Below are 57,671 nucleotides of genomic sequence, written 5' to 3' on the forward strand. Positions count from 1 at the left end.
TCGTTGCCGGTCTTGCCGACCGTGCACAGCGCGGTATTGCCCGCCGTCACGCCGGACAGCGCGACGGATTTCTTCGGTTTGAACGTGTCGCTGTTCGGTTTGCTGTTGTCTGCTTCGCTCATTCGATTCGTCTCCGGAACTTGAGTCAATTCTTCGCCGCGAAGAGCTTATCAAGCTTGTCTTCGTAGGCGTGATAGCCGAGATACTGGTAGAGATCGGCGCGCGTCTGCATCGTTTCGACCGCGGCCTTTTGCGTGCCGTCGCGCATCACGGTTTCATAGAAGTTCAGCGCGGCCGCATTCATCGCACGATACGCCCCGCAGCAATAGAGCGCGATATCGACGCCGCCATCCCGCAGTTCATCGGTCGTGAAGAGCGGCGTCGAGCCGAACTCCGTCAGATTGGCGAGAATCGGCACGCGCACGGCGGACTTGAAGCGGCGGTAATCGTCGAGCGAGATCATCGCTTCAGGGAAGATCATATCCGCGCCGGCTTCGACGTAAGCCATCGCGCGCTCGATCGCCGCATCGATGCCTTCGGAAGCGGCGGCATCGGTGCGCGCCATGATGACGAAACTATCGTCGGTGCGTGCATCCACCGCTGCCTTCAGGCGATCCACCATCTCCGCCATCGGCACCACTTCCTTGCCCGGACGATGCCCGCAGCGCTTCTGCCCGACCTGATCTTCGAGATGCACCGCCGCCACGCCCGCCTTGATGCACGACCGGATGGTGCGCGCGATGTTGAACGCGCCACCCCAGCCGGTGTCGATATCGACGAGCAGCGGCAGGTTCGTCGCATCGGTGATGCGGCGCGCGTCGGTCAGCACATCGTCCATCGTGCTGATGCCGAGGTCCGGCATGCCGAGCGAGTTTGCGGCCACGCCGCCGCCCGACAGATACAGCGCCTGAAAACCGACCGCTTCGGCCATCTTCGCCGCGTAGGCGGTGATCGCGCCGACCACTTGCAGCGGCGGATTCGTTTCGACGGCGGCGCGGAACGCCGCGCCGGGACTCGTCTGTTCGCGATGTTGCTTGATCACTTTCTCTCTCCTTCTACTCGATGCCTTCGACACACAGTTTCGTCAGGCACACATCGGGCGCACCGACCATGCATCCCGACACGAGGTCGAAGCGCAAGCCATGCGCGGGACATTGCAGGATGCGTCCATCGAGACGGCCATTGGCAAGCGATGCGCCGTTGTGCGGACACGCGTTGTCGATTGCGTGAATCACGCCTTCGATGTTGAACAGCACGACGCTGCGTCCATCGACGAATGCGAGCTTGCGAGAGCCGGGCGCGATGTCGCGGGCGTGAGCGATGGGAATGGTTCGCGTCATGGCCGCTTCCTTCAGCTTCGCCACGAATCCAGCGCGCCGGATGGCGTGTGCCCGTCCATCCAGTCGTACGGCTCGCGGGTGCAACCCCACGCCCATGTCCGCACCGGCGTAGCCGGCGATGCCTTGACAGGCGTGCCGGATGACGTAGCCGGTTGTTGTTCTGCCGCGTCAATGCCGGCGTTGGCGGTGAGTTCAGACATTCGTGCTTCTCCTGATGGTTATGCGTAACGGTGATGCAATGGCTCGAGACACAGCTCGGCGATGAACTCGTCGGCGAGCGGCCACTCGCCGTATCCCGAAGCGGGATTCAGATGACCGGCCGCGCCGATATCGACGAAGCGGCTGCCCCATGCCTTCGCCAGTTCCGCGACGCGCTCGATGGCTGCCAACGGATCGTTGCTGCTCGCGGCGACGATGCTAGGAAAGCCTAAGCGCACGTGCGGAACGGGCAGCCAGCCGTGCTGCCGAAGCATGTCCGGCGTGGGATATCCGTCCGGCAGCGGCACGTCGAAATCGGGCGGCGTGGCGAGCAGCGCGCCGCGAATCCGTCGCTGATGCTGCGGATGACGTTGCGCCCAATGCGCGGCGATCATTACGCCTGCGCTGTGCGCGACGAGCACTACCGGGCCGTCGATCCTGGCGAAGGCGGCATCGAGCGCGGCGACGCGGGCTGCGCAGTCGAGCTTCCCGTGCGTGAGCGGCGGCACCGTGTGCGCGTTCGGCAGCCGGCGTTCCAGCAGCGTCTGCCAGTGATCGTCGACGTGATCGCGCAGACCGGGAACGATGAGAATCGTGGGAGTCGAAGTCATGGTCATGTCTGATTGCCCGTAGGTGATGTTCATTTCGTCACCGCCGCGCCGCGCAGTGCGTCGATGCGGTCCAGGTCGCGCGCGTATCTCGATCTGCCGATGGCGAACGCGAGCATCGCCGGGATACTCACGAGCGGAACGATTTGCAGCGCACCCAGCAGACCGATGCGATCGGCAATCGCCCCGGTGACGATCGGGCCGGGCGCGAGGCCGAGCAGATTGTTGGCGAGCGTGAGCGTCGCGAAGGCGGAAGCGTGAATCGCCGCCGGCGTCAGGTTGGCCACCATCGCGCCGGCCGGCCCGGACGTGCCCGCCACGACGAGAATCCCCGCGCCGAGCAACACGAGCTGCATCACGCCGGCATCCAGACGAAAGCTGATGGACAGCAACACCGCCGAGCTTAGGCAATAGGCGATCGACGTCATCCACTTGCGGGAGGGCGCATTCCGGCAAAGGCGGTCCGTCACGACGCCGCACACGACCATGCCGACGCCGCCCAGCAGCACGAACACCGCAGCGCCCGCGGCGGCCTTATCGGCGGGCAGCGCGTAATAGCGATTGAGGAAGCTCGGCATCCACGCGATCACCGCGCCCATGATGAAGAGCTGCAAGCCGCTGCCGAGATAGGCGCAGACCACCGAGACCGTCGAGAACAGGCCGGCGAGCAGCGCACGCAGGCTCGTTCGCATGCCGCTCGCGTGCCGCTTCCTGGACGGCGCATCGGGAAAGCGCGCGGCGATGCGTTTGTCCGACACGACGAACAGGTAGGCGATCACCAGCACGAAGCCGAAGCACGCCATCGCGCCGAACGAGGCCCGCCATCCCAGATGCACCGCGACGAAGCCGCCCAGCGCCATGCCGAGCACGGAACCGAACGCGCCGCCCGCCATGAATGCGCCGGTCAGTGTCGAACGCAGGTGCGCCGGAAAGATGCTGAGAATCAGCGCGATGCCCACGCTTCCATACGCCGCCTCGCCGAGACCCACGAACGCGCGGGCCAGCAGCATTTCGCCGTAGTCCGTGGCGATCGCGCAGCCGAGCGTCGCGAGACTCCAGAGCGTCGCCATCAGAATGAGGCTGCGCACGCGGCCCCAGCGGTCTGCCAGCACGGAAAACGGAAACGTCAGGAGTCCGACCATTAATGCAACGACGCCGCTCAGCGAGCCGAGTTGCGTGTCGGACAGGCCCCACGCGTGCTTGAGCAGCGGAAACACGGCGTTCAGCACTTGCCGCGACATGTAGTCCGATAGCAGCAGGCCGAAGGTCAATGCGAACACCACCCACGCGTACTTGCGCGAGGCGGCCGTGACGGCGCGGACGCCGCCCGTTTGCTGCTGGATGCAATGGATATCCAAGATTGTCTCCTCCGATGTCCGGCGCGAGTCTTTGTCATGCGTTGAACGCAGGGACCCTTTGTTGGTTGCGCCGTGGACGGTTCATTCAACGATGCGGACGACGTCCGCATCACCGGTTTCAGGCTGCGCGCAGCGGAAGATTGACCTGACCGGCCGTGCGATTCGGCGACATGCCGTTCGCGGCAAGCGTCTGGTCGACGGTTTCGTACTGCACGCCGATGCGATAGATCGCGCGTGCTTCCTTGCCCGTGGCGATCTCGCGCCCCAGTTCACGGGCGACGCGCACGCACTGCTCGATCTGCTGCACCGACGTCATGCGATTGCCGTGCTGATCGATGATCGTGTCTTCGATGCCGCAGCGCGGATGCAGGCCCATCGACATCGCCATCATGTTGAACGGCAGCACGTTCTTCAGCAGCGATTCGGCGGTCAGCGTGCAACCGTCCGGCGCACGGTGAACGAAGTTGAAGAAGTTGAACGGGTTCGGGCCGTCGAAGCCGCCGCCGATGCCGATCCACGTGAGATTCAGCGGTCCCTTGTAGACGCCCTTGCGCACGAGTCGCTCGAGCGTTTCGAGCGCATGGATGCCGGTAAGCTGGAAGTGCGGCTGAATGTTCGCCGCCTGAAGGCGCTTCAGATGCTCCTCGACCCATGCCGGGCCCGCAGGCACGGTCATTTCACTGTAGGCCGCCTGATACATCGGATGCGCGAGCGACGTGCCTTCCAGATACGCCGGATACAGCAGCTCCATGATGTTCATTTGCGTCGTGTTGATCGCGACCGTCACCTGATCGGGCTTCGGATCGAGTTCGGCGAGCATGTGGCGCGTATCGTCGGACAGCCACTTGGCCGCCTGACCGTCGTCTTCCGGCGCGAACGATATCGAGCCGCCGACCTGAATGATCATGTCCGGCGCCGCTTCGCGCACTCCGGCGATGAGTTCGTTGAACTTCGACAGGCGCTTGGAGCCCTTGCCGTCGAGTTCACGCACATGCAGATGCAGGACGGTTGCGCCCGCGTTGTAGCAGTCGACCGCTTTCTCAACCTGCTCGTCCATCGTCACCGGAATGTCTTCCGGAAAGTCGGACGGCATCCACTCCGGGCCATACGGCGCGACCGTGATTACGACCTTGTCCTGGTTCTCGGGGTGCAGGGAATCGTCGAGGAATTGCATGTGTTACTCCAGTGTCAATGAAAAAAGAGAGTCGGGCGTTCGTTGCGATGCGAGGGCGTGTTTCGAATCAATAAGGCACGTCGCCGATGATCCCTGCGCGCTCCATCTTCCGATGGCAGGGCGGGTAGTCCATCACCGCGTAGTGCTGCGTGCTGCGGTTGTCCCATATCGCGATGCTGTTCTTCTTCCAGCGCCAGCGGACCTGGTATTCGGGGATGTACGCCTGGCTGATCAGATAGCTCAGCAGCTGGCCCGCACCCGGATTCGCGTCCTGGCCGAAGCGCACGCGCTCGGGCGTGTGGTAATTCGTGAAGTGCGTCGTGAATGCGTTGACGAAGAGCGTCTTTTCGCCGGTCTCGGGGTGCGTGCGTACGACCGGATGCTCGGCATCGGGGAACTGAGCCTTCAGTGCGTGGCGCTTTTCGATCGGCATGGCCGCGCCAAAGCTGGCTTCGATGCTGTGGCGCGCCCGAAGGTCGGCGATCTGCGTCTTGATGTGCGCGGGCAGATTCTCGTAAGCGAGGACCATGTTCGCCCAGATCGTGTCGCCGCCGACGGGCGGGCACTCGATGCAACGCAGCACGCAGCCGAACGGCGGCGCCGCACGCCAGGTGGCATCCGTATGCCACGCGTTCTCGTAGCGGTCGTTAGGCTGCTCGGGGTTCTTGTAGATCCGCACGAGCCCCGGATGCTCGGGATCGCTGCCCGCAACCGGATGATCTTCCAGTTCGCCGAAGCGTCGCGCGAACGCGACGTGCTCGGCGCGCGTGATGTCCTGATCGCGCAGAAACAGCACGCGATGCGCGAGCAGCGCGGCGCGGATGTCGGCGAAGAGGCCGTCGTCGTGAATCGCATCGGCGAGAGTGACGCCGGTGAGTTCGGCTCCGATGGAGCAGGTAAGTGGTTCGACGCGCATCTGTATCTCCTTACACGACGAAAATGGATGAGCCGGTGGTCTTGCGCGACTCGAGATCGCGATGCGCCTGCGCGGCATCCTGCAACGCATAGCGCTGATTGATCTCGATGCGGATGCGCCCGCTGGCCACGTGGCCGAAGAGTTCGCTTGCGAGCTCGTTCTTCTCGGCGGGATCGGCGATGTAGTCGGCGAGCGCCGGGCGAGTGAGATACAGCGAGCCTTTCATCGCGAGCAACTGCGGATTGAACGGCGGAACCGGACCCGATGCCGTGCCGACGCAGACCATCAGGCCGCGGCGCTTCAGCGAATCGAGCGATGCGTCGAAGGTGTCCTTGCCGACACTGTCGAACACCACGTCCACGCCCGCGCCATCCGTCAGTTCGCGCACGCGCTTGGCGACGTCTTCGCGGCTGTAGTCGATGACATGCGCGCAGCCGTGAGCGCGTGCGATCTCGGCTTTCGCTTCGCTCGACACCGTGCCGATCACCGTGACGCCGAGCAGCCGCGCCCATTGCGACACGATCAGCCCGACGCCGCCGGCGGCCGCGTGGAGCAGGACCGAATCGCCTGCCTTGAACGCGTGAATGCGGCGCATCAGATACGACGCGGTGAGGCCGCGCATGGTCATCGCGGCGGCGGTAGCGCATTCGATATCGCCCGGCAGCCGGATCAGCGCGGCAGCAGGCGCGAGACGTTCGGTGCTGTATGCGCCGAGCGTATTGACGAACCCGGTGTAGGTCACGCGATCGCCCACGCGCACGCTGTCGACGCCTTCGCCAAGCGCCTGCACGACGCCTGCGGCTTCGACGCCCATGCCCGCGGGCAGCGGCACGGGATACAGTCCCGAGCGAAAGTAGGTATCCGCGAAGTTGAGGCCCACGGCCTCGTGACGCAGCCGCACCTGGCCGGGGCCGGGCTTGCCGACTGCGACTTCTTCCCATTGCAGAACTTCAGGGCCGCCTGTTTCGTGGAAGCGAATTGCGTGTGCCATCGTTGTATCTCCGTTTAGTCTGTTCAATCTTTCGATGCGCGCGGGCCGTATGCGCCGCCCGTCATGTCGTTTCTCGTGACCTCGTCTGAGAGGCCGGCCGAGTTGAATCGCCAGTCGATTTCGGCCCAGTCCGCATAGCTCAGGTAACGCCGTGCCGCCGGCAGGATTACGCCCTGTTCGCGGCCCATCCATTCGTGGACGATGCGCGCATAGGCGTCGAGCGTCGCTTCGAAAAGCTCGGGCTTCGGTGAGTCCTGCGAGTCTCGTCCGATCATTCGTGCGAGTTCGCCAAGCATCTCGTCATCGCGCTGATGCAGCCGGTCGAGTTCGGCCAGTTCGGCGTTCACGCGCGATGTCCGCTTGCGAAGGCGCTTGAAGATCGCAGCCTTCTGCTTCAGGTGCGCACCGCCCGCCGATAGCCGGTTTATCCTGCGGACGGTCTCGCGCATCGTTTCAGCCGAGGCAAGCGCGCCGCGAGTCCGCTCCATGCGCACCGTGTCGAGACACTCGTGCAGCGTGTCGGCGAGCATGCGATGCGCGTGCAGCAGCGCGCGGATCGAAGCCACCACGGCGGGGCGCTGGTCTGTTTCGCAACACAGCACGGCGGGACGCAGCGCGTCGCGTTGGCGATGTTTTGGCGCGATGCAGCCGGCTCCTGCCGTGTTCGCGCTCGTGCAGATGAGATCGCAGCCGTGCCGCTCCGCTTGCGCGATCATCGCGTCGAACGATTCATCGCTCGCGACGATCATCGACGTGCACGGAACGCCCTGCGCACGAGCGCCGGCTTCGGCACGTGCGAGCCATTCGCGGGCGCGTCCGTCGGTTTGCCAGCGCGGCGCGCCGATGTCGCCGCCAGCAGGCGCTACATGCAGGAAGGTGATGCGTGCGCCGATCGCATGGGCAAATTCGGTGGCATGACCGATCGCTTCGATGCGCGCGTCGGTGTCGCCGACAGGGACGAGCAGATGCTGGTACATGGTTATGCGCTGTGGGACGATGCGTGAATTCATGCTTTGCATCGTAGTTGAGCGCGATCCGGCGCGACCCTCTCACGGCGGGAGGGGTTGACGCCTCCCATCGATTAGAACGATGCTGTGTTCGATCGGACCCCTCTTCGTGCATTGGCTTCCATGACAAGCGATGCGGCGCCCCTGACGACCGAACTGGTCCTGAAGACCATTGCGCCGCGCGCGCCGCTGAATCTGCTTGTGCGGCGCAGATTGAGCGCCGATGCCGCGCCTTATCGCGACCGTCAAATCACCCTCGTTCAAGCGCCGGCGGGCTACGGCAAGACCTCGCTGCTCGCGCAATGGCGACGCGAATATTTGGCGCGCGGGTCCGCCGTGGCCTGGCTTCTCGCCGACGAACGGGATGACGCGGGGCGGCTCTTGCGCGCGCTCGTGCAGGCCGTCAAAACGGGCTGCGCGCGTTCGGGCTTCGGCGCGCTGCTGCTCGACGGCGCGCTCGCGTCCGAGGGGACGCTGGATGGCGCAACCGCATGGCTTGCGGAAATCGCGGTGCTGTCGATGGACGTGGTGCTCATCATCGACGAGGCCGAGCGCCTGCCGCCCGCCGGCGCTGAATTGCTCACGTATCTGCTGCATAACGCGCCGCAGAATCTGCGTGTGGTCGTCGCCGGGCGAAGCGGACTCGAAGCGCCGATGGCCGATTTGCTGCTCTATGGCGAGGCCACGCTCGTCGGTCCCGATGCGTTGCGCTTCCGGCTCGACGAAACAATCGCGCTGATTGGCAACCGATTCGGCGCGCAGATGGATGCCGACGCCTGCGCGCGTCTCTATGAAGCGACCGATGGATGGCCGCTCGGATTGCAGCTCGCGGTGGCCGCGATGACGCGCGCCACGGACGCCCGGCAGGCCGTGGAGACCATCGCGTCCGGGCCGGGCGGACTGGGCGAGCATCTCGTCGGTGCGTTGATCGCGGATTTATCGGCGCAAGACGAGGCGTTTCTGACGCGCATCAGCGTGGTCGACATGCTGCATCCGGACCTGTGCGAAGCGCTGACGGAATGCGCCGAAACGCCGGCCCGGCTTGCGCGCCTCGTGCGTGAGACGCCCGTTTTCATCACCGTCGAAGACAGCGCGTGGTGCCGCATTCATACGCTCGTGCGCGATGCATTGCGCACGCGTTTCGCGCAGATGCCCGCCAGCGAGCGCAAGGCGCTGCATGCACGCGCAATGCGATGGTTCGTCGGGCGCGGCATGATCGAAGAGGCCGCGCGCCACGCGCACGCGGCGGGCGAGCACGAGACCGCCTACGAACTCGCCGAGCGCAGCCTGGACGAAGCGGTGCGTCAGGGCCACCTGAGCCTCGTGCTCGACTGGCTGGAGCTGATCCCGAAGCCCGAGCTGGAACGGCGTCCGCGCTTGCGCCTGGCTGCCGCGTGGGCGCTCGCGCTCGGGCAGCGCCACGACGAGGCCCAGCGTCAGGTCGAACAGATCCTGACCGGCCCGGCTGTCGACGTGAAGCTGCGCTACGAGTGCGCGCTGATTCTGAGCGCAGCCGCCTATTTCGCCGATGAACCCGATCGCTTTCTCGCGCTCTTCGAGCCGTGGGCCGAATCGCCGCCCGAAGGAGGAAGCTGGCTCGCGCAGGGTCACGCGAACCGTCTGGCGGCCCGCGCGATGATGCTCGGGGAACCCGCCCAGGCGCGCCGCGCGCAGCAACGCCCGCGGTCCGCCGACGACGGCGAAGGTGTCGAGTTTCTGATGCGATGGGGCGGATACATCACCGGGTCGAGCTATCTATGGGAAGGGCAGATGGCGCTCGCCGAAGACGTGCTGAGGCCCGCGCTCGCGAGCGTCGAGGCCCGGCACGGCCGGCGGCATCCGATGACTTGCATCTTCGCGGCGGCGTGTGCGGACATCGCCTACGAGGACGACCGGCTCGACGAAGCGGCAGCGCTTCTGTCGAACCGCATGGACGTGCTCGAACGCGCCGGAACGCCGGATGCCGTCATCCTCGCCTATCACACGGCCGCGCGGCTCGCGGTGGTTCGCGGCGGCGAACATCGCGCGCTGGACATGCTCGAAGCAATGCACGCGCTCGGCGTGAGCCGGCGTCAGCCGCGCCTTTGCATCGCGAGTCTCGCGGAACAGGTCCGCATGCACGCGGGCCGCTATCGCATCGAGACGTGTCAGGCGCTGGTGCGCCGGATCGACGATATCGTCGCGCACGAAGGCGGCCGCGGGCCGGTGTGGCGGACTTCGGTCGCGCTGTTGCAGCGGCTCGCGCACGCGGACGCCGCGCTCGCCGCGCGAAGCTGGCAGCAGGCGCGCGAAGCACTCGAAGCGGCGGCGCAGCAAGCCGGCGAGATGAAAATGGGCCGATGCCGCATCGAAATCCTGGCGCTACGAGCGTTCGCGCTGCACGAAGAGGGCGCGGACGGCGCGGCGCTGCTGCGCGAAGCGATGAATCTCGCGCAGACTTTCCGCCTGCGCCGCACGCTCGTCGATGCTCATCCTTCGCTCGCGGACTGGGCGCGGCGCATGGACGATGCCTCGTCGCCCGATGACATCGACAGGACGCCCGCCGCGTATCCGAACATGAGGCCGCCGCGGCGAGAGACGAATGGACCGCGCGCCGTGCCGAGCGTCGTGCTGACGCCGAAAGAGCGCGAGATCCTCGAACTGCTCGCGCGCAATCTGACGAACAAGGAGATCGCGCGCGCGGGGATGATCGGCGAAGGCACGGTCAAGTGGCATCTGAAGAACCTGTTCGGCAAGCTCGACGCCAGCTCGCGCAAACATGCGGTGCGGCGCGCTGTCGTGCTCGGATTGCTCGAAGGCACGCAATGACTGCGCGCCGGACGTCCGCTGGCTAATCCACCTTCCCCCTCCCGCCGCGAGAGGGGCCGCCTGTGTGGTCCTTCCGTATTCTTGCTGCATGACTTCACGAGATCGTGAAGCGACCCATCCGGCGATGACTTTCTGGTCCGCTTTCCCGATGCGCGATTGACCGGCTCCATCACTGCTGCCACCCCGGCACGCGTGCAAGCCAGAACAATATGGATACCTCATGAAACGAAAGATTCCATGCCTTGCCGCACTGCTCGCGTGTTCCGGCGCCGCATCCGCGCAAGGCTCCGTCACCCTTTACGGCGTGGTCGATGCCGGCTTGCTCTATCAGAGCACGGCTGCGGCTTCGTTCGCGCCGAACGCTCCCAATCTCGGCAAGGTGTATCGCTACAAGGACGGCGGCATCTACGCGAGCTTCTGGGGCCTCAAGGGTAGCGAAGACCTGGGCGGCGGGTACAAGCTCAACTTCCGCTTGCAGAGCAGCTTCGATACCGGCACCGGCCGGTCCGGCCTCTCCGACACGCCCGGCGTCCCCGCGTCATTCAATCAGTTCGCGACGGTCGGCCTGACCGGTCCGTTCGGCACTTTCAACGCGGGCCGCCAGATCGTGCCGATGATCTACGCGATGTACGACACGGATGTGCGCGGAGCACAGTACTTCGGCAGCATTCTGACCGCGTGGCTCGGCATGAATCAGGTGGCCGGCTGGAGCGGCACGAGCACGAACGCCGCGATTGGCGCGCTGTACGACAGCAATGCGCTGGTCTATGAGTCGCCGAAGTTCTACGGGGCGTCCGTCGCGCTCGAATATGCGCCGGGCGGCGTCCCGGGCCAGTTCAAGGGCGGCACGCGCGAATCCGCTGTCCTCAAGTATTCGAACTATGGCCTCAATCTGTCCGCGGTCTATTACAACGGACACGACACGAGCCCCTTGCCCGGCGTCGCGCCGACGGGCCTGAACAACAACCGCTTCATGTACTTCGGCGCGATGTACACGTTCCGCGATTTCTCCGTCTCGGGCTCGTATAGCCGGGGCAAGAATCCGGCCAACACCGGTCGCGCGGACTACGACCTCTATGCGGCCGGCCTCGGCTACCGCTTCAGCCCGGTGCTCAAAGTCACCTCGGGGTTCTACTACCTGAAGGACAACAACAACTCGACGAACCATTCGAGCGAAGTCGCGGTCGGCACTGAATACAGCCTGTCGAAGCGCACGCTCACTTATGCGCAAGTCGGCTACGTCGACAACCACGGAACGATGAATCAGACCATCGTCTATGGACAGCCGGTGGCGCCGGGAAAATCGACGACCGCGGCCATGGTCGGCGTGCGCCACAACTTCTGACGGGAGCAATCCGTGCGAAAAATGAAACCGAATGCATATCGATGTGCGGCCCTGATCGTCATTCTGGCGATGGGCGCAATGATTCAGGCAACCGAAGCAAAGGCAGCGGAGAGCACGCCTTCAGTCGCGTCGGCCGCCAGCGCGCCCGTGCCGACCAGAACGCAAAACCGCGCGCTGCGCAGGAGCGTCTATGCCGCCTTCGCAAAAGACAAGGCGATCGACGCAGGCGATATCGGCGTCAGCGCGAAGGACGGCGACATCACGCTGACCGGCACGGTCGTCGACGCGGCGCATATCGGCAAGGCCGCCGAACTGGCGAGCGGCGTGCCCGGCGTCAGGTCGGTCACAAACAAGCTGACGGTCAAGCGGCCTTTCGGGCAATGAGCGGCGGTCCCATGCAACAGATCACGGAAACACACATGAATCAGCAGATGTTCGAAGCGGCTCCATCGGCGTATGCGTACCCGTTGCTCATCAAGCATCTTCTGCATACGCCGATGGCTCACGCGCCCGATCAGGAAATCGTCTATCGCGGCACGACGCGCCTCACCTATCGCGGCATGCAGGAACGCATCGCACGGCTCGCCAATGGCCTCACGCGCCACGGCGCGACGATGGGCAGCACGGTCGCGGTAATGGACTGGGACAGCCATCGATATCTGGAATGTTATTTCGCCATCCCGATGATGGGCGCCGTGCTTCAGACGGTCAACGTGCGGCTCTCGCCTGCGGAGATCGCCTATACGATCAACCATGCGGGCGCGCACATCCTGCTCGTGCATAGCGACTTTCTGCCCGTGGTTGAATCGATACGCGATCAGCTCGAATCGGTGCGGGCCGTAATCTTGATCGACGACGAGCGCGACGAAGCGTACGCGCACACCATCCCGTTCGCCGACGAATACGAAGCCATGCTCGCAGCGAGCGAGCCCGCCTACGACTTCCCGGATTTCGACGAGAACACGCGCGCCACGACGTTCTATACGACCGGCACGACCGGCTTGCCGAAGGGCGTCTACTTCTCGCATCGGCAACTCGTGTTGCACACGATCACCGGCATGGCCGCGCTCGCGAGCCCGGCATCCGGGCAACGCTTTCATCGCGGCGACGTGTACATGCCCATCACGCCGATGTTCCATGTCCACGCATGGGGCATGCCGTATATCGCGACGATGCTGGGCGTGAAGCAGGTCTATCCCGGCCGCTATGTGCCCGAACGCCTGATCGAACTCGTGCGCGACGAAGGCGTCACGTTCTCGCATTGTGTCGGCACCATCCTGCACATGCTGCTCGGTTGCCGTGACGCGAAGAGCGTCGATTTGAGCCGATGGAAGGTCGTCATCGGAGGCGGCGCGCTGCCGCATGGACTGGCGAGCGCCGCGCTCGAGCGGGGCATCGACATTTTCGCGGGCTATGGCATGTCCGAAACCTGCCCGCTGCTCAGCCTGGCGCAACTGAAGCCGGGCAGCGAGGAACTCGATGTCGAAGAGCAAGTGGCGCTGCGTTGCAAGACGGGTCTGCCGATACCGCTCGTCGATCTGCGCATCGTGAACGAGGAGGGCGCCGATGTCGCGCATGACGGACGCGCGAGCGGCGAGATCGTCGTGCGTGCGCCGTGGCTCACGCAAGGGTATCTGAAGAATCCCGAGGCATCGGCGGCGCTCTGGGACGGCGGCTATCTGCATACGCAGGACATCGGAAGCATCGACAGGAACGGTTATCTGCAAATCACCGACCGCATCAAGGACGTGATCAAGTCGGGCGGCGAATGGGTGTCGTCACTCGAAATAGAGAGCCTGATTTCGCTCTATCCGGCAGTCTCAGAAGTCGCGGTGATAGGCGTCAAGGACGAGAAGTGGGGCGAGCGGCCGGTGGCCCTCGTGGTGCTGAAGCAGGGCATTACGCCCGCTGCATCGGCGGACGAGATCCGGAATCACGTGCTCGCGTTCAGCGAAACCGGGCGAATCTCGAAGTATGCGGTGCCGCAAATCGTGAAGATCGTCGATCAGCTCGACAAGACTAGCGTCGGCAAGTTGAACAAGAAGCGGCTGCGCGAGCAATTTGCGCAATCGCTCGAACGGGAAGCATCAGCATGAGTACGGCCATGAGCATGACGACGCGCGGCTATCGCGTCGCGACGATCGAAGACTTCGTCGGGCAGGAACTGGGCGTGTCGGAATGGGTGATCGTCGATCAGGCCCGCATCGACGCCTTCGCGCAATGCACCGGCGATACGCAGTGGATTCATCTCAACGAAGAGCGTGCGAAGCGCGAAAGCCCGTTCGGCGGCACCATCGCGCACGGCTATCTGTCGCTTTCGCTGCTGGCGGCGCTCGCGATCGAAGTGGGCGTCGTGCCGGCGGATGCATCGGCTGCGCTGAACTACGGCATCGACAAGGTGCGCTTCATGACGCCCGTTAAATCCGGCGCACGCGTGCGAAGCCGTGTCGTGCTGACGTCCGTCGAAAGAAAAGGCGGCGGGCGAATTCTTTTGAAGACCGGCAACGAGTTGCAGATCGAAGGCGAGGACAAGCCCGCCCTCATCGCAGAGACGCTGGTCATGATCCTTGCATGATGGAGTGCGCAGAGAAATGGCATCAGACATGACGAATTTGAACGACGACATCGCCGCACGCGCAACCGATGGCATGCCGGGACCGAATCCGTTCGTCGGGCTGCGGCCCGTCGACATGCTCGCAGCGGCAGGACAGATTGGCGCGCAGGCCGTCCTTCATCCCGCGCTGATGATGCGGCAGACCACGGCGTTGTTTCGCGATCTCGCATCGGCGGTGGTCGGCAATGCAGCGTCCGCGCCGCAGCCCGGCGACAAGCGCTTCGCTGATTCCGCCTGGCGGGAACAGACGGTGTATCGCACCACGATGCACGGCTACTTCGCGTGGCGCGATGCGCTGACCGGCCTGGTCGAAGGTTCCGCGCTCGATCAGGCGAGCAAGGAGCGCGCGCAGTTCGTGCTGTCGCTTATGACGGACGCACTGGCCCCGACGAATACGCTCGCCGGCAATCCGGCGGCGATGAGGAAGCTGGTGGAATCGAACGGTGCGAGTGTCGTCGCCGGGATGAAGAACATGCTCGGCGATGCGCTCGGCAACAAGGGCATGCCGTCGCAAGTCGACAAGCGCGCGTTCAAGGTCGGCGGCAATCTCGGCGCGTCTCGCGGCGCCGTGGTGTTTCGCAACGAAGTGCTCGAACTCGTTCAATACGAGCCAGTGACGCCGAAGGTTCACGCGCGTGCGCAATTGATCGTGCCGCCGCAGATCAACAAGTTTTATATCTTTGATCTGGCCGCAAAGAAGAGCATCGTCGAGTATCTGGCCGAGAACGAGTTCCAGGTGTTCGCCGTCAGCTGGCGCAATCCGGATGAAACGCATCGCGATTGGGACATGGATACCTACGTCGCCGCGCTCATCGAAGCGATCGACGCGGTGCGCGACATTACCGGGCAGGCGGACGTGAATCTGCACGGCGCGTGCTCCGGCGCGATGACCATCTCCGCGCTGCTCGGCCATCTCGCGAGCCGAGGCGACACGTCGGTTCATGCGGCCACGCTGATGGTTGCAGTGCTGGACAACGCATCGCCGTCACAGCTCGGACTCTTCACGACGCCGGAAGCCGTCGAAATCGCCAAGCGCAACAGCAAGGCGAAAGGCGTGCTGTCGGGCGACGACATGGGCCGCGTCTTTGCATGGATGCGTCCCAACGATCTCGTGTGGAACTTCTGGGTCAACAACTATCTGATGGGCGAAGCGCCGCCTGCCTTCGACATCCTTTATTGGAACAACGACACGACGCGTGTGCCGGCGAAGCTGCACGGCCAGTTGCTCGATATCTTCACGCAAGGCCTGCTGACGAAGCCTCGTGCCTTGACCGTACTCGACACGCCGGTTGATCTGTCGAAGGTCGAGTGCGACACCTACGTGATGGCCGGCATGACCGATCACATCACGCCGTGGAGAGGCGTCTACGACACGGCTCGCGCGTTCGGCGGCAAGACGCGCTATGTGCTGAGTTCCAGCGGTCATATCCAGAGCCTCATCAATCCGCCCGGCAATGCGAAGGCAAAGTTCTTTTATAACGATGCGCTTCCCGGCGACGCCGACGCATGGCTCGCCGGCGCGACGGCGAAAGCGGACTCGTGGTGGACCGACTGGCGCGAGTGGCTCGCCGAACGGTCGGGCGAACGCCGCGCGGCGGCGAAGGCGCTCGGCAACAAGCGGCATCGGCGGCTGGACGATGCGCCGGGCCGCTATGTTCTCGAAGCGTGATCCACGAAGCTCATGACACGGATAACAACGATGCGCACGATGAACATACGGACCGTCGATATCGACGGACAACAGATTCGCGTCGGCGTCTGGGGTGGCAGTGATGCTTCGCCGCCGCTCGTGGTGTTCAACGGCATCGGCGCGAATCTCGAACTGATTCGGCCGTTTGCCGAGGCGCTCGGCGATGTGGAAGTTGTGATCTTCGATATTCCCGGCGTGGGCGGATCGCCTGCGCCGCTCATGCCGTATCGCTTCTCGACGCTCGCCGCGCTCACCGACAAGCTGCTCTCGAAGCTCGGCTACAACGGCCCGGTCGATGCGCTGGGCGTGTCGTGGGGCGGGGCGCTTGCGCAGCAGTTCGCGTATCTGTATCCGGTCCGATGCCGGCGGCTCGTGCTGGCCGCGACATCGCCGGGCGTCATCATGGTGCCGGGGCGGCTGTCGGTGCTGTCGAAGCTGGTCGGTGCACGGCGCTACCGCGACGCGGATTATCTGCGTGAAGTCGGCGCGGAGATTTACGGCGGCGCATATCGTCGCGACCCGGTTTTGCTCGAAGAACACGGACGGCACATTCAGGCGCCGGGCGGCCGCGGCTACCTGTATCAGCTATTGGCGACATGCGGATGGAGCAGCCTGTTCTGGCTCGGCGCGTTGCGCCAGCCGACACTGGTCATGCATGGCGACGACGATCCGATCGTGCCGCTCGTCAACGCACGGGTGATCGCGAGCCGCATCCGGCGGGCGACGCTTCATGTGATCGAGGACGGGCATCTGTTTCTCATCACGAGGACGGAGGAAATTGCGCCGCTCGTGCGCGAGTTCCTGCTGGGCGCGCAGGTCGAAGGACGTTAGCCCTTCATCGAATTGTGGAATCAACCACTGAACATTTGCAAGTGCGGCGCGATGCGCGCTGCGAACACGGAGACAACGATGAGCTACACCCCTCCCGTCAAGGACATGATGTTCGTGATCGAGAATCTGGCCGATATCGCACGCGTGAGCCAGCTACCCGGTCTCGCCGATTCGAATCTCGACACCGCCGGCGCGATCCTCGACGAAGGTGCGAAGCTCGCAGCCCAAGTCATCGCTCCGCTCAACGCGCTGGGCGACCAGCGGCCGAGCACGTGGCATGACGGCCACGTAAAGGCCACGCCCGGCTTCGGCGACGCGTACCGCCAGTACGCGGAAGGCGGCTGGCAGGGCATCAGTCACCCGACGGAATTCGGCGGACAGGGCTTGGCCAAGCTGATCGCGTCGCCGTGCATCGAAATGCTGAACGCGGCGAATCTCTCGTTCGCGTTGTGCCCGCTGCTGACCGATGGCGCCATCGAGGCGTTGCTGATCGCGGGATCGGACGAATTGAAAGCACGATATCTGCCGAAGCTGATCGAAGGCACGTGGACGGGCACGATGAATCTGACCGAGCCGCAAGCGGGGTCGGACCTGTCGCTGGTGCGCTCACGCGCAGAACGTCAGGATGACGAAACATACCGGATATCGGGCACCAAGATTTTCATTACGTGGGGCGAGCACGATATGGCGGAGAACATCGTGCATCTCGTGCTGGCCCGCACGCCGGATGCGCCGGAGGGCGTAAAGGGCATCTCGCTCTTTGTCGTGCCGAAGTTTCTCGTGAACGATGACGGTTCACTCGGCGCGCGTAACGACGTGCAGTGCGTGTCGATCGAACACAAGCTGGGCATCAAGGCGAGCCCGACCGCCGTGCTCCAGTATGGCGACAACGGCGGCGCGATCGGCTATCTCGTGGGCGAGGAGAATCGCGGCCTCGAGTACATGTTCATCATGATGAACGCGGCGCGCTTTGGCGTGGGGCTGCAGGGTGTCGCGCTGTCGGATGCGGCTTATCAGAAAGCCACCGCCTACGCGCGGGAACGGGTACAGGGCCGTCCTGTCGATGGCAGCGGCGCGGGGGCTGTGGCGATCATCGATCATCCCGATGTACGGCGGATGCTCGGCACGATGCGCGCGATGACCGAGGGCGCGCGCGCACTGGCGTATGTCGCGGCGGCGCACGCGGATATCGCCAATCACGACAACGATGCGGCGACGCGCGCCCGGCATCTCGCGATCCATGAGTACCTCGTGCCGATCGTGAAAGGCTGGAGCACCGAAATGGCGATCGACGTGACGAGCCTTGGCGTGCAGGTTCATGGCGGGATGGGCTTCATCGAGGAAACCGGAGCGGCGCAGTTTTATCGCGATGCCCGCATTCTGTCGATCTATGAAGGCACGACGGCGATTCAGGCGAACGACCTGGTGGGCCGCAAGACGATGCGCGACGGCGGCGCGGCGGCGCAGGCGCTGCTGGCGGAGATCGACGCGACGCTTGCTTCGTTGAAAACCATCGATGCGGGGAACGCTGCGCGTGTCTTCGACGCGATGCATTGCCGGCTGGCGGACGGGCGGGACGCGCTTGCTAACGTCGTGACGTATGTGCTGGAGGCGGGCAAGCGGGATTCGCGTGCGGTGTTCGGGGGCGGCGTGCTGTATGTGAAGCTCGCGGGGATCGTGCTGTCGGGGTGGCAGATGGCGCGGGCGCTGATCGTCGCGCAACGGAAGCGAGCGGAGGATCCGGGGTTTTACGGGGCGAAGATCGCGACTGCGCATTGCTTTGCGGAGTTTGTGCTGACGCAGGCTCGTGGGTTGGAGTCGGCGATTGTTTCCGCGCGTGGGGATGATGCGGTGTTTGCGATGGCGGAATGGGACATTTAAGAGGCCGAGTGCCCTGTTGGCGGGGAAGCGGACTCGTTGGACTAGATGCAACGTGGTTTCCGGACGGGTAATGCATAAGCTGTCTGAGGGGCGGCGGAACAGGCTGGACGTGCAAGTGTCCATTACCGGCCGACCCTGTCGGAAAACTCGGCGAATCGGATGTCGGTTGCCTACCCATGATGCATTGGGTTACGGGAGCGTATCGCTATGATGCGTCGTCAAGGTGGCGCGCAAGACAAACTCTTCTACTCGCTCAACCTTGACGATCACGTGCCGCAGACGCACGTGTTGCGCGGCATTGATCGAAACTTCTAGCGTCACGGCTTGAGAGAGCATCCGTGACCTCGCTACGCGTATCGCTGGTTTTGTCAGCTTGGTCTTAAAGATCCCGTGCCTAACCATTCGAGCTTTTTTGAAGAACCGGCATGACCGTTTCCGAGACAGCGACGCCTTGCGGCATGTGTTCGAGTCGGTTTTGCGTCGCTGCATGAATGTCGTGAGCCGTCCCTTCAATTTGTCCGACCATCCAGGCCGGGAATAGCGTTTCTCAACAGAATCGGTTAAGGTCGGCCGGTGGTCCTTCTCGGGATTGACACCGCGTCGCTCGACGATGCGTCGGACATGGCGCATTGTTCTAATCGCTGTGCTGAGAAACGATTCGTTCCTGCGCTGCTCGCCAAGTCAGTGCTCGCACAATGATGAGACAGAACTTGCTTCTGGCAGACCTGCATCTGGTGTGAGGCGGTCCAAACGGACTGGCTTCGCCGCTCCATTGCGTCTATAACGCCGAGAACAGAGGTAGTGACGTGCCGGCTGACATGACCGACGCGGCTTGGGGGGCTGCTCGCCTGGCTCCACCTAAAAGCTCTGAATTGAATCCGACCGTACTAATGTTCGTGTTAGTGATTTTTATGGTCTCAGGCGATACCTTTCGGTAAGGCGGAGCTGCAGACTTCGCGATTCATGACGATTCCGTTCGACAATCAGGAGTAAGTCAGAGGTACCACTCAACAACGGAACAAAGTGTCGCCACGGTGCTGCAGCTTGGCCACGTTCTCTGCGAGGACAAATATAGTGCCAGTAGACCAAGTCGAAACAATGCAAGAGGTGAGCAGTCGTGAGCCTCCGTTCGCGCAAGAAGGACTCAGTGGGCGCAGTTGGGCGGCCTTGCTAATCGGGCTCAGTACGCTGTCCCTTGCGATTACCGGCTTCACGATCGGCAATAACAACATCTTCCATTTACCGATCCTGGAGGGCTCGTGGCGCGAACCTCAATTCGCGCATGATGCCTTCATGCAGTCGCTACGTTATTTTTCTTCCGGTTTTTGGCTGATGCAGGTAGGGATCGCTGACGACAGCAATGTGCTGAAATATTTCCTGCCATGGCTGTTCATTTCCCGACTGGTCTTTTTCGCTGGCATTGGCTCCTGGATCGCGGTCTTGGGGCTGAAGGGGCGAACGCAAACCCTGATCTTTATGCTGCTGAGCGCGGTGATCAGCTTGCTGCGCGGCGAATCTTTCGCCGGAGATGGCGGAATCGCTATCGGTCAATTCACCCACTCGGAACTGGGCAACGGCTTGAGCCTGATCGCACTCTCGCTGGTGTGGCGCCGCTGCTATGGCTGGGGGCTGGCCCTCGCGGGGCTGGTATTTTTCCTCAACGTATTCATGGCTGTGTGGCTCGCTCCGCTGATGGTGACGATGGTCGTGCTGCAATGGCGAGAACACCGGCTGAGCCTTAGCCTCCTGATGCGGAAAAGCTGGCCTGGCTTGCTAGCCTGTGTCGTGCTGGCCGTCCCAGTGTTGACCAGCCTCGCGCTCAATCCGGAATTGGGAAGAAGGCCGGAGTACGATTACCGCGTGTTTCTGCTCGAGCACTGGCCTGATCACTTCCTGGCGATGCACTTGGCTGTCATGCAATACGTTGGCTTCGTGATCGTTATCGCCACGGCCATCGGCTCGGCATTGCAGTTGCCGCGCGATCCGGCGCGGCTGATATGTTCGCTGACGGGTGTGATGCTGGCAATCTGGGCAATCGGCGCGCTGCTGCCTCTACTCACTAGCTCACCCACACTGTTCAACCTTCACTTGCTGCGCTCGACGACGTATCTGCAAATATTGGCCGGACTTGCGCTCGCAGCCCTCATCACCCGATGGATGACCTCGGCGAATAAGGCCGATCGCTTTTTATGGGCGCCCATCCTGGTGCTATCGGTGGTGGTCAAACCCATTGGCGCTGCAGCGCTGTTTCCGGTGCTAGCGGTGCGGAAGGCCTGGCGCCCCGGCACGCGCCTCGCCAGCCCGATCGTGGCGGCACTGCTTCTAACGCTGAGTAGCGCTGCAACCGTGGCCGTGATCGTTAAGCAATATCGTCGGGATTCATACGCCGCCGCAAAACGGGAGGACTGGCTGGCCCTGGCTAGCTGGGCCAAAGCCAGCACGCCTCCTGATACGGTCTTCCTTTTGCCGGTGATGCGGCTTCACGACCGCAGCCCCTTGCCGACGGCGCCCGCACGCATGACGGATCTGCTGGTCGGCAGCGAGGTGTTTCCCGCGATGTCTCACCGCCAGGTATGGGTGATCGGCAAATATGGCGCGGCGGCGCTATGGCTGCCCAGCTACTACCCTCTTTGGCACGAGCGGATGGTGGGCAGTCTCCTTGCCACGAGCCTGTCTGAACGCCTGACCTACGCCCGCAGTAATGCTATCGGCATGGTGGTGGACGATTGCGGCGTCGCGGGCAGTAATGTTCCAGTCTATCGGTCGGGAAACGTCTGTGTCTTTCCATCGAATCATGCGGAACGGTGAATGAGCGATGGCAGATGCCGGTCTTCGTAGTCGAGGTCGTTAAACGGCCGTTTATCGGCCAGGTTGGGCCATTCGAAGAAGCTCACGGAAGGCCCGCACGATTCGCTTGCCGCCGATCGAATCAGGCAGCACCAGCGACAAAGTCGCGTCAGATGCTCAAAGCGTCCAATGCAGCAGGATCCTGCCGTCGCCGGCGAATTTCATCGAGGCATGCTTGCGTCACTGAATCAGTGAACTATGCACGTACCTGCCACCTGTGCATCGGATGCGTAGTGTTCTGCAGAATCACCAGGCACGGTGAATCCCGCGATGTCCACGAACACGGAATCGATCACGTTTCCGGCTACAAGCCATAAGCACGAATCTTGTGATCGAAGCCCGCAACGAAGAGCTGCCCGTTGACGACTGTCGGCGACGTGAAGATACCTCCCGTCACACGATCCGCCTCGGGCAGATTGTTGGTACTCCAAAGCTGTGAGCCGCTCTGTGCGTCGACGGCGAATACCTCGCTTCCAATGCCGTCGGCGTAGTAGACAACGCCGTTCGCGACGATCGGTGAGATTGCCGGGTTCGCTCCTGCCGAGTTCACGCCTACGGGCAGATTCCATGCGATCGCGACCGAGCAGTCCGACTGAATCGACAACGCAACCAGGCCGTGCTGCACGAGTCCCGTACTCGAATCGACTGGATTCGCCAGATAGATTCGATTGAGCGCCGGATCGAATGCCGGCAAGCCGATGAAACCTCCCGACGGGGTGCTGCGGCCTATCTGGAACGAATAGATGGGACCGTCGGCAAGCGTATTGCGGTCGTAGATGTGCAGTATGCCGGTCTTCTGCATCGCGGCCAGCATCGGATGGCATGCGGGGGTCTGAAAGAGCAGGGGCGTTGCGCCAAAATCCACGTCGACGGTCGTCGAGATCGGCGGCGCATTGGCCGCATCGATCGTCAGGTAGGGCGTGAGCCTGACGACGTGTTCGGCGTAAGAAGAGTTCTGCGCATCCGCAAAGGCGTTGCCTGTGGCCGTGTAGATCCATAGGCCGTTCGGCGAAATGGATACACCGCCCGGACCCCAGATTCCGCCTCCATCGGGACCGGTCTCGCCGGTCGTGTACCACCTTTGCAGTACCGCGAGGTTCGTCGTCGAGACACGCACGATCTGACCGTGGTAAGGCCGCCTGTCGCATGGGCCGGCGGTAGTGATGTAGATGTCGGAGCCGCTCAGCGTGGGGCTGCCGAAGACGATCGTCCGCGGCGAAGCGTTCGCTGCGTCCAGCAACTGAGTCCACGGCATGACGTCGTTGCCCGTCGACAGGTCGAGCGCGTGCAGGAAGCCGTAGCCCGTGACCACGTACATCCGGTTGGTGTTCCGGTCGAGCGTCGGCGTGCCGATCGTGCCCACGAAGCCTTGCGAGGCGTCGAAATTAACACAGCTCGTTTGCACCGTAGGCGCCTGCACGCTCCAGATGATCGCGCCGGTCGCTGCATTCAGGGCCACGATTCGGCCCGACCACGTCGCGGCGTACACGACATCGGTCGGTTTGCCGTTGATCTGGACTCCGGTGACGAGCGTCGGCTGCGTGGTGATGGGACCGCCTATGTCGGTGGCCCAGTGTGCGCGTAGTTGCGATACGTTGCCGGTGTTCAGCACGCGCTCGACCGCGTTGAACCCGGAGCGCTGACGATCCACTCCAAATGTCGGCCAGTCCGTTGCATCGATGAGCGCAGCGGCGCCCGGGATCGTCGATGCCGTGTTCCTGCTTAATTCAGGACTGGCGACAAACGGTGGATCCCTGCGAGGCGCACTTCCGCCTCCGGCACCCTGGGCCAACGCCGCGGTCATCGATAAAGTGGACGCGATGCCGAGAAGCACCGCGAAAACGCGATGCGCGCAATCGATTCGTTTCATGCCACACCTCTCGAGCGAGACAGTACCCGGATGCAACGGTCTGTGGGATATTAAAGAGCAAAGCGCGCGCACGAGCGCCACAGGTTCGGCGTGTCGGCTGTGCGGGACGGTCGATGTCCGCGCGAGCAACGGCGTGCAAGCGCGTCACCTTGTTATAGCAGGTCTTGGGGCGATGCGTTGAACGCTTCAGGTCTGGACATTCGTCCATAAAACGAACGTGCGCGGGTTTGCGTCTTGGCTCATGCCTCTATCGCGGCGAGGTCCGATGCTACCGCTCGTCGAAGATGATGATGCTGCTTGGCGAGCGAGCTTCGAGGGCCGCACACGCGGCACACAGGCGAGCCGTGAATCACGGAATGACGCTGAACGTGAAGGCAAACACGAACACGCTGCAGTCAGATGGCCGATTGATTTAGCCGCTTCATCAACGCCTCGGCGCTTTCTTTGCGTTCGCTGTACCGGTCTACGAGGTAGGGACCAATGTCGCGTGTCAGCAGCGTGAATTTGACCAGTTCTTCCATCACGTCCACGACGCGGTCGAAATACGCTGAAGCTTTCATGCGGCCGGCTTCGTCGAACTCCATGAACGCCTTGGCCACCGACGACTGGTTGGGAATGGTCAGCATGCGCATCCATCGTCCAAGCACGCGCATCTGGTTGACGGCGTTGAACGACTGCGAGCCGCCGCTGACCTGCATCACGGCGAGCGTCTTGCCCTGGGTCGGCCGCAACGCCCCGACCGAAAGAGGAATCCAGTCGATCTGCGCCTTCATGATGCCGGTCATTGCGCCGTGCCGTTCGGGCGAGCACCACACCATCCCTTCCGACCACAGTACCAGCTCACGCAGTTCGGCCACCTTGGGATGGCTCTCCGGCGCGTCGTCCGGCAACGGCAAGCCACTCGGATTGAATGTGCGCACTTCGGCGCCCATCGCCGTGAGTAAGCGCGCGGCTTCTTCGCTCAGCAGACGGCTGAACGAACGCTCGCGCAGCGAACCGTAGAGCAGCAGGAAGCGCGGAGAATGGCGCGAGGCTTCGACAGGCTTCAGACGATTGATGTCGGGCACCCGAAACAGCGCTGCATCGACCTGCGGGAGATCATTGGTGAGATCGGACACGTTTTCCCTCTGTGAGTGTTTCCGTATTCCTCAGGCGCGCTCGTACCAGTCCTTCGAACGGTTGACGATGCGCACGACCAGCAGCATCACCGGCACCTCGATGAGCACGCCCACGACCGTCGCGAGCGCGGCCCCTGAGTTGAATCCGAACAGGCCAATTGCCGTCGCGACAGCGAGTTCGAAGAAGTTCGATGCGCCGATCAGCGCGGACGGACACGCAATGCTGTGCTTTTCACCAACAGCGCGATTGAGCCCGTACGCGAGGGCCGAGTTGAGAAACACCTGGAGCAGAATCGGTACAGCCAGCAGCACTATGACGAGCGGCTGCTTCAGGATGGCCTCGCCCTGGAAGGCGAAGAGCAGCACCAGAGTCGCCAGCAACGCGGTGATGGACCATGGCGCGATCCTTCCTATCGCCGAGTCGAACGCCGCTTGCCCATTGGCGAGCAGCGCCTTGCGCAGGATCTGCGCGAGGATGACCGGCGTCACGATGTACAGCACGACTGAGGTAAAGAGTGTCGCCCACGGCACCGTGATCGCGGAAATGCCGAGCAGCAGGCCGACGAGCGGCGCAAAGGCGACCACCATGATGCTGTCGTTCAGCGCGACCTGAGACAGCGTGAACAGCGGATCGCCACCGGTCAGCCGGCTCCAGACGAAGACCATCGCTGTGCACGGCGCGGCGGCAAGCAGGATCAGTCCCGCGACGTAGCTGTCGAGTTGCTCGGCAGGCAGCATCGGCGCAAACAGGTGCTTGACGAAAAGCCAAGCGAGCAGTGCCATCGAGAATGGCTTGATCAGCCAGTTCACGACGAGCGTGACGCCGATCCCCTTGACGTGCTGGCGCACCTCGTGCAACGAGCCGAAATCGACCTTGACGAGCATCGGGATGATCATCACCCAGATCAGCAGGCCGACCGGCAAATTGACGTGCGCAACTTCCATTCGACCGATCGCATGGAACACACCAGGCAGGACCCGGCCCAGCAGAATGCCGGCGACGATGCACAGCGCAACCCAGACGGTCAGGTAACGCTCGAAGAAGCTGATGGCCGGTTTCGCGGCCGGCTGCCCCGGAGCGGCAACGTGGGGGATGTTCATGGAAAGATTCGATGCAAAAAGTTTGGCCCCTGAACGCCCGGCTTGCCCTTGGGAAGCACAGTGCGCGCGAACCTGTGCATGCAGGGAATGCGTACATTCATGGTCATGGTGTTCACTGCTGGCAGCGTGGTACGACAGGCCGAACCGGCGAATTCAGCAGGGACACCACAGAGTTTTCCGCGCGGAGGGTAGCAGGACGTTGCTCCTGCGGACGGCGACCTCCGCTTTCTCTCGTCCTGTGCCGGAGCGCCATCCAGTGTATGGAATCGCGCTCGACCAAATACCTGGGGAGCGACTATCCAGTGCTCGTCGCTGCGCGCATGGCAAGAGGTAAATGCGCCTTCACCGAGCAGCGCTATGTCCGCGGCCTCAGCTCTCTACGCAAGTTCGGCCGCATCGTTGGCGGCGAACAGATTGAGATAGAACGCGACACTGGCGGCGAGGTCGTACAACCGCTTCATGGAGGTCTACGTCAGCATTTTGCATAGCTCCGTGCGATGTCAAGGCAAGGCTGCCCCTGGCAGCACTCTTCGGTCAGAAAGCCAAGCACTCCGCTCATCCGTTCATAGTCGGCCCGATAAATCAGGCTGCGCCCGTCGCGCTCCTGCGTGACGAGCCCCGCGTGCATCAGTTCCTTCAGGTGAAAGGAGAGCGTCGCGTTAGGAACGTCGAGTTGTTCCGCGATGGCGCCCGGCGTCAAACCGGTCGGCCCAGCGACGACCAGCATCCGGAATACGCGCAAGCGTAGTTCGTGCGCGAGCGCCGCAAGGGCGCGAACGACGTCTTTATCTTCCATATTTCGAATATAGTCGAAATGAGACTTTGAGGCAAGCTGCTGCGACGGGGGACTTTGCCGTACTACCGCCCAACGATCGAAGGGCGGTTTAGGGCCCGGAAACGGCCATAACACGCCCGCATCTTGCCGATACCCCGCTGCGCCGTCGCCCCCGAACAGTCATCAGGATGCCGTCCTCCCGGGGCTTAACAAGCCAAGCGCTACTTGAGCAAATCGCGTTTCCTTGCCGCATCGCCGACCAAGAGTCAGCCTCCTTCGCCGCATTCTGAACGCCGCCATCACTCCCGGCCGCGCCGTGCAGCACTACGATCCCCCACGCCACGCCACGCCTCCTCAAGTTTCCCCATCCCCCGCCGACATACAGATCAGTCACGTCGACACGCGCGCGTCACAGATGCGTGCTCAGCCATCGCCACACATGCGGGCCGCAGATCATGCCCCAGGTCATCGCGCTGATCACGATCGACACGGTGACCGCCGCGCTGCCGCAATCCTTCGCCCGCCCGGAGAGTTCGTGCCGTTCCAGCGAGATGCGGTCGATCGTCGCCTCGATGCTCGAATTGATCAGCTCGACGAGCAGCACCAGCAGCACCGACGCCGCGAGCAGCACGCGCTCGACCGTGCTTACCGGGACGAAGAAGGCGATCGGCAGCAGCACGATGGCCGCGCAGGCTTCCTGACGGAACGCGCTTTCCTCGCGCCAGGTGACGGCGATGCCGTCCCACGAGTGACGCAGCGCAAAGAGGCCGCGCAGCAGACCGCGCCGTTTGACGATGGCGCTCCCGGTGGCGGAAGACGGTGACTTGGAAGTTGGAGTTGGCCGGACCATGACGCGACGTGGCGGTTATTTGTTTGAAGGATGCCCGAGTTGAACCGAACTGTCCGACATTATGCGTTTGTTCCGCCCGCTCTTCGGCAGCACGGGCGGGGAAATTCATCCCGGAGCGCCAGCGCCGCCCAGCCAGCCGCGCCGGCCAGCCAGCCGCTCGCCGGCAACCGTCGCCACGATGCCACACATCCGCCGCGCGGCGCGCGCTCACGACTCCTTCCCGATCTGCCGATGAAATTCGCCGTACGCTTCTGCCTGTCGCTGGCAATGGCCGTCCGCGCGCTCGATGCCGCCGCGCTGCCCGCCGCCGTTCCCGCATCGCCCGAAGCGCCGGCCAGCGCCAGTGTCGCCGCCGTCGCCGGTAACGGAAACGCCAGCGCCAACGCCAACGCCAGCGCCAGCGCCAACGCCAACGCCAACGCCAACGCCAACGCCAACGCCAACGCCAACGCCAACGCCAACGCCGCGACCATCCACGTCCCGTTCTCCGCGCTCGGCGCGTGGCAGCCGCTGCAGCTGCGCGGCCTCGAAGACGCGCGTTCGGTGGCGCTCGGCGTGCGGCTCGACCGCGTCGTCACCGGCGCGCGCTTGCGTCTTCGCTATACGTATTCGCCCGCGCTGCTTTTCCCGCTGTCGCACGTGAAGGTGTCGATCAACAACGAAGTCATCGCCACCGTGCCGTTCGACAAGGAGCACGCCGGCTCGGTCGTCACGCAGGACATCCCGCTCGATCCGCGCCTCTTCACCGATTACAACCAGTTCGGGCTGCGCTTCATCGGCCATTACACGCTCGATCATTGCGAAGATCCCGCGAACACCGCGCTGTGGGCCGATGTCAGCCCGGCGAGCGAGTTCATCCTCGATACCGCGCCGATCAAGCTGCCGAACGATCTCGCCCTGTTGCCCGCGCCGTTCTTCGATGCCCGCGACGTCAACCGCCTCACGCTCCCGTTCGTGCTGCCCGCATCGCCCGACACCGCGACGCTCAAAAGCGCGGGCGTGCTGGCATCCTGGTTCGGCTCCCTCGCCGATTACCGGCAGGCGCGATTCCCGGCGCTCGGCGCGTTGCCCGCGAACGAGCACGCGGTCGTCATCGGTACGCGCGACCGCTTGCCGGCTGGCCTCGACCTGCCGCGCATCGACGGGCCGACGATTCTCGTCGCCGATAACCCCGCGTCCGCCGATCGCAAGCTGCTGATCGTGACCGGCCGCAACGCAGCGGAAGTCGATCAGGCGGTCTATGCGCTCGTGCTTGGCCGCACGGCCATGTCGGGTGCGTCCGCGAAGGTCGAGCGCGTGGACATTGGCAAGCCGCGCGAGCCCTACGACGCGCCGCGCTGGATGCCGACGAACCGCCCGGTGAGCTTCAAGGAACTCGTCAGCGACACGTCGCAGCTGCAGGTGTCGGGAAGCGCGCCCGACGCGATCCGCCTCAATCTGCGCGTGCCCGCCGATCTGTTCTCTTGGAACTCCGCAGGCGTGCCGCTGAATCTGAAGTACCGCTATACCGCGCCGACCGTGCAGAACAACTCCGCGCTCGCCGTCGATATCAACGACCAGCTCGTGAAGTCGTTCCGCCTGCCCGTCGCCAAAGCCGACGACAGCGAGGGCCGCATCCAGTTGCCGCTGCTGTCCGGCGCGAACAGCGGCGCGGCCAACGCGCTCGACATTCCCGCGTTCCGCGTCGGCAGCTCGAACCAGTTGCAGTTGCGCTTCAACCTCGATTCGCAGAAGACCGGCCTGTGCGCGGGCGTGCCGACCAATCCGGCGCGTGCAGCCGTCGATCCGGATTCGACCATCGACTTCTCCGGCTTCGTGCACTACGCGCAGATGCCGAATCTCGCGTACTTCGCCAACAGCGGCTTCCCATTCACGCGATACGCCGATCTCTCGCAAACGGCCATCGTGATTCCCGACCGTCCCGCTCCGAGCGAACTCGAAGCGATGCTGACGATGCTCGGTCACATGGGCCAGTGGACCGGCTTTCCGAGCCTGCGCGTGACGATCGCCCATCCCGGCGACATGCCCGGGCTCGCGCAGAAGGATCTGCTCGTGATCGGCGGTGCGCCTTCGTCGCCGGTGTTCGCACGCTGGCGCGATGCGCTGCCGCTCAGCATCGGCAATCCGGCCGCGCAGAAGGACGGGCTCGCGCGGGCGGCGTTCTCAATTCAGGAGCAGTGGCGCGACGGCAAGCGTGTCACGCACGGCGGCGCATCGCTCGATCAAAGCGGACCGCTCGCCGCGCTGATGGGCTTCCAGTCGCCGGGCGCTAAAGGGCGCAGCGTGATCGCGCTGGCCGCGACCGACCACGGCCGTCTCGGCGACCTGCTCGACGTGCTCGAGCGGTCCGAGCGCATCACGCAAGTGCAGGGCGACGTGTCGCTCGTGCGGCGCGGCGGCGTCGACAGCATGCGCGTCGGCGAAAGCTATGTCGTCGGCTATGTGCCGTGGTACGCGAAGCTGTGGAGCCACGCGGTGGCGCATCCCGTGCTGCTCGGTCTGTTCGGCGCGCTCTCGGGCCTGCTGCTCGCCGTCGCCGCATTCGCCGCGCTTCAGGAACTGGCCTCGCGCCGCAAGGGGCTTTGAGCGATGACTTCCGTTCTTCGCCGGCTGGCCGGCGTGATCGCGATGGCGGCGCTCGGCGTGGCTCTCGCCGCGAATGCAAGCGCAAGCGCGGGTGAACTCGCCGCGCAAGGCGAGGGCGCAAGCGCGCCGCTCGTCTGCCAGCCGTCGTGGCCGCGCTGGGATGCGTTCAAGCGCCGCTTCGTCTCGCAGGACGGCCGCGTGATCGACGTCGGCTCGGCCGACGAACGCACGGTGTCGGAAGGGCAGTCGTACGCGCTTTTCTTCGCGCTCGTCGCCGACGACCGCGCGACCTTCGACACGATCCTCCACTGGACCGAAGACAAGCTCGCCGCCGGCGACCTCACCGCGCGGCTGCCCGCGTGGCTGTGGGGCCGCGACGCGTCGGGCGCGTTGCGCGTGCTGGATACCAACGCCGCCTCGGACGCCGATCTGTGGATCGCCTACGCGCTGCTCGAAGCGGGCCGCGCGTGGGGCGAGCGCAGCTATACGGCGCGCGGCGCAGCACTCGCGCGGCGCGTACTGGACGAGGAAAGCGCGATGGTACCCGGCCTCGGCCTCACGCTCTTGCCCGGCCCGGCAGGGTTTCATCCGTCAGCCGATGTGTGGCGCGTGAATCCCAGCTACGCGCCGCTGCAGGTCATTCGCGGCATCGGCGCACGGCTGCCGGACGACGCGCGCTGGCCGCGCCTCGCCGCTTCGTCGGCGCGCATGCTGATCGATTCCGCGCCGCGCGGATTCTCGCCCGACTGGGCGCTGTATCGGGCCAATCACGGTTTCGAGCCGGACGGCGATACCCAGGCCGAAAGCGCCTACAACGCGATCCGCGTCTATCTGTGGGCGGGCTTGCTGGCCTCGTCCGACGATGCGCGCCCCGGTCTCCTGCAACGCTTCGCGCCGTTCTCAGCCTACATCGGCGAGCGCGGTGCGCCGCCCGAGCGCGTCGATACGCGCACCGGCCGCGCGGGTCCGAACGACGGCAACGCGGGCTTCTCCGCCGCCGCCGTGCCGTTCCTCACGTCGCTGGGCGAAACGCGTCTCGCGGACGCTCAGGCCGCCCGCGCGCAAGCCGAAACCGCGCCCGGCTATTACACGAGCGTGCTGACGCTGTTCGGCCTCGGCTGGCGCGAGGGACGTTACCGCTTCGCGGCGGACGGCGCGTTGCAGACGGCGGCATCGCAATGCGGAGGCATCCGCTGATGCGCGCGCTTCGCACGAAACCGGGCCGGTTGCGCGCCGCGCTGATATCGGCGAGCGCTGTATGCGCGGCGCAACTGCCGGCGCTGACCGCGCACGCCGCGATTCCCGAGGCCGGGCGCAATGCCAAGACGCAAGCCGATGCGCCCGCGCTGCCCCCGATGGCCGAACGCCTCTACGGCACCGCGCGCGCGTGGGCGAACCGGCATCGCGACGATCTCGCGTTGCAGGCCATCGAAAAGGCGTTGCTGATCGCGCCAAACGAGCCGCGTCTGCTCGCGGAACTCGTGCGCATTCAGCTGCGGCTCGGCCAGGCGCAGAAAGCGCAGGCGACGATCGCGCGCCTGAAAGCCGCCGCGCCCGGCACTGTCCTCACGCGGCAAGTCGACGATGAATACCGCGTCGCGGTGAGCGGACGCCAGGAGATGGCGACCATCCGGCTGCTGTCGCGCAGCGGCCAGACGGAAGAAGCCGCGCGCCGTCTGAGCGCGCTGTTTCCGAACGGCGCGCCGTCCGGGGCGCTGGGCGCCGAGTACTATCAGATGATGGCCGCGACGCCCGCGCGCCGGAACGAGGCGCTCGATGCGCTGCATCGCCGGGTCGCCGCCGATCCCGATGACGTCGACGCCGCGCTGACGCTCGCGCGGCTGCTGGGCACCAGCGACGCGACGCGCGCCGAGGCGAACCGCATCGCGTGGAAGCTGGCGACGCACACCGACGCCGACCGCAACACGGCGCTCGACGTATGGCGTCACGTGCTGCAATCGGCGGGCGCGGACACCGCGTATCTGCCGGCGCTGCGCGCGTATCTCGCGCTCGTTCCCGACGATGCCGAATTCAAGGACCGCGCCGATCTGCTCGACGCGCGCATCGAGGCGCAGAAGAAGCTGGAACGCGATCCGGATTACATCGCGCAACAACGCGGCCTCGCGGCGCTGACGCGCGGCGATGTCGCTGCGGCCGAGCCCTTGCTTGCGCGCGCCGCCGCCGCCCGCCCGAGCGATGCCGAAGCCGTCGGCGGTCTCGGTCTCGTGCGCATGCGCGCGGGCCAGCGCGACGAAGCACGCGCGTTGTTCGAACGCGCGGCCGCGCTCGCGCCCGACAACCGCGCGAAATGGCAGAGTCTCGCGCGCACCGCGCAGTTCTGGGGCACGCTCGCACACGCCCGCGACGCCGCGAGCGCGGGCAAGCCGGCCGATGCCGAACGCTACGCCCGCGAAGCCCTCGCGATGCAGCCCGGCAATGCCGACGCCCAACTCATGCTCGCCGATGCGCTGCTCGCGCAAGGCAACTGGCGCGCCGCCGAACCGATGCTGCGCGCGCAACTCGACGGCCCCGCGCCGAGCCTTCCTGCGCTGCGCAGCACGCGCACGCTGCTCGAAAGCACGGGCCGCGGCGATCAGGTCGCGCCGCTCATCGAAGCCCTGCAAAGCCGTTTCGCCGATGCCGGTGATCGCCAGAGCCTCGTCGCGATGCGCGCGGACCTCATCGCGGCCAACGCGCAACAACTCGCCGAGCGCGGCCTGAACGGTCCGGCGGCGCAGCAGTATGAAGCGTCGTTGCGCGTCGCGCCGGATCAGCCGTGGACGCGCTTCGCGCTCGCACGCATCTATCAGAACCTGGGCTTGCCGCAACTGGGCCGCGCCGTCATGGACGATGGCCTCGCGCGCACGCCGACCACGCCGATGCGTTACGCAAGCGCGCTGTATCGCAATTCGACGGACGATCTCGCCGGCGCACGCGCGGCGCTCGCATCCGTGCCGGACACCGAACGCACCGACGCAATGCGCGCGCTCGCCCGCAATCTCGATGCCCAGCAGGCGTTGATCGATGCCCGCGCCGCCTGGGCGCGCAACGATGCGGCTACGGCGCAGGCATCGCTCGATCGCGCGCAGTCGGCGGCGTCCGGTGATGCGAACATGCTCGCGTCGATCGGCTCGCTGTATATCGATCACGGCGAGACGGCGCGCGGTCTCGCGCTGCTGCGCGACTGGATGAAGGCGCATCCCGAGGAGACCGACGCCGATGTGCGCCTGCGCTACGGCGATCTGCTCGGCGCGGCGAGGCGCGAAACGGAACTCGCCGATGTCCTCGCGCAAGTGCGCGGCGCGGCTACGCTGACGCCGCGCCAATCGGAACGGCTCGAAGATCAGTCGCTGCGGATGGTGCTGCGCCAGGCCGACGGCGCCATCGCCGCGACTGACTATCCGCGCGCCCGCGCGCTGCTCGCCACCGTGAGCGACGCTGGCCGCCGCGACAAACGCTATGCGTTCGAAGTGGCGGATCTCGCCCGCGTGCAGGGCGACTACGCGGCGGCGCGCGCGGCGCTCGCGCCGGTGCTGGCCGCATCGCCCGACGATGCCGAAACGCAGCTTTCGCTTGCGCGCGTGCTGGGCGACAGCGGCGGCAGCGGCGAACGCAAGGACGCGCTCGCGATCGTGCGCCGCGTGGTCGATGCCGCGCCGCCCGACGATATCGACACGCGCCTGTCCGCCGCCCGCCGTCTGTCGGCGCTGCGCCGCCCGCAGGACGCGCAGGGCATCGTGCAACCGCTGCGCACCGCGTATCCGGCGCGGCCGGACGTGACCTTGCAGGCGGGACGCGTCGCGGAAGACCTCGGCGATTACGCCGATGCGGCGTCGCTCTACCGGCTGTCGATGGATCAGGAGCGCGCGGCCGGCATCGCGCCCGCGTTCGGCACGCCCGCCGGCGCGATCCGCCCGACGCCCGCGCAATCGGCCTTCGACGACCTCGGTCAGCGCCGCAACCCGGAAGTGGAGACGGGCTGGATTCCCGCATACAAGTCCGGCGACGCGGGCGTGTCCGAGTATCACGCGCAGCAGGTGCCGTTGTACGTGCAGATTCCGTATCGCTACGACGGCCATTTCTTCGTTCATGCCGATGCGGTGCATCTGGACGCGGGGACGCTCGATATCAGCGGCCTTAGCGGATCGACGGTGCCGTTCGCCGTCAACACGTTCGGCACGACGGCGGGCTTTTTCAGCGATGCGGCGGCGCTGCGCAGCTATGCGGCGGGCGCCGTCACCTCCGGCGACCTGCATCAGCACGCGAATGGGCTTGGCGGCGGCGTCGGCTACGTGTCGGACACGTGGCGCTTCGACCTCGGCTCGACACCGCTCGGCTTCCCGGTGCATTACCTTGTCGGCGGCGCGCGTTACCGGTTCGACGCGGGTCCGGCTAGCTTCTCGGTGTCGGCGTCGCGCCGTCCTGTGACGAGCAGCGAACTCGCCTACGCGGGACTCACCGATCCGCTCACGCATACCGTCTGGGGCGGGGTGCGGCGCGACGGCTTGGATTTTCATGTCGGCGCGGACATCGGCAAGATCGAAACCTTCGCGGATATCAGCGTCGGCGTGCTGACCGGGCGCAATGTCGCGAGCAACCAGGAATTCACGCTGCGCACCGGCTTCAGCGTGCCCGTGTATCAGCGCGCGACGATGCGCGTGCTGACCGGTCTCGTCGGCAACGCGTGGCACTACACGAACAACCTGCGCTACTACACGTTCGGGCAAGGCGGCTATTACAGCCCGCAGCGGTATCTGTCGCTCGGCGTGCCGCTGGAATTCATGGGCAAGCGCAACGGCTTCATGTGGGACGTCACCGTGACGGCCGGCGTTTCGAACTCGTACGAGAAGGATTCGCCGTACTTCCCGAACGGGCTGCCGACGGTGGCGGGTCTTTCGCCGGTCGATATCAGCCAGCTCAAGTTCACGGGCGGCTCGACGCAGGGCGTGAGCTTCTCGTATGGCGTTGCCGCGACCGTCGAGTACCGGCTGAATCCGCAACTGGCCGTCGGGGCGCGCGTGAGCATCGATCATTCGCATGACTACGCGCCCAGCTCCGGCATGATCTACGCGCGCTTCGCCTTCTCGGCGCGCAAGGACGATTACCGCATCAGCCCGTCGCCGGTGCGGCTGTATTCGAGTTATTGACCGGCGGCGGAAAACGAATGAGCACTGACCTGAACCCATCGAAAAGCGCGGCCGTGCAGCCGGCTGCCGCATCGCCGCGTGCGCCCGGCGTGCTGTCGGCGCTCGCTCAGTTCGCGCGCGCACGTCTTTCCCGCGCTGCCGATACGCCCGCCCGCCTCGGCATCGACGCGCTGCCGGACGATCTCGCCACGCTCGAACACGGTGCGCTGTACGCGGTGCAGCTTGCGCCGCGCTCGCCCGAATGCGATGCGCTGATCTGGGAAACAGTGCGGGCGGCGGGCGAACGCCCCGTGACCGTCGTGCTGGCGCGGGAACGCGCTCAGGCCGCCGCGCGTCTGCGCGAGCTCGGCTTCTCGGGATCGGCCGCGCCGGGCTGGCCGCGCCGGCTGAACGTGCTGGCGATGCCCGACGAGCCGGTTTCCCGCGACGAAGCCGCTCCGAACCGCGAAGCGCCGCCTGCGCTCGCGCGCCTCTTTGGCGGCTTGCGGGCGTTGCGACGCTTCGGCTTGCGCCGCGATGCGCTCTTCATCGTCGAAGGTGCGCAACGCTGGTTCACGTGGACCGATCCGGCGGCGCTCGCGCGTGAAGCACGCCTGCTCGCCGACTGGTGCGCGACGCGCGGTATCACGATGCTTCTCCTGCTCCGCGACGATGCCGCCGCGCCTGAATCCGATGTATCGCCCGATTTCGACGAAGCCAGCGACAAGTCGAGCGGACGCGAACTGAACGGCGCTTGCGCGGGCGTCGCGCGCGTGCGGCGCACGGACGGGGAACTGTCGTGGCAAGTCGATTTCTGGCGCGCGGGCAAGGCGCTCGTCACCGGCGATACGCGCGCGCTGCGCTTCACCGCCGAGGGCCGGCTGAGCGTCGCGTCGCCGGAAGCAAAAAGCGCAGCGATGCGGATTGCGCACGACGAAGACCGCGTCGTCGTATGCCGGGCCGTGACCGGCGACGAGCCGTGGGTGCCGCGCAACTGGGAACTGCACGACGACCGCGACGCCGTCGTCGCCGCCTGCCGCGATGCGCGCGCCGCGACGGTCGTGCTCGCGCATCACAACGGCGCGCAGCTCGAACAACTGTGCGAAGCGGTGCATGCGCTGCGGCGCCGCAGCGGGCGCGCGCTCAAGATCGTCGTGGTGGAGCGGGGCGAATTCCTGCGGCATCAATACGAACTGCTGATGCTGAGCCTCGGCGCGAACGCGGTCGTTGGCCGCGACACGCCGTTTTCGCGGCTCGAATCGATGCTGCAATCGGTGCAGGGCCAGCTCTACACGCGGCCGCTGATGCCGGATTACCGCACCGCGCTCGCCGCATCGCTCGCCGATGCCGCGCTCGGCTACCTGAACGTCGCCGCGTTCTGCGCGCAGGCGCAGGCGGCGCTCGCACGCGGCGCGATGCTGCGTCTGCCGCACGTGCTCGCGAAGCTCGCGCTGCCGCCCGCGCTCGCTCACGTCGATGCGCTCGGCCAGTGCCGTCCGCGCCGCGCCGGCGACGTCTTCACCGCCGATGCGGCGCATCTCTACGTCTTTCTATTCGGCTGCCGGCGCTCGGATGCCGACGCCGCGCTCGCGCGCATCTTCACTGCGCCGGTGGAAGGCATCGCGGAGAAGGTCACGTATCTGTCGAACGAGGGCATCGCGGCGGAACTGGACGCACTCGACGCCGCGAACCGCCGCACGCCGGCGGCGGACTACAGCGATCTGTTCGCGGGCCCGACGCTCGCCGACCAGCCTGCGTCACCGGCTCCCGCAGCGGCGGAACCGGAGTCCGTGCGGCGCGTGCGTGCCGAACTGGACGCGCTGCACGAGGTGCTGGAACACGAGGCGCGCGGGCATCGCGCGGATTTGACCGTCGCGGCCGAAGCCATGCCGCGCGTGCGTCGCGCGGTGCCGGCCCGCATGCCGCTCGCCGGATCGAGGAACTGAGAATGGACACTCTGCTGATTTTCGCGGTGATGGGTGCGCTCGCGGGCGTGCCCGTGTGGATCGTGTGGCAGCGACGCAGTGCGCGCAGCGGCCTGATTGCCGCGCGTCGCTTCGATCCGCGTGACGCCGTGCCGTGCCGCATCGAAGCTGTCGCGCTCAACGGCCGTCTGCTGCCGGACGCCGATGCCGCCCGCGCCGAGGGCAAAGCATGAAAACCATCGCCCTGATCTCGACGACAGGCGGCGCGGGCCGCACCACGCTCGCCGCCACGCTCGCGGTGCTGCTCGCGCGACGCGGCCGCGATGTCGTCGCGATCGACTTCGATCCGCAGAACATGCTCGGCGCGTGGCTCGGACTGGACACCCTCGCGCCGCATGGCATCGCACACGCGCTGACAGGCGCATCGCACGCGTGGCACGCGCACACGTGGCGCAACGACGACGGCGTGCTGTTCGTGCCGCACGGTCAAGTCACGCTCGACGAAGCCGCCGCCTGCGATACGCAACTCGCCGCGCATCCGCAATGGCTCGAAAACGCGATCGCGGAGATCGCGCTGCCGCAAAGCGGCGTCGTGGTGATCGACACGCCGCGTTACCCGTCGCGTCAGGCGCAACAGGCCGCGCGTGCCGCCGATCTCGTGCTGTGCGTGTGTCCGCCCGATCCCGCCGCCTGCGCGGCGTTTGTCGCGCATTTGCCCGCGTTGCGCGAAGCGTGCGGCGATGTGCGCGTCGTCGTGAATCGCCTGAATCCGGCGCGCGAAATGCAGCGCGATGTCCTCGCGATGCTGCGTGCGGCGGCGGGCGGCCTGCCGGTGGCGCAGCGCATCCACATGGAAGCGGCGCTGCCCGAGGCGTTCGCGCGGGGCGCATGGGTCATCGACGAAGCGCCCCATACGCAGGCTTCGCACGACCTGCACGGCCTCGCGCAACACGTCGATGCGTGGCTGCCTGAGATCGAACCGAGTATCGCGGCATGAATGCAACGGACGTGAAGACGCGCCGCGAGCGCGCCGTCGACTGGATCGCACGAGGGCTCGGCTTGCCCGCTCGACGCTCGCCGTTCGACTGGTGCGTGCGCCTCTTCTTCAAGCCGCCGCGCGAAGGCCGGCGCGACGTCGCCCGCGAACTGCTGCGCGCGTTCCTGCTCGCGTGGGCGCGCGAGTGGGGCGTGATCGACGTGCGCGATCCGTGGGCGTGGCTCCTGCGCGCGTTCGTGCGTGCGCCGCGCGAAGGCGGCCGGACGGTGACCGAAAGCGCGGCGCGCGTGCTGGACGCCGTCGAACGGATGCTGACGCCGGTGGCCGCCGCGATCGTCGCGGTCAAGCGCAGGGTCGACGCACGCATCGACCGCCTGCCGTGGGCGCGTGTCGGCGCGCGTCTGGAAGGCGGCGCGACGCGCATCGGCCAGGTGCGCTGGGCGCTGCCCGCAATCACCGCGTTCGGCGCGCTGATCTGGCTGATAGTCGGCACGTCGCCGCTCGGCTCGGGCGGGCAGTTCGCATTCTTCGCGGTGCTCGCGGTCTTCTCGCTGGTGATCCGCCGTCTGCCTGGACGCCTGCCGGTGCTGGTGCTCGCGACGCTCGCGATGCTCGTGACGGCGCGCTATATCTGGTGGCGCACCACGCAGACGCTCGACTTCCGCACGCCGACGGAAGCGATCGTCGGTTACGCGCTGTACGGGGCCGAAGCCTATACGTGGATCGTGCTGCTGTTCGGCTTCGTGCAGACCGCATGGCCGCTGGAGCGCACGGTCTCGAAGCTGCCCGACGATCCTGCGGACTGGCCGAGCGTCGACATCTATATCCCGGCGTACAACGAGCCGCTCGCGGTGGTGAAGCCGACGCTCTTCGCCGCGCAAGGCATCGACTGGCCCGCGGACAAGCTGCGCGTGTACCTGCTCGACGACGGGCATCGCCCGGAATTCGAGGCGCTGGCGCGCGAGGCGGGCATCGGCTACATCACGCGCGACGACAACAAGCACGCGAAGGCGGGCAACATCAACCGGGCGCTCGCGAAGACGACGGGCGAGTACATCGCCATTTTCGATTGCGATCACGTCCCGACGCGCTCGTTCCTGCAAACGACGATGGGCATCTTCTTCGCCGACGCCAAATGCGCGATGGTGCAGACGCCGCATCACTTCTTCTCGCCCGATCCGTTCGAGCGCAATCTCGGCACGTTCCGCCGCGTGCCGAACGAAGGCAATCTGTTCTACGGACTCGTGCAGGCGGGCAACGACCTGTGGAACGCGACGTTCTTCTGCGGCTCGTGCGCGGTCATCAAGCGCGGGCCGCTCGAAGAAGTGGGCGGCATTGCCGTGGAAACCGTGACCGAGGACGCGCATACGGCGCTCAAGCTGCATCGGCGCGGCTACACGACCGCCTATCTGCCGACCGTGCAGGCAGCCGGTCTCGCCACCGAAAGCCTCGCGAGCCACATCAAGCAGCGCACGCGCTGGGCGCGCGGCATGGCGCAGATTTTCCGCATCGACAATCCGTTTCTCGGGCGCGGGCTGAACTTCTTTCAGCGCCTGTGCTACGGCAACGCGATGCTGCACTTCTTCTACGGCATTCCGCGCCTCGTCTTCCTGACGATGCCGATGTGGTACCTGTTCTTCCAGATGTACTTCATCAACGCGGCGGCGACGACGATCGCGAGCTTCGTGCTGCCGTACATCGTGATCGCGAACATCGCGAATTCACGGATGCAGGGCAAGTTCCGGCATTCGTTCTGGGCCGAAGTCTATGAGTCGGTGCTCGCGTGGTATATCGCGCTGCCGACGACCATCGCGTTCCTCAGCCCGAAGCACGGCAAGTTCAACGTGACGGACAAGGGCGGCCGCATCGACGAGACGTATATCGACTGGGCGATGAGCAAGCCGTATCTGTTCCTGCTCGGCCTCAATGCGGTGGCGATGTCGGTCGGCATCGTGCGCCTCGTGTTCGGTGCGGGCGACGAAGCCGCGACCATCCTGATGAACGTCTTCTGGACGATCTACAACCTCATCATGCTCGGCGCGGCGGTGAGCGTCGCACGCGAGGCGAGGCAGGTGCGCGCGACGCATCGCATCGCAATGACGATGCCCGCGACGCTCGTGATGAACGACGGCAGCATGGCCGCGTGCACGACCAGCGACTATTCGACGGGCGGCCTCGGCCTCGTCGTCGAGCCGGGCAGTCTCGCGCTCAATGCAGGCGATTCGCTCGGCGTCGTCGTGAGCCGGGGCGAGCGGCAATTCCACTTTCCGGTGCGCGTGACGCGGCTGGCCGGCGCGCATCTGGGCGTGAGCTTCGATTCCCTGACGCTCGAAGAGGAGCGGCGTCTCATGCAATGCACGTTTGGCCGTGCGGATGCGTGGATCGAATGGGACGAGCGCACCGAAAAGGATTCGCCGCTCAGGGGCCTGAAGGAAGTGCTGTTGATGGGGGTGGAAGGCTATGCGCGCCTTTTCGATGGAGCGCGCCGGGCGCTGATTTCCGGACTCGCGCCCGAGCGGCATTAAAGCTTTGTCGCGTATGTGCCGTAGATGATGCAGCGATCGCACACTCTCAAACACGATGACGTTCTGGAATCTGTATTTCATCAGCAAGCTGGCGTTGTTCTCGAGCGGCCACCTGAAGCCGCTGTGGCTCGCGAACATCGGCTTCGCGCTGGCGCTCGCGATGAGCGCGCCGCTGCGTTCGCGGCTGTGGCGCGCCGTGCGGCTGATCGCGGGGCTGGCCGTCGGCTTGCCGCTGATGTATCGCGAGGCGAACGTGCCGCCGTTCGGACGCATCGTCGCGGAGTTCGGCAATCTGAGCACGTTCAGCTTCGGCTACTGGCTCGAACTGCTGCCGCGCTTTCTTCCGCCGATGCTGGTCGGCATCGCGCTGTGCGGACTGTTGGTGTACGTCGTCATCAATCGATGGCTGCGCGTCGCGACCTTCGTGATGCTCGCGCTCTTCGTGCTGCCGGTGTGGCAGGGCGCAAATGCGGTGCTGGCGCGCATCCATGCCGCGCCGGTGCAGGCAAGCGCAGTTGCAACTAATGGTCCGTCCGCTGGACCGCTGGACTACAACGCGACGCTCGCGGCATTCCGGGCGAAAGAATCCCAGCGGCAGGTGAGCTTCGGCCATGTGTCGGCCAATGCGAGCGAGCAGTTCGATGTCATCGTGCTGCATATCTGCTCGCTGTCGTGGGACGACCTCGATGTATCGAAGGCGCGTAATCATCCGTTCCTGTCGCACTTCGATTATCTGTTCACCAACTTCAGCACGGCGGCGAGTTACAGCGGCCCGGCGGCGATTCGCGTGCTGCGTGCGTCGTGCGGTCAGGAAGCGCACGCGGACCTGTACAAGGATGCGCCCGCGCAATGTCATCTGATGGCTGACCTGGCGCAGGCGGGCTACATGCCGCAAGTGACGTTCAATCACGACGGCCACTTCGACAACTTCACGCAACTCGTGAAGGACAACGTGGGCGTGCCGAACGTGCCGTTCGTCTCGAACGCCGCCGCGCCCGTCGCGATGCAAGCATTCGACGGCTCCCCGATCATGGACGACTACGGCACGCTTGCGAACTGGTATGCGCAGCGCGCGCAGACGCCGGGGCCGGTGGCGCTGTACTACAACACGATCAGCCTGCACGACGGCAACCGGCTCCCGAACAGCAAGCTGTCGAGTCTCGAGTCGTATCCGGTCCGCGTGAACAAGCTGATGAGCGACTTCGACAAGTTCGCGGATCTGATCGCGCAATCGGGACGTCGCGCGGTGATCGTGTTCGTGCCCGAGCATGGCGCGGCGCTGCGCGGCGACAACAATCAGGTCGCGGGCCTGCGCGAGATTCCGACGCCGAGCGTGATTCACGGTCCCGTCGGCGTGCGGCTCGTGGGCTTCGCGGGCAATCATGGGCCGACGACCGTCATCGATCAGCCGACCGGGCATCTCGCGGTCGCGCAACTGCTGTCGAATCTGGTAGCGGATAGTCCGTTCAAGCCCGGTGTGACGCTGTCGCAGTACGCGTCGAAGTTGCCGGAGACGCAGATGATCGGCGAGAACGAAAGCACCGTGACGATGAAGACGGCCACGGGTTATGTCGTGAAAACGCCGGATGGCGTGTGGGTGGAGCAGAAATGAGCGACACGACGAGGCGTTCGGTTCCTTCGAAGGCCGCGCGCGCAGTGCATGACGTCGACGCGCTGGCGCAAAAGCTGCCGGGGCTCGACGCCGCGCGCTACTTCGACTCGCAAGCCGACGAGGAATATCGCGCGGCACTCACGCGCTGGCCGGTGATGGCGCGCCTGATGAAGCTCGCGCCTTGCGAGACGGTTTTTTCGGACGAGGTCGCGGAGCCGCTTATCGCCGTCGAAAACGCGCCTGCCGTTTTTCCTTGAACGCCTCGAGTCCCTCGCGGGCATCTTCGGTCACGAAGCGGATCGTCTAAAGATCGCGCTGGTATTGGATCGCCCCCTTCCATCGGTTCGACGCGCATCGGCAAACCTTTTTCGCCGGTCACGGTCTCAGCGCGACGTCGCGACGCGAGGCTATCTCCAGCCATCGTGCATACCGCGTCCGCCAATGATCTTCCAACGCAACATTCCGGCGGATTGACGTCTTTCGCCGTCAGGAAAAGTTACCGCCATGTCCAGCGCCTTCCGGTAAAAACAGGGTTTATATGGATGCGATCGAGCGTTCTATCCGCCGATACTCATTCAACAGACCTAATTCACCGGAGCAAACGATGGCACGAGCATTTCTTACTCATCAGCAGATCTTCGATCAAGGCGTCGCTCACCTTTTGAGTCAGGGCGGCGCGTCGCTTTTGCCGCGCGGAGGCGGGGCGTACCGCGGACGATGCGGCGGCTGCCCGGTCGGCGCACTCGTGCGTCCGAACGACTACCGCACGTCGATGAAAGGCGTGCCGGTCCGCTTCGTCATCGCCGAAACGGTGCGCATTCCCGGCTATATGGATGCGGGCGTCGCCGCGCTCAAGCGCGCACTCTTGCGCGCACGCATCAACATCTATTCGCAAGAGACCATCGAACTGTTGAGCTGCCTTCAGAACGTGCACGATGTCTTCGGCATCTGGGAATGGAACGACCGCTTGCGGTCCATCGCGAGACAGTTCGGACTGTCGACGCACAGCCTCTTGCGAGCAGCCTGATCGCGCGGAGCGGACGATGAGAAGCAACGACGAAATCTTCGCCACCGTGCGGTCGCATCTGCTTTCGCAGGCAGCCATTTCCGAAGACGATGGCGGAAGTTGCCGCCTGCGAGGCCGCGACGGACGCCGCTGCGCAATCGGCGTTCTGATCGACGATCGCTACTACAGCGAGCGGCTCGAAGGGCTGGGGATCGGCTACTACAAGGCGGGGCAGGACGGCCCGCTACTGCAGGCGCTCGCTCTGTCCGGTGTGGATGCGTATGAACCGCGCGTCGCGGCGATGCTGCAGGATCTCGAAGACCTGCACGATGCCGCCGAAGTTGCCGCGTGGCCGGTCCAACTCGATGCGCTCGCCCGGCGCTATGGGATAAAGGCGAGCGGGTCACTCGTTCAGCGCGAACTCGCGTGCGCGTGAGGCAATGCGTGCGACTGCTATCCGGTCGTCGCCCGCATCGCACGATATTCGCGCCGCACGATATCCATCAGCTCCGCCACCGACGTTTCCGCGCTGCGCTGCTCATACGTTACGCGGCCGCGCTGCATCAACATGATGCGGTCCGCGATGTCGAGCGTTTGCGCGTAGTTGTGCATGATCATGATGATCGAAAGCCCGCCTTTCTCCTTTAGCCGCATGACGAGGTCGATGATGAGCGCCGCTTCACGTGCGCCCATCGCGGCGAGCGGTTCATCGAGCAACAGGATCCGCGCGTTCGAATTCACTGCGCGCGCCACCGCAATCGCCTGACGCTGTCCGCCCGACAGCCGCTCGACCGGCAGATCGACTGACGGCACGTGAACGCCGATGTCGTCGAGACATTGCGCCGCGCGCTCGCGCATCTGCCTGTGATCGACGAGACGCAGCAGACGCCCCGGCCCCTGCCGCACGATCTCGCGATTGAGGAACATGTTGTGATAGATCGACAACGAGTTCGCGAGCGCGAGATCCTGATACACACATTCGATGCCGAGCGCGCGGGCGTGATCGACGTTGCGCAGCAGCGTCTCTTCGCCGTGCACGTGCAGCGTGCCGCTCGTTTGCTGATGAAAGCCCGTGAGTATCTTGACGAGCGTGGACTTGCCCGCGCCGTTGTCGCCGAGTATGCCGAGAATCTCGCCCTTGCCGAGCGTGAACGATACGCCGTCGAGTGCGGTCACCGCGGCGAAGCGCTTCACGAGCGTGTCGCCGCGCAGCGCAAGAGAAGAGGGCGCGACTTGCGATGCATCCATCATCGTCCTCCTCTGCGCCGGATGCGTCCGACGTGAATGTTGAAGATCATCGCGGCGAGAATGGCCGCTCCCAGAATGATGTTGAACGTGAACGCGTTGATGCCGATGAGCGTGAAACCATCGCTCAGAATGCCGAGCACGGCCGCGCCGAGCAGGCCGCCGACGATCGTGCCGGAGCCGCCCGTCAGCGGCGTGCCGCCGATCACCGCCGCGGCCACGGCGAGGAACATGATCTGATTGCCGCCGGCTTGCGGATCGATGGACGTGATGCGAAATCCTTCGAGAATCCCGGTGAATCCCGCAAGCACCGCGGCGAGCACGAAGTTTCCAAGGCGCAGTCGATTGACGTGAATGCCCGCTTCACTCGCGCCGAGCGGGTTGGCGCCCGCCGCCTGCGTGTGCAGGCCCCATCGCGTATGACGCAACAACACATGCATGATGAACGCGAGCGCGACCGTCCAGATGATCTCGCTGTATCCCCACGAGCCCATGATCGCCGCGAACCCCGGTGAACCCGGCGTGGCGGCGGGCGTGCCGCGCGACATCGTGAGCGTGATGCCGTTGATCAGGAACAGCGTGCCGAGCGTCGTGACGAAGGAGGGCAAACGCAGGAACACCGTAACCGCACCATTCAGGAATCCTATGATAGCGGCGGCGACGAGTCCTGCTATGACGGCAAGCCACATCGGCGCGCCTGCTTCGTTGGCGAACACCATGATGAACGGAGTGAATGCGAACACCATCCCCGCTGAAAGGTCGATGTCGCCGCCGATCATCAGCATGATCTCGCCGAACGCGATGATCGCTACCGGCGCGATGAACTGCGACAGGTTGACGAGGCTCGCGTTGGACAACAGAAAGTCGTGATTGACGATCTGAAAATACGCTGCCAGCAGGATCGCCACGAGCAGGATGCGCAATTCCGCCGCCCAGTGCGATGTCCACGCGCCGCGCGGCCGGTCGAGCCGCGCGGGCGTCCGTGCTTCGCCAGGTTGCTTGACCGTGTTCATTACGATTTGATGGCGCCGCGCATCGGCACGATTTGCGGTTTCGTCGTCTTGCCCTCATAGCGCGTCGATGTGTTGAGATACGGCTCCACGGTGCTCTTGGTCACGAACTTGAGACCGGTGTTGACGTTCGCCGGCCCGACGAGTCCGCCCGAAGCAAGGAACGTGAACGCTTCCATCACGGTATAAAACCCTTGCACGTACGGTTGCTGGTCGATGGTGAAGTCGAGGAAGCCTTCGTGAATGAGCTGGATCGTCTGCGGCAGCAAGTCGAAGCCGCCGCCGTGCACGCCCTTCGACGGCAGGTTCGATTCCTTCATCACTTGCGCGACGCCTTGCGTGCTGCCGGCATCGACGGCGAACATGCCCTTCAGGTCCTGATGGCCGAGAAAGAACGCCTTGATCTTCGACAGTTCTTCGTTGACGGTCGCGCCCGTGGCCACGGTCTGAATGTCGATCTTCTTGCCGGACTTCTTGATGGCGTCGCTCGCGCCGTCGAGACGCGGCTGGATGTTGAGCTGACCGGGCGTCGCGATGAACAGTGCAACGAGGCCGCTATCGACGAGGCTTACGATGCGCTCGCCCATCTGATAGCCCGACAGATACAGGTCCTGACCGATGTAAGCGAGGCGCGGGTTCGTCTTGCCGCGCGGGGCGTCGGCGTTGTATGCGAACACGGGGATGCCGGCGTCGAGCGCGGCCTGGATCGGCTTGTCGAATGCGTTTGGATCGGCGATGGGGACGGCGATGGCGTCCGCTTTTGCCGCGATGGCGGAGTTCACCGCGCGGACCATTTCGCCCGCGTCCGAGTTGGCCGAACCCGTCCATTGATAGTCCATGCCCAACATGGAGCACGCGTCCTGAATGCCGTACTGCGTCGGAACGAAGAACGGGTTCGTCGTGACGTGATTCACGAAGACGATCTTCCAGCGCTTGTGTTGCGGGAACGCCGCTTCGGCGGCCTGCGCCGAGGAGATCAAGCCGCCCGAGACGCCGCCGGCCCCGCCGAGAAGCGAGAGCGCGGCGCCGAGCCCCGCGCCTTGCATCAGCCCGCGTCGCGCCGTGCTGACTGGTCCGGTGCCGGTTGCGTTGCCTTCTTGTGAATCGTCCTGCTTCTGCGCCATGTCTTCCTCCGGTCCTGTTTCTGGTTAGGTCCTTCGTCGAACTTGCTATGCACTGGCTGGCAATCGGATTCGTGCTGCAACGGCTGCTTCGGCGGGCGTTTAAGATCGCGTTTTCGGTCTAAATCCCACACTTCGGAAACGACTCGACGCTGCGCCTGAACTTGAATTAGGCAAACTATATGCAGGGCGTTTGCGCGTTTCGATTAGCGTTTTCCCGGTACAGGAGAGGGAAATAGTCTTGCTAATCGATTACGTTTTGAGTGGGGCGTAGCTGGGTTTTTGGCTGGTCACGCTGTCGGTTGTAGCGAAGTGAAAGATTGCGCTGGGTGGCATGCATGTTCCGGCGGGCTTCGTCAAATGAAAACGGTATGGATTCCTGATCGGATTGGGGAACCGGCGTCGATGGGCGCCGGCGAGTCCGGGCATGAAGCGCAACTGCGTTACGATGCGTTCTATATGTAGCGATACGCAAGGCGTGCGCGCGATGGAAGTGCTCCTTCGACGCGTGCATGAATTGCCGAGCCAACCCGAAGGTGCCATGCGACAACTGGACGACGAGAAAGCGAACGGGAGTGCGACATACCGCCCCCAACATACCGATAGCCTCGCCCACGAAAACCGCGAATCAGCGATAGATGAGGAGCATGACGCGTCCGCAGTCGGGCGCACCGGGCCACTGAACGAAGCGGCGCTTCTCGGCCGCAAGACCCCGCCGTGGCCGGATTCGGCAGCGGCGAATCCGGGACATCACGCGCCTGGCGGCAAGCGAAGCGTGGTGCGCGCGCTTGCGGGTCTGCTGGTCGGCTATGCGTTCCTCATCGTGGGAAATGGCCTTTTTCAGACGCTTATCCCACTGCGCGTGCTGCAATCAGGCGCGTCGACGCTGGTCATCGGTCTGATCCAGTCGGGCTATTACGCGGGCTTCATATTGGGTGCGTTCATCAATCGAAGGCTGATTGATCGCATCGGGCAGCATCGGACCTTCGTTGCATTCTCGGCGGCAGCGTCCATCCTCGCGCTTGCGTTCGGCGCCGCAGAATCGCCGTGGACGCTCGGCTTCATTCGGCTGCTCACGGGCATGGCGTTCATGGGACTGTACACGTCCGTCGAAAGCTGGCTAAACGGCACCGTCGAGAATGAAAAGCGCGGTCAGGTTTTCGGCTTGTACGCGGCGATCAACTACCTCGCGGTAGGCAGCGGCCAGTTTCTATTGAACGTGGGTGGCGGATCGGCGGCGCATCAGTTCTCGATCGCCGCAGCGCTTTTCGCGGCGGCCGTCATGCCGGTGACGCTCATGGAAGGGTGGCCCGTCAAGGTCGACGACTCGAACCTCGATCGCGTCCCGGCGCGCAGCTGGAAAGAGAGCCTGCAGGAGATGATGGTAGCGACGCCGCTTGCCGTGCCGGGCTGCATTCTTGCGGGGTTCATCTATAGCAACTTCTATTCGCTCATGCCGGTGTATCTGGATCGAACCGGTTTCTCTACACATGATCTTGCGACGTTCATGGGCGTCGCGCTCATCGGTGCGCTTCTTCCGCAGTTCCCGATGGGGCGTCTTTCGGATCGGATCGACCGGCGGCGACTCGTTTATTACACAGCGGCTACTTCGGCGCTGCTGAGTCTCTTGCTGTTCAGCCTGAACTTCCGGATCGTCACGTGGTGCGCAACACTGGCTTATGTGGCCGTGACGTTCACACAATACGGGCTGATCGTATCGCATGTGCAGGATCGCACCGAGTCGCATCTGCGAGTCGCGGTGTCGGCGATGCTGCTCGTGCTCTTCTCGCTTGGAGGGATGATCGGACCGACGCTGGCTTCGGCGCTGATGACGCTCACTGGTCCGCGCGGACTGTTCCTGTTCAATGCGCTTTCGTGCGTACTGTTGGCGCTGAGCGCGAGGCGTGCGCTTCGTTTGGGGACGGAAACATCGGCGGCGGGCGTATAGCGCGATGGAAACGGGGCGCATGTACTCGTCGCGACGACGCGCAAGCTGTCGGTTCGCTTTGCGCGTGGCGTAACCCATATGATCTCGACGTTTCAACTCGATGAAGTTCAACGCCGGTCCGTCTCGAAGCCGCAACCGGTGAGCGATACGAGCCTCCCTCACCGATCACGACCTGTTGCTCGAGCTTGACGCCCTGCCTTCCGCCTTCCGCGCCAATGCAGCTCTCGACGCAAACCGTCATGCCGGCTTCGAAGCGTCCGTCGTATCCCGCACTGTCCCAGTCCACCTGATGAGCGATCCACGGATAGTCGTCTACTATGCCGATGCCATGCGCGAGGCAGCAATAGCGGTTCTTGATGTACTGGTCCGGTATCGTCCGTGCACGCTCCGCGAACTCCCTGAACGTCATGCCGGGACGTAGCAGGTCCATGTTTTAGTGGACCTGCGAATAGGCAAGCGCATAGTGCTTGCGTTGCTCGTCCGAGGGGCGGCTGTCTCTGGGGAACTCGTGCGCTTGAAGGACGAGACGCTCACCTTGCGCGACGCATATTATGTCGTCGTGCCTCACGGCAGAAGCATTACTCCGACGATCGAAAGTCTCATCAACCTATTACGCAAGGCGGCGGGCGTCGCTTGAGCACAAGGCATTTGGCAGGCGGATTCACGCACGCGCGAACGCATAATCCAAAGTAATGCATCGCGAAAAATTTTAGCGCATTGACGCGATTCTTCGACACTCCAATACTAGCGCCAATGCGGGAACATTCGACCTCCCGCTATCCCCCAAACGGTGGAGAAGACGATGTCTGAGTTCGTGTTGAAGCCCCTCGGTGAACTCGTTCAAAGCCGCGAGCCGGGTTGCGGATTGCCGGGAGAGGTTTTTAGCCGACCAGATGTCTATGAAATCGACGTCCATGTCTTCTTCCATAAACACTGGATTGTGGCTGGCGTGACGGCGGATGTGCCGGAACCGGGCGACGTGTCGGTAATCGACATCGGCAAGGCGTCGGTCATCATTGTGCGCGATGACGACGAGAACATTCGCGCGTATCGCAATGTATGCCGTCACCGCGGCTCGCGGCTCAAAGAAGCCGGCAAGTCGACGGTCGGCATGCTGGTCTGTCCGTATCACCAGTGGACTTACGATCTCGACGGCAGCCTGCGTCATGCGAAGCATATGGGCAAGGACTTCGATGCGACGTGCCGCAGTCTGCTGCCGGTGCATATCAAGGTCGTCGGCACGCATATCTTCGTGTGCTTCGCCGACGAGCCGCCTGCAGACATCGCAACGCTCGAAGAAACGATGACGCCGCGTTTCGCTCCCTATGAGCTGCGGAACACGAAGATCGCGTTCGAGTCCGAGATCATCGAAGACGGCAACTGGAAGCTCGTGATGGAGAACAATCGCGAGTGCTATCACTGCGAGGCGGGACATCCGGAGTTGACCTTGTCCTTCGTGCCGGAATCCACGGGTGCGAGCGCGGACGACATGGACGAGGAAGGAAGAAAGGCGCTCGATGCATATAACAAGGTCAACGCCGAAAGCCAGAGCGATTGGGAAAGCGAAGGCTATATCTGCTCACCGGTGGAAGCGCTCAGCGGCGACGTCGTCACGCAATTCCGCACACAACGGTTGATCATCGGAGGCAATGGCGAGTCGCAGACGATGGATACCAGGGTCGCGTGCCTGAAATTGCTTGGCAACCTTACTCGTCGTGATCTCGGCGACACGCACCTGTGGACCCATAACTCATGGTCCCACGTGATGAGCGATCACGCGATGGTCACGTACATCGTCCCACTTACGCCGGAGAAGACGCTGGTCCGTACGAAGTGGCTCGTTCACGCAGACGCAGTGGAAGGCGTCGACTATGACCTGACGAAGCTGACCGAAGTCTGGGTCGCGACGAACGCGCAGGATGCGAGCCTCGTTGCGATCAACCATCGTGGCGCGCGAGATCCCGGCTATATACCGGGGCCGTATTCACCGACCACTGAGACGTATGTCGACCAGTTCGTCGGCTGGTATGCGTCGCGGTTGATGGCGCACGGTTACTAGGTCAGAAGGCGCGCAAAGCGGGGTCCACCGCAGCGGATCAAGGCGTTTCGGTGGGCATTGCAAACGACTCTGTCCGTTCGATGTTCGCATCAGCCTCAGCGATGTGCCGCACGATGGCCGCGTTGACTTCGTCAGCGTGCGTGACAGGCCCCATGTGTCCTGCGCCCTGTATCACTGCGAGGCGCGCCGCTGGCAGTAGCATGGGCAGCCGCTCCGCGATGGCACGCGTTGGAAGAGGCGCGTGCTGTCCGCGCAGGATGAGCGCGGGAACGCGCAGCGCGGCGTAAGCACTGGCGGCCGTGCGTTCTTCGAGCAACGCACAAAAATCCAGTGGCGCCTTCGGAGCCCAGCGTGTAAGCGCCGTCTGCACCGAGGGCCGCAGCGCGTTCCATGCTCCCGGACCGCCCCAGTAATCGACGAATGAAGCGGCAGCGCCGCGATAATCACCAGAGCTGACGCCATCGGCGGTGCGCTTCGAGATCGCAACGATCTCTGCGAGCGCATGCATTCCGTGTGCGCCCATCGTCTTCAACAGATGAAACGCCGACGGCTCATACAGCGTCAGACTTGCGATGCGCTCGGGGCGTTCAAGTGCAGCGCGCAATGCGACGCCACCGCCATATGAATGGCCCACGAGATGAACCTTGTCCGAGGACGCGTCGATGATGCCGACCGTTCTCGCGGCCTCGTCGGCGAGCGTGAATGCGCGCTCGCCGCTCCAGGCCCCCGTGCTCTGGCAACCGTAATGCTCGGGCGCGCTGAATGCGTAACGCCCGCCGATGGCCGCGCCGAGCTTTCGCCATTGAGCGGATCCCGACCCGGAGCAATGCAGTGCGATAACCGGTCTTGCGGATGAGAAGGCTTGCGCGTCAGCGGTGTTCATTTCTCAAGCGTCCCTTTTGAAGAAGGCATCGAATGAGTGTGAGTATCGGCGCGTCGTTCGCGTGAGGGAATGACCTATCGTCCACGTGTTTTGCGCAAGACGCCGGGAGTGGACGGTTTCACACTGGCTTCAGAATGTCTAATATCGAAGATAGCCGGGGGACGCGTGCTATCGCGTTCTTAACGGTGTCAGCGGACGGAGGACGCCATGAACAATAGCGGCGCGGCTGCGCAATCAGGACCTTATCCACGCGCTCGCGCCATGGCGGCAATCTTCATGCTGATGTGCGCATCGCACGCGGCTGCGCGGACGATTACCGTCATATCCGCGACCTATGGCGCGAACTGCGGCGCGCCGGCCGGCAACGCAACCGGAGACCTCGTGCGTCAGTGCGATGGCCGCGACACATGCCAGTACATGCCGGATCAAAGAAGCCTAAGTGACTCCGCGCCGTCGTGTAGAAGCGATCTACAAGCCGACTGGCGCTGCAGCAGTTCCGAGTTGCACACGGCGATGCTAAGCCCCGGAGCCAATGCGGATGACACGCTAGTGTTGACTTGTATCGAGGGAAACGGACCGGGACATTGAGCGCCTTTTCCTCCGATGATGCAAAGAGCAATCAAGCAAACCAGCATCCGATGACGTGGAGACGACATGAAGACGTCCTGGTTCCTCAAGTTTTCGAACACGCTTGCGCAGTTGGCTGGCCGTGCATCGACGTTCGTCGTCGCTGTGGGTCTAGTGGTGGTATGGGGCTTATCCGGTCCGTTCTTCCACTTCAGCGACACGTGGCAACTCGTCATCAACACGTCGACGACCATCGTCACTTTCCTGATGGTGTTCCTGATCCAGAACACGCAGAACCGCGACACCGCTGCGATGCAGATAAAGCTCGACGAAATCATCCGGGCGCTGGACAACGCACATAACGCGCTACTCGATCTCGAGGAACTCGACCAGAAAGAGCTGACTAAGTTTCGAAAGCATTATGAAGCGCTCGCGCAGCAAGCGCGCGATGACTTGCGTTCGACTGGTAGAAGCGCGGACGACGAATGAGCAGTCGCAGCAGACGGTCAGACGACGTCGCCATCGACGGAGAACTCCATCACGACGATGCCAATGGTGTCGCGTTTCGCGCGCTGCTTCGCAACTGACGCGACCTTGCTCAACTGCGCCGCTGCGCGCAACTGTCCCGGCTTGACGGTGACCGCGCCGACGGACAGTCTCACGAAGTCGAAGAACGCCTGCCTGGCGAATCGGTCTTCGCCGATGATACCGCCCGCAGCGCGATCTTCAGTGGAGTAATAGGCGCGTACCCGCTCGTTAAATTCGCCTGCGGCCCTGCTGATCCGCTCGTACCAGTCGCCGCTTTGAAAGAGGATCAGGAAGTCGTCGCCACCAATGTGGCCGAGGAAATCGCTGTGAGGATCGCATGCCGACGACAATGCGTGCGCAACCGCTTTCAAGACGGCGTCGCCTTGCCAGTAGCCGTAACGATCATTGAAGGGCTTGAAGTGATCCAGATCCGCATAGCATGCGACGAACGCCACGCCGCTATCAATGAGGCGTTCGATATGCTCGCCCAAGGGTAGATTGCCAGGCAAAAACGTCAGCGGATTGGCGTGACGCGCAGCATCGAGTCGAAGCTCGGTCACGGCCCGCACTGCGCTAGCGCCTGCAATGAGACCGATGTACTTGCCGTCGTCGACGACAATGAAGCCGTCGGATAGCGCGTGCTGTTCGTCATCGGTCAATAGCGTGGCGATCGTTTCAATGCTCGCCGTGCGCTCGATGGATACCGGCTCCCGATTCGCGAACTGCATGCATGCACGCTTGCCGAAGAGCTCGCGGTGATACGGCAACGCGAACTGATCCATTAGCGAACGCCGGTTGATGAGCGCGACTGGTGTGCCCTGGCGATCCACCACAGCGAGCGCATGCAGGGACGGAAACGCGTTGAAGAGATGCACGGCGTCGTCGTTGCGCGCTTCGGGCTTCAACGTTGGCGCTTCGATCAACATGGATTCGAGTTGCTTCGCGCTTTCGTCGACATCGGCGCGACGATGCTTCGTCGCGGGATACACCGCGATCTGTTGCGATCGCAGCAGCGTAGCGGCGGATTGGGACACGTGCGTCGCCGGCGTCTGCAATGGACGGCCAAGCAAGAAGCCCTGCGCGAACGGGATACCCAGATCGCGAACGATTCTGAGGTCCGCTGCGCATTCGACGCCTTCCGCGATCAGCAATGTGCCGGTCGCGTTCGCGAAAGACACCATCGATTTAACGGCTTCGAATTTCACCGCATTCTGCGCGATGCCATGAACGAAGTATCGATCGACTTTCACGTAGTGCGGTGCAAGATGTGCCCATAGACTCAGCGACGCATTAGCGATGCCGTAATCGTCGAGCGCGAAACGCAAGCCGCTTGCACGCAATGCATTGACTGAATCGGCAAAGACATCGAGGTCGGGAATCTGGCTTTGCTCGGTCAGTTCGATCACGATCCGCTTGCGATCGACGTGCAGCAACGAGGCTTCGCGTTCCGGCTCGGAGCTGATCGCGGCCGCACTGTAATTGACGAAGAGGAGCGCGTCGCCGTCCGGGCGACCGTTGAAGTAAGCCTCGATGCATGCGCGCGCTGCGGCTTGTTCTAGCTCGACGGCGAGTGCTTCATCGTGCGCGCGAGCGAAGAGGGCGACCGGCGATTCGAGCGCTCCGCCTGCCGGTCCGCGAATGAGCCCTTCGTGGCCGATCACCGCGCCGTCCGAGAGCCGCACGATCGGCTGAAAGAGCGCCTTCAGCGCGCACGATTCGATGAGCCGCGAGATGATGGGCTCGCTGTTCGTTTCACATTCCACTAGTGGAGAAAGCATGGCCACCGTCGATTCGCACATCGGCACGCGTTCCAGCGCGAGCGATGGCGCAAGAGTTGAGGGACTGTTCCGGCAGATGTTGCACTCAGCACGTTTCCAGCGTGAACGCCTGCATGACCGAGGTCAGGGCTTCGGCTTTCTTGCGCAGACCTTGCGCGGCCTGCACGCCGTCCTGCGCGAACGCTGCATTCTCTTGCGTGGTGCGATCTAGCATCGACATGGCGCCGTTGAGTTCATCCACATCGCGGCTCTGGTCCGCCGATGAATTCGCAATCGATTCGATCAGGCCGACGAGGCCGTTCATCGTGCCGATGAGGCCGGACGTCGCGCTGCCCGCTTTCTCGACTGCGATGCCGCTGCTGTCGACATCGGACGTCATGCCCTTGATCAACGATGCAATCTCTTGCGCAGCGGTGGCCGTGCGGCTCGCGAGGCTGCGCACTTCCTGCGCGACGACCGCAAAGCCACGGCCTTGCGCGCCGGCGCGCGCCGCTTCGACGGCAGCATTGAGCGCAAGCAGGTTGGTCTGGAATGAAATGCTTTCGATGACGGACGTGATGTCGCCGATGCGCGCGGAGTTCTCGACCAGGCCTCGCATGCGGGCGACCGCTTCCTTCGCCGCCGTATCGCCATCTTTTGCTTGTGAGGAAGCTGCGTTAGCGAGCGAACGTGCGCGCGACGCATGACCGGCGTTGTCGCGAACCATTGCGGCAAGTTCGTCGATACTGGCCGACGTTTGTTGCAGGCTCGCGGCCTGCTGTTCGGTGCGAACCGAAAGGCTCGTATTGCCGCTTGCCAACGTTGCAGTCGTCTCGGACATCGTGGCGGTCAACGCATGAACTTGTCCGATCATCGTCGCGAGTTGCTGGCGCATCGCTTCCATCGCGGATAGCAGGCTGCCGGGGTGTTTTGCCGGCACTTCGGCGGACAAGTCGCCCGAGGCGATCTGGTTGGCAAGCTGCGCCGCGACGGCGGGTTCGCCGCCGAGCTGACGCAACAACTTGCGAAACAGCGACGCGCACAACACGCTGACGACCACGAGTCCCACGGCGCTCGCTAAGAGAACGATGATCTGCAAAACGCGTGCATCGACGATCGACTGGTTGTATTCGTCACGCGCAGTTGTGAGTTGACGTTGCCTCAACTGAAGACCATCGTCCTGGAGCTTCTTCGACATCGGCTCGATGCTCTGCGTTTGAATCCACTGGGCTTCCGAGAGATTGTTCGACGCAAGCAGTTTCGTCGCGGGGGTGAAGCCCTTGTCGCGCAGCGCGTGCCAGTCCGTCGCGAAGCGGCTTACAAGCGTTCGTTCCTCCGCATCCAGATCATGACGGAGATACTGCTGCATCATGCGGTCGATCTGGTCAATGCGCTTTCCCGCCGATTCCACGACACGCTTCGTCTTGTCCGCCGACGGGTCGAGGATGGCGTCGCTGATGGCGAACGTCGTCTCAGTCGTGGCTTCGTTGATGATCGAGAGGTTCTGCAATGACTGCGCGCGTCCTTCGAACATGCGCTTGAGTGCGGCAGTGCCGCTCGATGCGGCCACGAGTCCCGCCGCGCCGACCGCGGTGAGCGCCAAAGCCGCGACGATGCTGACAATGAGTAGATGAGTTCGAACCGTGATAGTGCGCATGAAGCTCCTGCTGCTCAGTTTGACGAAGGCGCACGCCGTTGCTTCGTGTTCGCATCGGCGAAGGATTGCGGGCACGCGTCGCATGCACCGCTTAACGGCCTTCAGACGTCTGAGTTGAATGAATTTTTTGTGAAGCGATGCATCGCTATGGTGCATCCACATAGTAATAATACGGAAGACGAAATAAGTACAGCCCCGATGTCATCTGGCACCGGGGCTATGTCTTTGACTTACTTCAGCGGCGGCACTGCTTCTCCAGCACAACGGTTTCGAACAGCTCGTACTCGCCCGTCGGCGTCTGATCGGCGCCCGGTGCATGGTAGTAACTCATCGTGATGGAGGTCTTGCCGCCGTGTTCACCGGGATCGACATCGAACACGGCGATGCCATAGCCCGTGCCGGTATCGCGTTGCGCCGACCAGATTGCATCCTCGACTGCATCGGCGCCGGGGCGGACGAATGCGCCCGCAGTCGCGCCCGGGGCCGGCGCATTGCGTTTCGTGAAGACTTGCGCTTGCGGCAAGCCGTTACCCGGATCGGTGCCGTAAACATCGAGCGGGGCGCTCGTGCCGCCGCCGCCGAGAATCAGGTGGATCGTGCCGCGCGTCGTGTCGATCGGATCGTTTGCGCGCTGTGCTGTCGTCACCGGACGCGGTTGAAGGGTGTCGACGCGCTCGCCCGTCAGCACGTCGCGGCCCGCATGATGATTGCAGCCGCGCACCGGATGACTGCGCTCGTAGTCGTGATCGTGGCCGCATAGCACGAGGTCCACGCCATAGCGGTCGAAGAGCGGCAGCCATGCCTCGCGAATGCCTTTATCCGAACCGTTGCCCGTCTTCGAGGAACTAAGCGCATCCTGATGCATCTGCACGACGATCCAGTCGATGTCGTCGTCATGTGATGCCTCGCGCAGCGTGCGTTCCAGCCAGCGTGTCTGTTCGCCGTTGCTATAACCGCGAACATAAAACGACGTGCCGGGAGGGGTGGCGGCATGACCCGTGCTCGCGGCAGGCACGAGCGGCGCGGGGCCGGCAACGAACGCGGCGGCGTCCTGATAGACGACGTCGTCCGCATCGAGCGAAATGAAGCACACGGAGCCAATCTTGAAGTTGTACCAGCGTCCCTGAAAATGCGTGCCGTTGTCGGGCAGCATGTAGCGCGTCAAATACGAATCGAAGCCCTGTTTGCCGTTGTGAAACTCGATCTCATGGTTGCCGGGGCAGGGCATCCACGGACGGTTCGCGGCCGATGTCTGCGCGTTGTTCCCGAAGTCACGCCACACTTCCGGCTGATGCGACGGGTTGAGGTTCGCGTAGCAAAGATCGCCGTTCAGCAGATGAAAGAGCGGCTGAAAGCGTTCGACGGCTTGCACCGCGAAGCGGCTTTGCGGCGATGACAATACCCAACCTGTGTTGGGCGTCGCCAGATCGCCATAGCTCGTAAAGCGGAACTTGCGGCGTCCGTGGGGCGCGGTCGTGAAGCTCGCGCTGAAGGGTTGCGCGGCTCGGCTGTCGTTGTCGGCGGTGACTTCGTAGCGGTAGGCCGTGTCGGGACGCAGCCCGTGCAAGCGTGCGTGATAGGTGAAGACGGTCTCGCCGTTGAGACCATCGGTGTACGTGCGCTGGATCGCGTGAACCTCGTGCCCGTGACCGCCTTCCCTGCTCAAGCGAACGCGCGGCTTGATTGCTTGAGCGAGCGACGCCCAGCTCACGATCACTTCGCTCGTCGGGTCTTCACCCCACGTGAGGTGCACTTGCTCGGGCGTTCCATCAGGATTCGATGTCTGAGCGAGCGCGG

General features: G+C 64.1%; 45 protein-coding genes and 2 pseudogenes (1 of these 47 running past the window's edge). 24 read left to right on the forward strand and 23 right to left on the reverse strand.

Annotation, left to right across the window (positions count from 1 at the left end; translation table 11 throughout):
• From AB6804_RS21260 to AB6804_RS21305, 10 genes and pseudogenes are all read right to left on the reverse strand, one after another.
• Positions 1-122 (reverse strand): annotated as a pseudogene (locus AB6804_RS21260) (2-methylcitrate synthase); the annotation flags it as partial.
• Between the two features lie 23 nt (positions 123-145).
• Positions 146-1,042, reverse strand: a complete 897-nt coding sequence (gene prpB, locus AB6804_RS21265; protein ID WP_370888138.1) for a methylisocitrate lyase — start codon at positions 1,040-1,042, stop codon at positions 146-148.
• Positions 1,043-1,055: 13 nt separating this feature from the next.
• A complete protein-coding gene (locus AB6804_RS21270; protein WP_370888139.1) occupies positions 1,056-1,340 on the reverse strand; it encodes a Rieske (2Fe-2S) protein in 285 nt (94 codons plus the stop codon).
• Positions 1,341-1,351: 11 nt separating this feature from the next.
• A complete protein-coding gene (locus AB6804_RS21275; protein ID WP_370888140.1) occupies positions 1,352-1,540 on the reverse strand; it encodes a hypothetical protein in 189 nt (62 codons plus the stop codon).
• A gap of 18 nt (positions 1,541-1,558) precedes the next feature.
• On the reverse strand, positions 1,559-2,155 hold the full coding sequence (locus tag AB6804_RS21280) for an RBBP9/YdeN family alpha/beta hydrolase (RefSeq protein WP_370888270.1): 597 nt from the start codon (positions 2,153-2,155) through the stop codon (positions 1,559-1,561).
• A gap of 23 nt (positions 2,156-2,178) precedes the next feature.
• Positions 2,179-3,504 (reverse strand): MFS transporter, encoded by a 1,326-nt coding sequence (locus tag AB6804_RS21285; protein WP_370888141.1) that lies wholly within the window; start codon positions 3,502-3,504, stop codon positions 2,179-2,181.
• 118 nt (positions 3,505-3,622) lie between these two features.
• Positions 3,623-4,678: a 3-keto-5-aminohexanoate cleavage protein gene (locus AB6804_RS21290; RefSeq protein WP_370888142.1), complete on the reverse strand. Its 1,056-nt coding sequence runs from the start codon at positions 4,676-4,678 to the stop codon at positions 3,623-3,625.
• A 67-nt stretch (positions 4,679-4,745) separates the two neighbouring features.
• The gene (locus AB6804_RS21295; protein WP_370888143.1) at positions 4,746-5,594 is read right to left on the reverse strand and encodes a TauD/TfdA dioxygenase family protein; all 849 of its coding nucleotides are present in this window, start codon (positions 5,592-5,594) and stop codon (positions 4,746-4,748) included.
• A 10-nt stretch (positions 5,595-5,604) separates the two neighbouring features.
• Positions 5,605-6,585 (reverse strand): quinone oxidoreductase, encoded by a 981-nt coding sequence (locus tag AB6804_RS21300; RefSeq protein WP_244796328.1) that lies wholly within the window; start codon positions 6,583-6,585, stop codon positions 5,605-5,607.
• Positions 6,586-6,608: 23 nt separating this feature from the next.
• On the reverse strand, positions 6,609-7,595 hold the full coding sequence (locus tag AB6804_RS21305; RefSeq protein WP_370888144.1) for a universal stress protein: 987 nt from the start codon (positions 7,593-7,595) through the stop codon (positions 6,609-6,611).
• Between the two features lie 120 nt (positions 7,596-7,715).
• Between AB6804_RS21305 and AB6804_RS21310 the strand changes: the two genes are divergently transcribed.
• The 10 genes and pseudogenes from AB6804_RS21310 (at position 7,716) to AB6804_RS21355 (ending at position 21,569) form a co-directional block, all read left to right on the forward strand.
• Positions 7,716-10,400 (forward strand): LuxR C-terminal-related transcriptional regulator, encoded by a 2,685-nt coding sequence (locus AB6804_RS21310; RefSeq protein WP_370888145.1) that lies wholly within the window; start codon positions 7,716-7,718, stop codon positions 10,398-10,400.
• Positions 10,401-10,620: 220 nt separating this feature from the next.
• Complete coding sequence (locus AB6804_RS21315; protein ID WP_370888146.1) at positions 10,621-11,745, forward strand: porin; 1,125 nt, start codon at positions 10,621-10,623, stop codon at positions 11,743-11,745.
• 21 nt (positions 11,746-11,766) lie between these two features.
• Positions 11,767-12,129, forward strand: a complete 363-nt coding sequence (locus AB6804_RS21320; RefSeq protein WP_370888147.1) for a BON domain-containing protein — start codon at positions 11,767-11,769, stop codon at positions 12,127-12,129.
• A gap of 35 nt (positions 12,130-12,164) precedes the next feature.
• Positions 12,165-13,841 carry a fatty acid--CoA ligase gene (locus tag AB6804_RS21325; protein ID WP_370888148.1) on the forward strand — a complete coding sequence of 559 codons (1,677 nt, stop codon included), beginning with the start codon at positions 12,165-12,167 and terminating at the stop codon, positions 13,839-13,841.
• A 14-nt stretch (positions 13,842-13,855) separates the two neighbouring features.
• Entirely contained in the window at positions 13,856-14,320 is a 465-nt protein-coding gene (locus tag AB6804_RS21330; protein ID WP_370888271.1) for a MaoC family dehydratase, read from the forward strand.
• Between the two features lie 28 nt (positions 14,321-14,348).
• The gene (locus AB6804_RS21335; protein WP_370888149.1) at positions 14,349-16,028 is read left to right on the forward strand and encodes an alpha/beta fold hydrolase; all 1,680 of its coding nucleotides are present in this window, start codon (positions 14,349-14,351) and stop codon (positions 16,026-16,028) included.
• 39 nt (positions 16,029-16,067) lie between these two features.
• On the forward strand, positions 16,068-16,880 hold the full coding sequence (gene phaZ, locus AB6804_RS21340) for a poly(3-hydroxyalkanoate) depolymerase (protein ID WP_370888150.1): 813 nt from the start codon (positions 16,068-16,070) through the stop codon (positions 16,878-16,880).
• 78 nt (positions 16,881-16,958) lie between these two features.
• The gene (locus AB6804_RS21345; protein ID WP_370888151.1) at positions 16,959-18,761 is read left to right on the forward strand and encodes an acyl-CoA dehydrogenase; all 1,803 of its coding nucleotides are present in this window, start codon (positions 16,959-16,961) and stop codon (positions 18,759-18,761) included.
• A 207-nt stretch (positions 18,762-18,968) separates the two neighbouring features.
• Positions 18,969-19,251: pseudogene (locus AB6804_RS21350) on the forward strand (transposase); the annotation flags it as partial.
• 608 nt (positions 19,252-19,859) lie between these two features.
• A complete protein-coding gene (locus AB6804_RS21355) occupies positions 19,860-21,569 on the forward strand; it encodes a hypothetical protein (protein ID WP_370888152.1) in 1,710 nt (569 codons plus the stop codon).
• A gap of 343 nt (positions 21,570-21,912) precedes the next feature.
• On the opposite strand, the gene AB6804_RS21360 is transcribed toward AB6804_RS21355, so the two are convergent.
• The 5 genes from AB6804_RS21360 to AB6804_RS21380 form a co-directional block, all read right to left on the reverse strand.
• Entirely contained in the window at positions 21,913-23,259 is a 1,347-nt protein-coding gene (locus AB6804_RS21360) for a PQQ-binding-like beta-propeller repeat protein (RefSeq protein ID WP_370888153.1), read from the reverse strand.
• A 614-nt stretch (positions 23,260-23,873) separates the two neighbouring features.
• Positions 23,874-24,596 carry an arsenical resistance protein ArsH gene (arsH, locus tag AB6804_RS21365; protein ID WP_370888154.1) on the reverse strand — a complete coding sequence of 241 codons (723 nt, stop codon included), beginning with the start codon at positions 24,594-24,596 and terminating at the stop codon, positions 23,874-23,876.
• A 30-nt stretch (positions 24,597-24,626) separates the two neighbouring features.
• Positions 24,627-25,697, reverse strand: a complete 1,071-nt coding sequence (gene arsB / locus AB6804_RS21370; RefSeq protein ID WP_370888155.1) for an ACR3 family arsenite efflux transporter — start codon at positions 25,695-25,697, stop codon at positions 24,627-24,629.
• 472 nt (positions 25,698-26,169) lie between these two features.
• Positions 26,170-26,493, reverse strand: coding sequence for an ArsR/SmtB family transcription factor (locus AB6804_RS21375; protein WP_370888272.1), 324 nt, complete (start codon positions 26,491-26,493; stop codon positions 26,170-26,172).
• Between the two features lie 388 nt (positions 26,494-26,881).
• Positions 26,882-27,322, reverse strand: a complete 441-nt coding sequence (locus AB6804_RS21380; protein ID WP_370888156.1) for a diacylglycerol kinase — start codon at positions 27,320-27,322, stop codon at positions 26,882-26,884.
• 231 nt (positions 27,323-27,553) lie between these two features.
• On the opposite strand from AB6804_RS21380, the gene bcsB reads away from it, so the two are divergent.
• From bcsB to AB6804_RS21435, 11 genes are all read left to right on the forward strand, one after another.
• On the forward strand, positions 27,554-29,908 hold the full coding sequence (gene bcsB, locus AB6804_RS21385; RefSeq protein WP_370888157.1) for a cellulose biosynthesis cyclic di-GMP-binding regulatory protein BcsB: 2,355 nt from the start codon (positions 27,554-27,556) through the stop codon (positions 29,906-29,908).
• A 3-nt stretch (positions 29,909-29,911) separates the two neighbouring features.
• A complete protein-coding gene (gene bcsZ, locus AB6804_RS21390; protein ID WP_370888158.1) occupies positions 29,912-31,105 on the forward strand; it encodes a cellulose synthase complex periplasmic endoglucanase BcsZ in 1,194 nt (397 codons plus the stop codon).
• Positions 31,102-35,055, forward strand: a complete 3,954-nt coding sequence (locus tag AB6804_RS21395) for a cellulose synthase subunit BcsC-related outer membrane protein (protein WP_370888273.1) — start codon at positions 31,102-31,104, stop codon at positions 35,053-35,055. The genes bcsZ and AB6804_RS21395 overlap by 4 nt, the downstream gene beginning before the upstream one ends.
• Positions 35,056-35,072: 17 nt before the next feature.
• Positions 35,073-36,980 (forward strand): cellulose biosynthesis protein BcsE, encoded by a 1,908-nt coding sequence (gene bcsE / locus AB6804_RS21400; protein WP_370888159.1) that lies wholly within the window; start codon positions 35,073-35,075, stop codon positions 36,978-36,980.
• Positions 36,981-36,982: 2 nt separating this feature from the next.
• Positions 36,983-37,192 carry a hypothetical protein gene (locus tag AB6804_RS21405; protein WP_370888160.1) on the forward strand — a complete coding sequence of 70 codons (210 nt, stop codon included), beginning with the start codon at positions 36,983-36,985 and terminating at the stop codon, positions 37,190-37,192.
• A complete protein-coding gene (gene bcsQ, locus AB6804_RS21410) occupies positions 37,189-37,956 on the forward strand; it encodes a cellulose biosynthesis protein BcsQ (protein WP_370888161.1) in 768 nt (255 codons plus the stop codon). The genes AB6804_RS21405 and bcsQ overlap by 4 nt, the downstream gene beginning before the upstream one ends.
• Positions 37,953-40,481, forward strand: a complete 2,529-nt coding sequence (gene bcsA, locus AB6804_RS21415) for a UDP-forming cellulose synthase catalytic subunit (RefSeq protein WP_370888162.1) — start codon at positions 37,953-37,955, stop codon at positions 40,479-40,481. Before bcsQ ends, bcsA begins: the two co-directional genes overlap by 4 nt.
• 55 nt (positions 40,482-40,536) lie before the next feature.
• Positions 40,537-42,093, forward strand: a complete 1,557-nt coding sequence (gene bcsG, locus AB6804_RS21420; RefSeq protein WP_370888163.1) for a cellulose biosynthesis protein BcsG — start codon at positions 40,537-40,539, stop codon at positions 42,091-42,093.
• A complete protein-coding gene (locus tag AB6804_RS21425; protein WP_370888164.1) occupies positions 42,090-42,350 on the forward strand; it encodes a hypothetical protein in 261 nt (86 codons plus the stop codon). Before bcsG ends, AB6804_RS21425 begins: the two co-directional genes overlap by 4 nt.
• A gap of 347 nt (positions 42,351-42,697) precedes the next feature.
• Positions 42,698-43,120, forward strand: coding sequence for a hypothetical protein (locus AB6804_RS21430; RefSeq protein WP_370888165.1), 423 nt, complete (start codon positions 42,698-42,700; stop codon positions 43,118-43,120).
• Between the two features lie 16 nt (positions 43,121-43,136).
• Positions 43,137-43,535: a hypothetical protein gene (locus AB6804_RS21435; RefSeq protein WP_370888166.1), complete on the forward strand. Its 399-nt coding sequence runs from the start codon at positions 43,137-43,139 to the stop codon at positions 43,533-43,535.
• A 17-nt stretch (positions 43,536-43,552) separates the two neighbouring features.
• Here the strand turns inward: AB6804_RS21435 and AB6804_RS21440 are convergent, their stop codons facing one another.
• Genes AB6804_RS21440 through AB6804_RS21450 form a run of 3 tightly spaced genes read right to left on the reverse strand, consistent with a single transcriptional unit; the run spans position 43,553 to position 46,478 of the window.
• Entirely contained in the window at positions 43,553-44,350 is a 798-nt protein-coding gene (locus AB6804_RS21440) for an ATP-binding cassette domain-containing protein (RefSeq protein WP_370888167.1), read from the reverse strand.
• Positions 44,347-45,357 (reverse strand): ABC transporter permease, encoded by a 1,011-nt coding sequence (locus tag AB6804_RS21445; RefSeq protein ID WP_244796304.1) that lies wholly within the window; start codon positions 45,355-45,357, stop codon positions 44,347-44,349. Before AB6804_RS21445 ends, AB6804_RS21440 begins: the two co-directional genes overlap by 4 nt.
• Positions 45,357-46,478 carry a sugar ABC transporter substrate-binding protein gene (locus AB6804_RS21450; RefSeq protein WP_370888168.1) on the reverse strand — a complete coding sequence of 374 codons (1,122 nt, stop codon included), beginning with the start codon at positions 46,476-46,478 and terminating at the stop codon, positions 45,357-45,359. The genes AB6804_RS21445 and AB6804_RS21450 overlap by 1 nt, the downstream gene beginning before the upstream one ends.
• A gap of 538 nt (positions 46,479-47,016) precedes the next feature.
• Here AB6804_RS21450 and AB6804_RS21455 point away from each other — a divergent pair.
• The gene (locus AB6804_RS21455) at positions 47,017-48,423 is read left to right on the forward strand and encodes an MFS transporter (protein ID WP_370888169.1); all 1,407 of its coding nucleotides are present in this window, start codon (positions 47,017-47,019) and stop codon (positions 48,421-48,423) included.
• On the opposite strand, the gene AB6804_RS21460 is transcribed toward AB6804_RS21455, so the two are convergent.
• Positions 48,338-48,853, reverse strand: a complete 516-nt coding sequence (locus AB6804_RS21460; protein ID WP_370888170.1) for a M24 family metallopeptidase — start codon at positions 48,851-48,853, stop codon at positions 48,338-48,340. The genes AB6804_RS21455 and AB6804_RS21460 overlap by 86 nt on opposite strands.
• 372 nt (positions 48,854-49,225) lie before the next feature.
• Here AB6804_RS21460 and AB6804_RS21465 point away from each other — a divergent pair, with 372 nt between their 5' ends.
• Complete coding sequence (locus AB6804_RS21465; protein WP_370888171.1) at positions 49,226-50,482, forward strand: SRPBCC family protein; 1,257 nt, start codon at positions 49,226-49,228, stop codon at positions 50,480-50,482.
• Between the two features lie 37 nt (positions 50,483-50,519).
• Here AB6804_RS21465 and AB6804_RS21470 read toward each other — a convergent pair whose 3' ends face one another.
• Positions 50,520-51,365 carry an alpha/beta fold hydrolase gene (locus AB6804_RS21470; RefSeq protein WP_370888172.1) on the reverse strand — a complete coding sequence of 282 codons (846 nt, stop codon included), beginning with the start codon at positions 51,363-51,365 and terminating at the stop codon, positions 50,520-50,522.
• A gap of 654 nt (positions 51,366-52,019) precedes the next feature.
• Between AB6804_RS21470 and AB6804_RS21475 the strand changes: the two genes are divergently transcribed.
• Positions 52,020-52,421 carry a low affinity iron permease family protein gene (locus AB6804_RS21475; protein WP_370888173.1) on the forward strand — a complete coding sequence of 134 codons (402 nt, stop codon included), beginning with the start codon at positions 52,020-52,022 and terminating at the stop codon, positions 52,419-52,421.
• A gap of 17 nt (positions 52,422-52,438) precedes the next feature.
• Here AB6804_RS21475 and AB6804_RS21480 read toward each other — a convergent pair whose 3' ends face one another.
• From AB6804_RS21480 to AB6804_RS21490, 3 genes are all read right to left on the reverse strand, one after another.
• Complete coding sequence (locus AB6804_RS21480; protein WP_370888174.1) at positions 52,439-54,238, reverse strand: GGDEF domain-containing protein; 1,800 nt, start codon at positions 54,236-54,238, stop codon at positions 52,439-52,441.
• An 85-nt stretch (positions 54,239-54,323) separates the two neighbouring features.
• Positions 54,324-55,874: a methyl-accepting chemotaxis protein gene (locus AB6804_RS21485; RefSeq protein ID WP_370888175.1), complete on the reverse strand. Its 1,551-nt coding sequence runs from the start codon at positions 55,872-55,874 to the stop codon at positions 54,324-54,326.
• Positions 55,875-56,109: 235 nt separating this feature from the next.
• Positions 56,110-57,671 carry the 3' portion of a purple acid phosphatase family protein gene (locus AB6804_RS21490; protein ID WP_370888176.1) on the reverse strand. The gene runs 109 nt beyond the window's last position, so only the last 1,562 of its 1,671 coding nucleotides appear in the window; its start codon lies off the right edge, out of view — the gene reads right to left on this strand; the stop codon is at positions 56,110-56,112.

Origin of the sequence: Caballeronia sp. RCC_10, assembly GCF_041360715.1 — a bacterium.
GTDB lineage: Bacteria > Pseudomonadota > Gammaproteobacteria > Burkholderiales > Burkholderiaceae > Caballeronia > Caballeronia grimmiae.

Excerpts from the sequence above, each read along its gene's own strand:
- AB6804_RS21270 (WP_370888139.1), bottom strand. The coding sequence starts at position 1,340 with ATGACGCGAACCATTCCCATCGCTCACGCCCGCGACATCGCGCCCGGC.
- AB6804_RS21275 (WP_370888140.1), bottom strand. The coding sequence starts at position 1,540 with ATGTCTGAACTCACCGCCAACGCCGGCATTGACGCGGCAGAACAACAA.
- AB6804_RS21280 (WP_370888270.1), bottom strand. The coding sequence starts at position 2,155 with ATGACCATGACTTCGACTCCCACGATTCTCATCGTTCCCGGTCTGCGC.
- AB6804_RS21290 (WP_370888142.1), bottom strand. The coding sequence starts at position 4,678 with ATGCAATTCCTCGACGATTCCCTGCACCCCGAGAACCAGGACAAGGTC.
- AB6804_RS21295 (WP_370888143.1), bottom strand. The coding sequence starts at position 5,594 with ATGCGCGTCGAACCACTTACCTGCTCCATCGGAGCCGAACTCACCGGC.
- AB6804_RS21300 (WP_244796328.1), bottom strand. The coding sequence starts at position 6,585 with ATGGCACACGCAATTCGCTTCCACGAAACAGGCGGCCCTGAAGTTCTG.
- AB6804_RS21305 (WP_370888144.1), bottom strand. The coding sequence starts at position 7,595 with ATGAATTCACGCATCGTCCCACAGCGCATAACCATGTACCAGCATCTG.
- AB6804_RS21310 (WP_370888145.1), top strand. The coding sequence starts at position 7,716 with ATGACAAGCGATGCGGCGCCCCTGACGACCGAACTGGTCCTGAAGACC.
- AB6804_RS21315 (WP_370888146.1), top strand. The coding sequence starts at position 10,621 with ATGAAACGAAAGATTCCATGCCTTGCCGCACTGCTCGCGTGTTCCGGC.
- AB6804_RS21320 (WP_370888147.1), top strand. The coding sequence starts at position 11,767 with ATGAAACCGAATGCATATCGATGTGCGGCCCTGATCGTCATTCTGGCG.
- AB6804_RS21325 (WP_370888148.1), top strand. The coding sequence starts at position 12,165 with ATGAATCAGCAGATGTTCGAAGCGGCTCCATCGGCGTATGCGTACCCG.
- AB6804_RS21330 (WP_370888271.1), top strand. The coding sequence starts at position 13,856 with ATGACGACGCGCGGCTATCGCGTCGCGACGATCGAAGACTTCGTCGGG.
- AB6804_RS21335 (WP_370888149.1), top strand. The coding sequence starts at position 14,349 with ATGACGAATTTGAACGACGACATCGCCGCACGCGCAACCGATGGCATG.
- phaZ (WP_370888150.1), top strand. The coding sequence starts at position 16,068 with ATGAACATACGGACCGTCGATATCGACGGACAACAGATTCGCGTCGGC.
- AB6804_RS21345 (WP_370888151.1), top strand. The coding sequence starts at position 16,959 with ATGAGCTACACCCCTCCCGTCAAGGACATGATGTTCGTGATCGAGAAT.
- AB6804_RS21355 (WP_370888152.1), top strand. The coding sequence starts at position 19,860 with ATGCAAGAGGTGAGCAGTCGTGAGCCTCCGTTCGCGCAAGAAGGACTC.
- arsB (WP_370888155.1), bottom strand. The coding sequence starts at position 25,697 with ATGAACATCCCCCACGTTGCCGCTCCGGGGCAGCCGGCCGCGAAACCG.
- AB6804_RS21375 (WP_370888272.1), bottom strand. The coding sequence starts at position 26,493 with ATGGAAGATAAAGACGTCGTTCGCGCCCTTGCGGCGCTCGCGCACGAA.
- AB6804_RS21380 (WP_370888156.1), bottom strand. The coding sequence starts at position 27,322 with ATGGTCCGGCCAACTCCAACTTCCAAGTCACCGTCTTCCGCCACCGGG.
- bcsB (WP_370888157.1), top strand. The coding sequence starts at position 27,554 with ATGAAATTCGCCGTACGCTTCTGCCTGTCGCTGGCAATGGCCGTCCGC.
- bcsZ (WP_370888158.1), top strand. The coding sequence starts at position 29,912 with ATGACTTCCGTTCTTCGCCGGCTGGCCGGCGTGATCGCGATGGCGGCG.
- bcsE (WP_370888159.1), top strand. The coding sequence starts at position 35,073 with ATGAGCACTGACCTGAACCCATCGAAAAGCGCGGCCGTGCAGCCGGCT.
- AB6804_RS21405 (WP_370888160.1), top strand. The coding sequence starts at position 36,983 with ATGGACACTCTGCTGATTTTCGCGGTGATGGGTGCGCTCGCGGGCGTG.
- bcsQ (WP_370888161.1), top strand. The coding sequence starts at position 37,189 with ATGAAAACCATCGCCCTGATCTCGACGACAGGCGGCGCGGGCCGCACC.
- bcsA (WP_370888162.1), top strand. The coding sequence starts at position 37,953 with ATGAATGCAACGGACGTGAAGACGCGCCGCGAGCGCGCCGTCGACTGG.
- bcsG (WP_370888163.1), top strand. The coding sequence starts at position 40,537 with ATGACGTTCTGGAATCTGTATTTCATCAGCAAGCTGGCGTTGTTCTCG.
- AB6804_RS21425 (WP_370888164.1), top strand. The coding sequence starts at position 42,090 with ATGAGCGACACGACGAGGCGTTCGGTTCCTTCGAAGGCCGCGCGCGCA.
- AB6804_RS21430 (WP_370888165.1), top strand. The coding sequence starts at position 42,698 with ATGGCACGAGCATTTCTTACTCATCAGCAGATCTTCGATCAAGGCGTC.
- AB6804_RS21435 (WP_370888166.1), top strand. The coding sequence starts at position 43,137 with ATGAGAAGCAACGACGAAATCTTCGCCACCGTGCGGTCGCATCTGCTT.
- AB6804_RS21440 (WP_370888167.1), bottom strand. The coding sequence starts at position 44,350 with ATGATGGATGCATCGCAAGTCGCGCCCTCTTCTCTTGCGCTGCGCGGC.
- AB6804_RS21445 (WP_244796304.1), bottom strand. The coding sequence starts at position 45,357 with ATGAACACGGTCAAGCAACCTGGCGAAGCACGGACGCCCGCGCGGCTC.
- AB6804_RS21450 (WP_370888168.1), bottom strand. The coding sequence starts at position 46,478 with ATGGCGCAGAAGCAGGACGATTCACAAGAAGGCAACGCAACCGGCACC.
- AB6804_RS21455 (WP_370888169.1), top strand. The coding sequence starts at position 47,017 with ATGCGACAACTGGACGACGAGAAAGCGAACGGGAGTGCGACATACCGC.
- AB6804_RS21460 (WP_370888170.1), bottom strand. The coding sequence starts at position 48,853 with ATGGACCTGCTACGTCCCGGCATGACGTTCAGGGAGTTCGCGGAGCGT.
- AB6804_RS21465 (WP_370888171.1), top strand. The coding sequence starts at position 49,226 with ATGTCTGAGTTCGTGTTGAAGCCCCTCGGTGAACTCGTTCAAAGCCGC.
- AB6804_RS21470 (WP_370888172.1), bottom strand. The coding sequence starts at position 51,365 with ATGAACACCGCTGACGCGCAAGCCTTCTCATCCGCAAGACCGGTTATC.
- AB6804_RS21475 (WP_370888173.1), top strand. The coding sequence starts at position 52,020 with ATGAAGACGTCCTGGTTCCTCAAGTTTTCGAACACGCTTGCGCAGTTG.
- AB6804_RS21480 (WP_370888174.1), bottom strand. The coding sequence starts at position 54,238 with ATGCTTTCTCCACTAGTGGAATGTGAAACGAACAGCGAGCCCATCATC.
- AB6804_RS21485 (WP_370888175.1), bottom strand. The coding sequence starts at position 55,874 with ATGCGCACTATCACGGTTCGAACTCATCTACTCATTGTCAGCATCGTC.